The organism is Pseudomonas sp. DWP3-1-3b3 (assembly GCF_049896305.1).
Taxonomy (GTDB): domain Bacteria; phylum Pseudomonadota; class Gammaproteobacteria; order Pseudomonadales; family Pseudomonadaceae; genus Aquipseudomonas; species Aquipseudomonas azotoformans_A.
This window is the reverse complement of record NZ_JAFCUA010000005.1, coordinates 455,070-511,510: the sequence shown is the minus strand read 5'-3', so window position 1 is coordinate 511,510 and position 56,441 is coordinate 455,070. Positions and strand designations below refer to the sequence as shown.

At 60.4% G+C, this 56,441-nt stretch carries 53 protein-coding genes and 1 tRNA gene (2 of these 54 cut by a window edge); 19 read left to right on the top strand and 35 right to left on the bottom strand.

Annotated elements, in window-relative coordinates:
• Positions 1 to 611: the start of an MFS transporter gene (locus ACP7BX_RS18610; RefSeq protein WP_426128635.1), read on the bottom strand. The gene continues 727 nt to the left of window position 1, outside the view; 611 of the gene's 1,338 nt are visible here — the first part of the coding sequence; its start codon is at positions 609 to 611; the stop codon falls past the left edge of the window.
• Positions 612 to 857: 246 nt separating this feature from the next.
• On the opposite strand from ACP7BX_RS18610, the gene ACP7BX_RS18605 reads away from it, so the two are divergent.
• A complete protein-coding gene (locus ACP7BX_RS18605; RefSeq protein WP_426128637.1) occupies positions 858 to 1,523 on the top strand; it encodes a TIGR02466 family protein in 666 nt (221 codons plus the stop codon).
• On the opposite strand, the gene ACP7BX_RS18600 is transcribed toward ACP7BX_RS18605, so the two are convergent.
• Positions 1,507 to 2,982 carry a PLP-dependent aminotransferase family protein gene (locus ACP7BX_RS18600; RefSeq protein WP_426128639.1) on the bottom strand — a complete coding sequence of 492 codons (1,476 nt, stop codon included), beginning with the start codon at positions 2,980 to 2,982 and terminating at the stop codon, positions 1,507 to 1,509. The genes ACP7BX_RS18605 and ACP7BX_RS18600 overlap by 17 nt on opposite strands.
• Before the next feature lie 85 nt (positions 2,983 to 3,067).
• Here ACP7BX_RS18600 and ACP7BX_RS18595 point away from each other — a divergent pair, with 85 nt between their 5' ends.
• A complete protein-coding gene (locus ACP7BX_RS18595; protein WP_426128641.1) occupies positions 3,068 to 3,832 on the top strand; it encodes a sulfite exporter TauE/SafE family protein in 765 nt (254 codons plus the stop codon).
• Here the strand turns inward: ACP7BX_RS18595 and ACP7BX_RS18590 are convergent.
• The 4 genes from ACP7BX_RS18590 to ACP7BX_RS18575 all read right to left on the bottom strand — a co-directional run bounded on the left by ACP7BX_RS18590 (position 3,829) and on the right by ACP7BX_RS18575 (position 9,176).
• Positions 3,829 to 5,322 carry a methyl-accepting chemotaxis protein gene (locus ACP7BX_RS18590; RefSeq protein WP_426128643.1) on the bottom strand — a complete coding sequence of 498 codons (1,494 nt, stop codon included), beginning with the start codon at positions 5,320 to 5,322 and terminating at the stop codon, positions 3,829 to 3,831. The two genes, ACP7BX_RS18595 and ACP7BX_RS18590, sit on opposite strands and share 4 nt — an antisense overlap.
• Before the next feature lie 167 nt (positions 5,323 to 5,489).
• On the bottom strand, positions 5,490 to 7,658 hold the full coding sequence (locus tag ACP7BX_RS18585) for a TonB-dependent siderophore receptor (protein WP_426128645.1): 2,169 nt from the start codon (positions 7,656 to 7,658) through the stop codon (positions 5,490 to 5,492).
• A 210-nt stretch (positions 7,659 to 7,868) separates the two neighbouring features.
• Complete coding sequence (locus ACP7BX_RS18580) at positions 7,869 to 8,597, bottom strand: CPBP family intramembrane glutamic endopeptidase (protein WP_426128647.1); 729 nt, start codon at positions 8,595 to 8,597, stop codon at positions 7,869 to 7,871.
• 81 nt (positions 8,598 to 8,678) lie between these two features.
• A complete protein-coding gene (locus ACP7BX_RS18575) occupies positions 8,679 to 9,176 on the bottom strand; it encodes an Lrp/AsnC family transcriptional regulator (RefSeq protein WP_033896536.1) in 498 nt (165 codons plus the stop codon).
• A 121-nt stretch (positions 9,177 to 9,297) separates the two neighbouring features.
• On the opposite strand from ACP7BX_RS18575, the gene ACP7BX_RS18570 reads away from it, so the two are divergent.
• Together ACP7BX_RS18570 and ACP7BX_RS18565 are read left to right on the top strand one after the other, a co-directional pair.
• Complete coding sequence (locus tag ACP7BX_RS18570; protein WP_426128649.1) at positions 9,298 to 10,332, top strand: histone deacetylase family protein; 1,035 nt, start codon at positions 9,298 to 9,300, stop codon at positions 10,330 to 10,332.
• A 58-nt stretch (positions 10,333 to 10,390) separates the two neighbouring features.
• A complete protein-coding gene (locus ACP7BX_RS18565; RefSeq protein ID WP_426128651.1) occupies positions 10,391 to 11,818 on the top strand; it encodes an amino acid permease in 1,428 nt (475 codons plus the stop codon).
• Here the strand turns inward: ACP7BX_RS18565 and ACP7BX_RS18560 are convergent.
• From ACP7BX_RS18560 to ACP7BX_RS18465, 20 genes are all read right to left on the bottom strand, one after another.
• Entirely contained in the window at positions 11,796 to 12,830 is a 1,035-nt protein-coding gene (locus tag ACP7BX_RS18560) for an alpha/beta fold hydrolase (RefSeq protein ID WP_426128653.1), read from the bottom strand. The two genes, ACP7BX_RS18565 and ACP7BX_RS18560, sit on opposite strands and share 23 nt — an antisense overlap.
• Positions 12,831 to 12,968: 138 nt before the next feature.
• A complete protein-coding gene (locus tag ACP7BX_RS18555; RefSeq protein WP_426128655.1) occupies positions 12,969 to 15,488 on the bottom strand; it encodes an autotransporter domain-containing protein in 2,520 nt (839 codons plus the stop codon).
• Between the two features lie 248 nt (positions 15,489 to 15,736).
• Complete coding sequence (locus ACP7BX_RS18550; protein ID WP_269130738.1) at positions 15,737 to 16,498, bottom strand: PIG-L deacetylase family protein; 762 nt, start codon at positions 16,496 to 16,498, stop codon at positions 15,737 to 15,739.
• A 179-nt stretch (positions 16,499 to 16,677) separates the two neighbouring features.
• Complete coding sequence (locus ACP7BX_RS18545) at positions 16,678 to 17,337, bottom strand: glycosyltransferase (protein WP_314526285.1); 660 nt, start codon at positions 17,335 to 17,337, stop codon at positions 16,678 to 16,680.
• Positions 17,334 to 17,933, bottom strand: coding sequence for an SAM-dependent methyltransferase (locus tag ACP7BX_RS18540; RefSeq protein ID WP_426128657.1), 600 nt, complete (start codon positions 17,931 to 17,933; stop codon positions 17,334 to 17,336). Before ACP7BX_RS18540 ends, ACP7BX_RS18545 begins: the two co-directional genes overlap by 4 nt.
• The gene (locus ACP7BX_RS18535) at positions 17,930 to 18,688 is read right to left on the bottom strand and encodes a PIG-L deacetylase family protein (protein WP_426128659.1); all 759 of its coding nucleotides are present in this window, start codon (positions 18,686 to 18,688) and stop codon (positions 17,930 to 17,932) included. Before ACP7BX_RS18535 ends, ACP7BX_RS18540 begins: the two co-directional genes overlap by 4 nt.
• Entirely contained in the window at positions 18,685 to 19,683 is a 999-nt protein-coding gene (locus tag ACP7BX_RS18530; protein ID WP_426128661.1) for an acyl-CoA dehydrogenase, read from the bottom strand. Before ACP7BX_RS18530 ends, ACP7BX_RS18535 begins: the two co-directional genes overlap by 4 nt.
• Before the next feature lies 1 nt (position 19,684).
• Positions 19,685 to 21,844 carry a glycogen debranching protein GlgX gene (glgX, locus tag ACP7BX_RS18525; RefSeq protein ID WP_426128663.1) on the bottom strand — a complete coding sequence of 720 codons (2,160 nt, stop codon included), beginning with the start codon at positions 21,842 to 21,844 and terminating at the stop codon, positions 19,685 to 19,687.
• Positions 21,845 to 21,963: 119 nt separating this feature from the next.
• Entirely contained in the window at positions 21,964 to 22,236 is a 273-nt protein-coding gene (locus ACP7BX_RS18520) for a DUF2934 domain-containing protein (protein WP_426128665.1), read from the bottom strand.
• 24 nt (positions 22,237 to 22,260) lie between these two features.
• Entirely contained in the window at positions 22,261 to 24,996 is a 2,736-nt protein-coding gene (locus tag ACP7BX_RS18515; RefSeq protein ID WP_426128667.1) for a malto-oligosyltrehalose synthase, read from the bottom strand.
• Positions 24,993 to 27,077 (bottom strand): 4-alpha-glucanotransferase, encoded by a 2,085-nt coding sequence (gene malQ / locus ACP7BX_RS18510; RefSeq protein ID WP_426128669.1) that lies wholly within the window; start codon positions 27,075 to 27,077, stop codon positions 24,993 to 24,995. The genes ACP7BX_RS18515 and malQ overlap by 4 nt, the downstream gene beginning before the upstream one ends.
• On the bottom strand, positions 27,074 to 28,819 hold the full coding sequence (gene treZ, locus ACP7BX_RS18505; RefSeq protein ID WP_426128671.1) for a malto-oligosyltrehalose trehalohydrolase: 1,746 nt from the start codon (positions 28,817 to 28,819) through the stop codon (positions 27,074 to 27,076). The genes malQ and treZ overlap by 4 nt, the downstream gene beginning before the upstream one ends.
• A 20-nt stretch (positions 28,820 to 28,839) precedes the next feature.
• Positions 28,840 to 30,393 (bottom strand): glycogen synthase GlgA, encoded by a 1,554-nt coding sequence (gene glgA, locus ACP7BX_RS18500; protein ID WP_080642373.1) that lies wholly within the window; start codon positions 30,391 to 30,393, stop codon positions 28,840 to 28,842.
• A 522-nt stretch (positions 30,394 to 30,915) separates the two neighbouring features.
• A complete protein-coding gene (locus ACP7BX_RS18495) occupies positions 30,916 to 31,869 on the bottom strand; it encodes a D-2-hydroxyacid dehydrogenase family protein (protein ID WP_426128673.1) in 954 nt (317 codons plus the stop codon).
• Between the two features lie 26 nt (positions 31,870 to 31,895).
• Positions 31,896 to 32,897, bottom strand: a complete 1,002-nt coding sequence (locus ACP7BX_RS18490; protein ID WP_426128675.1) for an alpha/beta fold hydrolase — start codon at positions 32,895 to 32,897, stop codon at positions 31,896 to 31,898.
• Positions 32,898 to 32,941: 44 nt separating this feature from the next.
• A complete protein-coding gene (locus ACP7BX_RS18485) occupies positions 32,942 to 33,385 on the bottom strand; it encodes a YqaA family protein (protein ID WP_426128677.1) in 444 nt (147 codons plus the stop codon).
• Positions 33,382 to 33,828: a DUF411 domain-containing protein gene (locus ACP7BX_RS18480; protein ID WP_426128679.1), complete on the bottom strand. Its 447-nt coding sequence runs from the start codon at positions 33,826 to 33,828 to the stop codon at positions 33,382 to 33,384. The genes ACP7BX_RS18485 and ACP7BX_RS18480 overlap by 4 nt, the downstream gene beginning before the upstream one ends.
• A 97-nt stretch (positions 33,829 to 33,925) precedes the next feature.
• Positions 33,926 to 34,384 carry an SRPBCC family protein gene (locus tag ACP7BX_RS18475; RefSeq protein WP_033903032.1) on the bottom strand — a complete coding sequence of 153 codons (459 nt, stop codon included), beginning with the start codon at positions 34,382 to 34,384 and terminating at the stop codon, positions 33,926 to 33,928.
• Positions 34,385 to 34,465: 81 nt separating this feature from the next.
• Positions 34,466 to 36,460: a methyl-accepting chemotaxis protein gene (locus ACP7BX_RS18470; RefSeq protein WP_426128682.1), complete on the bottom strand. Its 1,995-nt coding sequence runs from the start codon at positions 36,458 to 36,460 to the stop codon at positions 34,466 to 34,468.
• Positions 36,461 to 36,591: 131 nt separating this feature from the next.
• Positions 36,592 to 37,587, bottom strand: coding sequence for an aldo/keto reductase (locus tag ACP7BX_RS18465; RefSeq protein WP_426128684.1), 996 nt, complete (start codon positions 37,585 to 37,587; stop codon positions 36,592 to 36,594).
• 118 nt (positions 37,588 to 37,705) lie between these two features.
• Between ACP7BX_RS18465 and ACP7BX_RS18460 the strand changes: the two genes are divergently transcribed.
• Positions 37,706 to 38,617, top strand: coding sequence for a LysR family transcriptional regulator (locus ACP7BX_RS18460; protein WP_426128686.1), 912 nt, complete (start codon positions 37,706 to 37,708; stop codon positions 38,615 to 38,617).
• Here the strand turns inward: ACP7BX_RS18460 and ACP7BX_RS18455 are convergent.
• Positions 38,614 to 39,519 carry an AraC family transcriptional regulator gene (locus ACP7BX_RS18455; RefSeq protein ID WP_426128688.1) on the bottom strand — a complete coding sequence of 302 codons (906 nt, stop codon included), beginning with the start codon at positions 39,517 to 39,519 and terminating at the stop codon, positions 38,614 to 38,616. The genes ACP7BX_RS18460 and ACP7BX_RS18455 overlap by 4 nt on opposite strands.
• Positions 39,520 to 39,621: 102 nt before the next feature.
• Here ACP7BX_RS18455 and ACP7BX_RS18450 point away from each other — a divergent pair, with 102 nt between their 5' ends.
• From ACP7BX_RS18450 to ACP7BX_RS18425, 6 genes are all read left to right on the top strand, one after another.
• The gene (locus ACP7BX_RS18450; RefSeq protein ID WP_033903025.1) at positions 39,622 to 40,182 is read left to right on the top strand and encodes a carboxymuconolactone decarboxylase family protein; all 561 of its coding nucleotides are present in this window, start codon (positions 39,622 to 39,624) and stop codon (positions 40,180 to 40,182) included.
• Positions 40,183 to 40,215: 33 nt separating this feature from the next.
• A complete protein-coding gene (locus ACP7BX_RS18445; protein ID WP_426128690.1) occupies positions 40,216 to 41,277 on the top strand; it encodes an acyl-CoA dehydrogenase family protein in 1,062 nt (353 codons plus the stop codon).
• Entirely contained in the window at positions 41,274 to 42,077 is an 804-nt protein-coding gene (locus tag ACP7BX_RS18440; RefSeq protein ID WP_426128692.1) for an ABC transporter ATP-binding protein, read from the top strand. The genes ACP7BX_RS18445 and ACP7BX_RS18440 overlap by 4 nt, the downstream gene beginning before the upstream one ends.
• A complete protein-coding gene (locus ACP7BX_RS18435; RefSeq protein WP_314526340.1) occupies positions 42,064 to 43,263 on the top strand; it encodes an ABC transporter substrate-binding protein in 1,200 nt (399 codons plus the stop codon). Before ACP7BX_RS18440 ends, ACP7BX_RS18435 begins: the two co-directional genes overlap by 14 nt.
• A complete protein-coding gene (locus ACP7BX_RS18430; RefSeq protein ID WP_426128694.1) occupies positions 43,260 to 44,021 on the top strand; it encodes an ABC transporter permease in 762 nt (253 codons plus the stop codon). Before ACP7BX_RS18435 ends, ACP7BX_RS18430 begins: the two co-directional genes overlap by 4 nt.
• 111 nt (positions 44,022 to 44,132) lie before the next feature.
• A complete protein-coding gene (locus ACP7BX_RS18425; RefSeq protein ID WP_010210250.1) occupies positions 44,133 to 44,321 on the top strand; it encodes a hypothetical protein in 189 nt (62 codons plus the stop codon).
• A gap of 6 nt (positions 44,322 to 44,327) precedes the next feature.
• Here ACP7BX_RS18425 and ACP7BX_RS18420 read toward each other — a convergent pair whose 3' ends face one another.
• Positions 44,328 to 44,708 carry a fe2+ zn2+ uptake regulation protein gene (locus tag ACP7BX_RS18420; protein WP_314526357.1) on the bottom strand — a complete coding sequence of 127 codons (381 nt, stop codon included), beginning with the start codon at positions 44,706 to 44,708 and terminating at the stop codon, positions 44,328 to 44,330.
• 237 nt (positions 44,709 to 44,945) lie between these two features.
• Here ACP7BX_RS18420 and ACP7BX_RS18415 point away from each other — a divergent pair, with 237 nt between their 5' ends.
• From ACP7BX_RS18415 to ACP7BX_RS18405, 3 genes are all read left to right on the top strand, one after another.
• Positions 44,946 to 47,231, top strand: a complete 2,286-nt coding sequence (locus ACP7BX_RS18415; RefSeq protein WP_426128697.1) for an acylase — start codon at positions 44,946 to 44,948, stop codon at positions 47,229 to 47,231.
• 212 nt (positions 47,232 to 47,443) lie between these two features.
• Positions 47,444 to 47,517 (top strand) — tRNA-Cys (locus ACP7BX_RS18410).
• Positions 47,518 to 47,761: 244 nt separating this feature from the next.
• Entirely contained in the window at positions 47,762 to 48,478 is a 717-nt protein-coding gene (locus ACP7BX_RS18405) for a hypothetical protein (RefSeq protein WP_426128699.1), read from the top strand.
• Between the two features lie 24 nt (positions 48,479 to 48,502).
• Here ACP7BX_RS18405 and ACP7BX_RS18400 read toward each other — a convergent pair whose 3' ends face one another.
• Positions 48,503 to 49,024: a tyrosine-type recombinase/integrase gene (locus ACP7BX_RS18400; protein ID WP_426160717.1), complete on the bottom strand. Its 522-nt coding sequence runs from the start codon at positions 49,022 to 49,024 to the stop codon at positions 48,503 to 48,505.
• 296 nt (positions 49,025 to 49,320) lie between these two features.
• Here ACP7BX_RS18400 and ACP7BX_RS18395 point away from each other — a divergent pair, with 296 nt between their 5' ends.
• Positions 49,321 to 50,184 (top strand): hypothetical protein, encoded by an 864-nt coding sequence (locus ACP7BX_RS18395; RefSeq protein ID WP_426160716.1) that lies wholly within the window; start codon positions 49,321 to 49,323, stop codon positions 50,182 to 50,184.
• A 28-nt stretch (positions 50,185 to 50,212) separates the two neighbouring features.
• A complete protein-coding gene (locus ACP7BX_RS18390; RefSeq protein WP_426128705.1) occupies positions 50,213 to 50,584 on the top strand; it encodes a hypothetical protein in 372 nt (123 codons plus the stop codon).
• Here the strand turns inward: ACP7BX_RS18390 and ACP7BX_RS18385 are convergent.
• The gene (locus ACP7BX_RS18385; RefSeq protein ID WP_426128707.1) at positions 50,569 to 51,636 is read right to left on the bottom strand and encodes an acyltransferase family protein; all 1,068 of its coding nucleotides are present in this window, start codon (positions 51,634 to 51,636) and stop codon (positions 50,569 to 50,571) included. The genes ACP7BX_RS18390 and ACP7BX_RS18385 overlap by 16 nt on opposite strands.
• Before the next feature lie 90 nt (positions 51,637 to 51,726).
• Here ACP7BX_RS18385 and ACP7BX_RS18380 point away from each other — a divergent pair, with 90 nt between their 5' ends.
• Both ACP7BX_RS18380 and ACP7BX_RS18375 read left to right on the top strand, forming a co-directional pair.
• A complete protein-coding gene (locus ACP7BX_RS18380; protein ID WP_426129118.1) occupies positions 51,727 to 52,260 on the top strand; it encodes a glycoside hydrolase family 19 protein in 534 nt (177 codons plus the stop codon).
• Positions 52,261 to 52,264: 4 nt separating this feature from the next.
• Positions 52,265 to 52,666 (top strand): DUF2514 family protein, encoded by a 402-nt coding sequence (locus ACP7BX_RS18375; RefSeq protein WP_426128709.1) that lies wholly within the window; start codon positions 52,265 to 52,267, stop codon positions 52,664 to 52,666.
• Here ACP7BX_RS18375 and ACP7BX_RS18370 read toward each other — a convergent pair.
• Entirely contained in the window at positions 52,647 to 53,006 is a 360-nt protein-coding gene (locus ACP7BX_RS18370) for a hypothetical protein (RefSeq protein ID WP_426128711.1), read from the bottom strand. The two genes, ACP7BX_RS18375 and ACP7BX_RS18370, sit on opposite strands and share 20 nt — an antisense overlap.
• 350 nt (positions 53,007 to 53,356) lie before the next feature.
• Between ACP7BX_RS18370 and ACP7BX_RS18365 the strand changes: the two genes are divergently transcribed.
• Positions 53,357 to 53,806: a hypothetical protein gene (locus ACP7BX_RS18365; protein WP_426128713.1), complete on the top strand. Its 450-nt coding sequence runs from the start codon at positions 53,357 to 53,359 to the stop codon at positions 53,804 to 53,806.
• A 101-nt stretch (positions 53,807 to 53,907) separates the two neighbouring features.
• On the opposite strand, the gene ACP7BX_RS18360 is transcribed toward ACP7BX_RS18365, so the two are convergent.
• The 4 genes in view from ACP7BX_RS18360 to ACP7BX_RS18345 are tightly spaced (at most 39 nt apart) and all read right to left on the bottom strand, a layout consistent with a single transcriptional unit that may run on beyond the window.
• The gene (locus ACP7BX_RS18360; RefSeq protein WP_426128715.1) at positions 53,908 to 54,153 is read right to left on the bottom strand and encodes a hypothetical protein; all 246 of its coding nucleotides are present in this window, start codon (positions 54,151 to 54,153) and stop codon (positions 53,908 to 53,910) included.
• Positions 54,154 to 54,684, bottom strand: a complete 531-nt coding sequence (locus ACP7BX_RS18355; protein WP_426128717.1) for a GNAT family N-acetyltransferase — start codon at positions 54,682 to 54,684, stop codon at positions 54,154 to 54,156.
• A 39-nt stretch (positions 54,685 to 54,723) separates the two neighbouring features.
• Positions 54,724 to 56,142 (bottom strand): efflux transporter outer membrane subunit, encoded by a 1,419-nt coding sequence (locus tag ACP7BX_RS18350; RefSeq protein WP_426128719.1) that lies wholly within the window; start codon positions 56,140 to 56,142, stop codon positions 54,724 to 54,726.
• Positions 56,139 to 56,441: the end of a DHA2 family efflux MFS transporter permease subunit gene (locus ACP7BX_RS18345; protein ID WP_082461983.1), read on the bottom strand. The gene runs 1,266 nt beyond the window's last position; 303 of the gene's 1,569 nt are visible here — the last part of the coding sequence; its start codon lies beyond the right edge, outside the window; the stop codon is at positions 56,139 to 56,141. The genes ACP7BX_RS18350 and ACP7BX_RS18345 overlap by 4 nt, the downstream gene beginning before the upstream one ends.

Sequence of the window (56,441 nt, the reverse complement as noted above, 5' to 3'; positions counted from 1 at the left end):
ACCAAACCCAGCGGCGCGGCGATCAGGAATGGCAGGCGCCAGCCCCAACTGCCCATGGCCTCGGCAGACAACGACGCTTCCAGCGCATACGCCACCACCGCGGCGGCGGCGAAGGCGGAGAACGTCGACACCGGCACGAAGCTGCCGTACCACGCGCGTTTGTCACTCGGTGCATGTTCCATCAGATAGGCACAGGCCCCGGCGTATTCGCCGCCGGCGGAGAAACCCTGGGCGCAGCGGATCAGCGACAACAAGATCGGCGCCGCTACGCCGATAGCTGCGTAGGTGGGAAGCAGGCCGATCAGGGTGGTGGCGCCGGCCATCAACAGGATCGTCATGGCCAGCGTACGTTTGCGGCCGATGCGGTCACCGAGCATGCCGAAGAAAATCCCGCCCAGGGGGCGGAAGGCAAACGCCACGGCAAACACGGCGAAGGTCTTGAGCAACGCCGCACTGGCGTCGCCGCTGGGGAAGAATTGCTGCGCGATGGTGGTGGCGAGGAAACCGTAGACGGCGAAGTCGAACCACTCGACAAAGTTACCGATGCCGGCGGCGATAATGACCTTTCGCAAAGTCTGGGGGCTGACCTGTTCGGTGGATGGGCTCGTCATGGGGGGAGGCCTCGGGATAGGTGCGGGGATGACTGATTATCGGGGCAGGCTGTTGGGCGGCGGGGCTCAAAAGAGTCGTCCGCGTAGTCAGCAGCGACTTGCTGGAGGTGGTGAACGCAGGATTTGGGCCAGGTGAGGCGGGGCGCTTGTGCGCAACTGTGGTTAAGACTTTAACAATGGTTTACATCGCCGAATCGATGATGCCGGTATGGTTTGTGGCTACTGGCAAAACATGATGAGTAACCCATGCAGTCGAGCGACAATCTGTTGAATCCGGAGCTGATACACATCCGGCGGCTGTTCACTACGCCTTTGGCCAGCATCCAATACCCCAATGCCGACACGCTCAACGCTGAGCTCAAAGCGCTGGTCACACAGCGCATGGCGCAGGATCAGTCTGGCGCCCAGCGCAGCAACGATGGCGGTTGGCAGTCCGCGAACGATTTTCAGGCATGGGGTGGGGATGCCTGCAGCGCGTTGGTGGCGTTCGCTACGCGGTTCGCCACTGAGCTGACCGCTGTTCATCACGAAGGCTTAGGACTCACCGAGCCCGGTTTCGAGTGGAAACTCAACGCGTGGGCCAATGTGAACCAGGCGGGCCACAGCAATGCGCTGCATGGGCACCCTGGCGCATTTTGGTCGGGCGTTTACTGGGTCGATGCGGGGGGGCGTGAAGAGGACGCCACCGTCGGCGGCGACCTGGAATTCGTCGATCCACGTGGCATGGTCGCCTCGACCTACAACCCCGCCTTGCGCATGCGGGTCGAGGATTGCCTGACTGCCGGTTTCAGCAGCACCTGTGTCGCCAGCAGCGGGACATTGATCATGTTTCCATCGTGGTTGATGCACTCGGTACGACGCTTTGAGGGCACGCGGCCACGGATCTCGATCGCGTTCAATTTTGGGGTGTGAGCGGCGCACGGGCTGCATCCATGACCTCCCGAATCACTGGCGCAAGTATCCGGATGCCTTCATCAATCTGCTGCACGGTAAGCCCGGCGTAGCCGAGTATCAGGCTTGCCAGTCGTTCACCCCGCTTAGTGAACAGGGGGGATAGCGGATAAACACCGATCCCGCGCTCAAGCGCCATCGCCTGCAATGCGTGTTCATCCCGAGCGTGCAGGTCGGGCAACAACAAGACGCCATGCAACCCGGCGGCCATGCCCTCCAGTTTTCCCAGACCCGGCAGGTGGCGGTCGACGGCGTCCAGCAGGGCCTTTCGACGGCCTTCGTTATCGCGGCGCAAGCGTCGTAGGTGGCGCTCGTAGGCGCCGCTGTCGATCAACGAGGCCAGCACGTTTTGCTCCCAACGGGGTTCGTTGCGATCGGTCAACCGCTTGGCCTCGCGAAACACGCCTACCAGTTCGCGCGGCAGCACCAGGTAACCGAGCCTCAACTGGGGTGAAAGTGCTTTGGAAAAGGTGCCGACATAGATCACGCGCGCCTCGGCATCCATCGATTGCAAGGCGTCGATGGGACGCTGGCCGTAACGGAACTCGCCACCGTAATCGTCCTCGATGATCCACGCGCGATGGCGGTTTGCCCAGTTGAGCAGTTCGACGCGTCGCGCGATGGACAGCACGGCGCCCATCGGGAATTGGTGCGACGGGGTGACGTAGGCCAACCGCGCGCGCGGGTTATCCGGCAACAGCTGTGCCTGCAAACCGGAGGCGTCCACAGGGATGGGCAATGCCGTTGCGCCGGTCGCCTCGAAGCAATAGCGGGCCATGCGGTAGCCGGGATCTTCGAAGATGAAGGCGTCGTCAGGGTTGAGCAGTAAGCGGGCACACAGGTCGAGCCCTTGCTGGGAGCCGTGCACCACCACTATCTGCTCGGCATCGCAGGTCAAGCCACGGGCGCGGCGCAGATAGCCTTGCAACGCCTGGCGCAAAGCGGCTTCGCCTTGGGGTTGGCCGTAAGACCGGGTGGGTTGGCGCTTGGTCAGTTCGGCACGATAGGCGCGGTTCCAGCCCAGTGACGGAAAGTCCCGCGATGCGACTGCTCCGTATCGAAAGTCGATGTGCGCAGAGGGCGAGGCCATGTGATAGGGCGTGAGGGCGGCAACCCGCTGCCCATAACGCGACAATGCCGGTGGCGGGCTGTCCGGGGACACCGGGGCAACGACAGGGCGCGCAACGGCAACGGCTGCAACCCTGGCGGCCTTGCCCACGGCGGTCACCACAAACCCTTCGGCAGCCAATTGCTCGTAGGCAGCGGTGATCGTGGTGCGCGAGACCCCAAGCGTCTGCGCCATGGCACGGGTGGAGGGCAGCTTGGCGTCGGGCTCCAGGGTGCCGTCCTCTATCTGCGCTCGCAGCTGGGTGTAGAGGCGGCGTTCCGCGCCACGCCTGGGGTTCGATAACTGGCCCATGGAAAAACCTCAAAACTGGTACTTTTTGCGGTGCCGGTGATGCGGGAGATTATGACGTCTCTTCGCTACGAAATGAATGCACACCATGGAACTTGAGCTGACAACCACGACGATCCTGGTGACCTTTGCCGGGGTCTTTTTGATCTGCTTTATGAAAGGCGCCTTCGGCGGCGGCTTTGCCATTGTCGGTATACCGCTACTGTCGCTGGTGATGGACCCGATCACTGCCGGCGGCTTGCTGGCGCCGTTGTTCATCGCCATGGACCTGTTCGGCCTGCGCTATTGGAAGCCGTCAACCTGGTCAAAGCCAGACCTCAAGGTATTGGTGCCTGGGTTGGTGGTCGGAATTGGCGTTGGCTACCTGCTTTTTCGCGTGCTGGATCACCGGGCGATAGCCATCGTGATGGCGGCGGTCACGTTGGTGTTTGTCGGCCTGTGGTTCAAGGCCGGGGGCAGCGTCAGTGTGAAGCCGCGTTCAACACCGAAGGCCTTGGCCGCCGGGGTCACCTCGGGAATCACCACCATGGTTGCGCATTCCGGTGGGCCACCGTTGGCGATGTATTTGCTGCCGCTTGGCCTGAGCAAACAGCTTTACGCCGGGACCACCAGCCTGTTTTTCACCGTGGGCAATGTGCTCAAGGCGATTCCCTGGTTGATCCTTGCCAGGCCGACCGGCAACGTGTTGGGCCTGGCACTTATCTGTCTGTTCGCCGTGCCCAGTGGTGTGTGGCTGGGCTGGCGGCTGCATGCGCGGTTGGATCAGCGCCAACTCTATCGCGCCTGCTATGGCCTGCTGATCCTCACCGCGCTGAAGCTGCTGTGGGATGGGATTGGCGGCTACTGGGCCTAGGGGTGGAACCTGCGTCCCAACGCATCCAACCGCACCGCAATCGGCGGCAACTGCTCACTGCTGCGCGCCAGGGTTTCCACATCGTTGGCGGTGCTTTGCGCAATGCTCTGCACCGACTGCAACCGCCCGACAATCTCCAGGTTCGCGGTGGTCTGCTCGCGGGTGGTGGTCACGATCCGGCCGTTCAGGTCGTCGATGTGCGCAATGTCGTTGCCCACGGCGCGCAGCATGTCGACGGCGACCTGACTGTCTTCCACGCAACGCTCCACGCCTTGGCGGCTGTCGTGCATGGCTTCAACGGCCTGGCGGCTGCCGTGTTGCAGGCCTTCGATGATGGTCTTGATTTCCTGGGTGGACACCGCCGTGCGCTGCGCCAGGCTGCGCACTTCGTCGGCGACAACGGCGAAGCCACGGCCTTGCTCGCCGGCGCGGGCGGCTTCGATGGCGGCGTTGAGGGCGAGCAGGTTGGTCTGGTTGGCGATGCTGTTGATCACTTCGAGCACGCTGCCGATCTGCTCGGCTTGCACGGCCAGGCCCTGCACGGTTTCGTGGGTGCCGTTGAGGCGGGAGGCCAACTGGGTGATTTCCTGCTGGGCACGGCTGACGCTTTCCTGGCCGCGCAGGATCTGTTGGCTGGCCTTGCCGGCGTGATCCACCGCTTGCTCGACATGCACGGCGATGTGGCCCATGGCGTCTTCCATGCGCTGCATCGAACCGGTCATCTGAGTGATCTCGGCCAATTGGTGTCGCGCGCCTTTTTCCAGGGTGCCGCTGGCACTGGCCAGTGCCTGGCCGAGTTGGCCGAGGCCGTGGGAGTCGCGGGCGACACCGTCGATCAGGTGCGTGATCTGTTGCAGGAAGTGGTCGAAACGCTTGGCCAGGGACACATGCACCTTGCCTTCACCTTGATTGGCTTGCGCGCTGAATTGGGAGGTCACGGAGAGCATCTTCTCCAGCATTTCCTGGCTCTCGACCGCTTCGGCCTGGCTGTGTACGGCGAGGTACAGCAGGGCGACGGTTTCCATCACCACGTAGAACGCGTGGACGAACACCATGGTCCAGCCGCCGTGATGTTCCATCACAAACACCGGGAAACCTTGGTGTTGCAGGGCATGGAACACCACGTGATGCACGGCGATGGTGGCGGCCGCGACCAGGATCGGCAGCCAGTCACGATAAAACGTCAGCACCGCCAACAGCGCGAAGATCCCGAAGTGCGATTCGATCACGCCCTGGGCCTGGTTGATGTGCAGCGCCGCCATCACCATGAGGCCTGCGCCGAGGGCGCAACGCATCACGCGGGTGCCGCCTATCGCTCGGTACAGCGCCGTGAGCACCACGCTGGTGCCGCCGCCGATTATGGCGGCTTGCATCAAGGTGTCGTGCCAGAAGGCCAAGCCCATGGAAAACAGAAACATCAGCCAGATCAACGCCAGCATGATGCGGTCGGCTTTGCGGTAGTGCTCGAAAAAACGCGCGCGGGTGGGCATTCACACTTACTCCATGTGGTCTGGCCGAATCAAAGTGAGGGGCAGGGTGGAGCGAATCAGGTGTTTTTGGTTTTTATTGGATTCAGTGATGCCAAACGGTTATCGGCTTGCGGGGGAGGGACTTGAGGAACGGCTACCCGGGCGGGTAGCCGTTGAGCGGATCGCGATCAGAAACTGTATTTGGCAGTCAGCATCATGTTGCGGGGTGTGCCGTAGGAATCACCGCCATAGCTCACGGAGTTGGAGATGGACTGGTAGTAGCGACGGTCAAAGATGTTGTTGGCGTTGAGTTGCAGGTCAAGGTGCTGGTTGACCTGGTAACCGGCCATCAGGTCGGTGACGGCGTAGGCGCCTTGCTTGAGGCGGTAGGTGCTGCCGTCCGCGACTTTGAAGTCGTTGTACATGCGGCTTTGCCAGGAGACGTTGCCGCCCACGCGGAGTTTTTCCAGGGCGCCCTGGAAGTGGTAGTTGGTGGTCAGTTTGAACAGGTGTTCCGGGGTGTCGGTGTCGAACTGCTGGTTGACGTTCTGCGGGTTGGCTTGATCCTTGATGGTGTGGGTACGCGCGTAGGTGTAGCCACCGCCGACCTGCCAGTTCTCGGTCAGGGCGCCTTGCAGTTCAAAGTCGATACCCTGGCTGCGGATTTCGCCTGAGGCTTCGGAGCAGCTGGCCTGCGGACAGTTAGGCACGACCACATCCACCGCGCGATTCTCCTGGTCGACGCGGAACAGCGCCACGCTCGCATTCAACGCACCGCCGAGGTATTCGCCCTTGATGCCCACTTCATAGTTCTTGCCGACAATCGGCTTGACGGGGTTGCCGGAGGTGTCCTTGGCGCTTTGCGGCGTAAAGATATCGCTGTAGCTGACATACACCGAGTGATGGTCGTCCAGGTCGTAGATCAGGCCGGCGTAGCGGGTGAGGTTGCGCGTGACCTTGTAGTCGCCGGAGTTGTCGGCACCGCCATGGGCATCGTAGTCATACCAGTCCAGGCGCCCGCCGAGGATGAGCTTCAACGGGTCGGCCAGGTTCAGGCGCGTGGTGACGTAAACCCCATCCTGGGTGGTGACATCACGGTCATTGGTGGTGTGGACGAAGTCCGGTTTGCCCGCCGTGAGCGGCCAGTTGAGGTTGTAGGGGCTGTAGTTGTGGGTGGTCATGTCGTAGATGCGTCGGCTGGCGCCCACGACCAGTTCATGGGTACGCCCGAACGCCTGGAAGGGGCCGCTGGCGAAGGCGTCGACGCCTGCCTGGTTTTCATCGTAGGCCGCCTGGTAGACGGTGCGCGCCAGCGTGTTATTGACCCAGCGTGACTGGTACGAGCCGGAGAACAATGCCTTCTGTTCGGCGTAGTTGGCGTTGACTTGCAGTTTCCAGTCGTTGGCCAGTTGCTGGCGCAGTTCAGCGAATACCGTGTTGACCTCCTGGTCTTTATTCTCCCAGTCGGTGCCTGGGTTGTAGGACCGTGGCAGGTTCAGGTGATGACCATCCTGGCCGACCATCGACGAACCCCAGAAATAGTTGGTCTTGTCTTTCTGGTTCGAGAAACCGAGCGTCAGGGTGGTGTCTTCGCTCAGGTCGGCTTCGGTGACGGCATAGAACAGGCCGTGATACTCCTCGGCATTGTCGATGAAACTGTTGGCATCGCGGTAGGACGTGACGACCCGGCCGCGCCAGGTGCCACTGTCGTTGAGGGGGCTGGAGGCGTCGAGTTCGCCACGGTAGTCGTCCCAGCTGCCGGCGGCGCCCGTGACGGTGACTTTTTGTTCGTCCAGTGGCCGCTTGCGTACCAGGTTGATGGCCGCCGAAGGGTTACCCGCGCCGGTTATCAGGCCAGTGGCGCCGCGCACGATCTCGACGCGATCAAACATCGCCAGGTTCGGCTGAGAGCCTACGGAGACGCCGTTATAGCCGGTGGGGATGCCGTCGTACATCAGGTTGTCGATGTCGAAACCGCGGGACGTGTAGGACTGTCGGCCAGGACCGCTGGAGAAGTTGAGGAACAGACCGGGTGTGGCTTTGACCACATCATTGATGCTGGTCATCGCCTGGTCATCCATGCGTTGGCGCGTAATGACGGTAACGGCCTGCGGGGTTTCACGCATGGTCAACGGCAGCTTGGTCGCGGTTTTCATCGCGCCGGTGGTGTAGGACTGCGTGCCTTCGGTGGTTTCACCCAGTTGCGCTTCGCCGGAGATTTGCGTGGCCCCTAGTTCAAGGGTAGCGGCGGGTGCCTGGGTCTCGGCGGCAAAGGCCGCAGGTGAGCTTGCAAGGCAGACGGCCAACGCCATCAGACTGGGTGAAAAACCTTTGCCGCCGTGTTGTTGCACAGACATGGAACTGACTCTCCCCGAATGCCGTCCCTGGCGAATAATAAAGGTGTTGATAATTATTCGCATCAGTGTGGCAGATTGAGCTTGTGGGAAAAAGCCTTAAAAGAGAATTGGTTAACAATTTTTTCACATCTAAAGGCGCGGCGTTTTGCCACTAACGCCGAGCATGGGCGCACACATTGTCAGTGCGCCCAAAGCATGTGTTGGGTTGACTCAACTGTAAAAACCAGCCCAAGCCCAGGTCCAATCCAGGCTTGCCGCAACTACTTCGGCCAGCATGTGCAGGAGGATGGGCACCAACAGTCCACCACTGGCAATTCGCACCCATGCAAACAGGCAGCCCACGACAAAGATCAGTGCCAGGGTGGTCCAACTGTCGTACTGGGTATGGATGATGGCGAACAACAGCGAAGTAGCGATCACCGCTATCCATTTCCAGATCACGCTGCGCTCGTAGGGAAACAGGCGCAGCAGGTAGTGACGAATCATCAACTCTTCGGCAATGGCCGGAAGGATCAGCAAAGAGGCCAATTTGAACAGAATCTGTCCCTGCGTCAGGCCACTCAGCAGGTCCGCCATAAACGCTTCTCGCGGCTGCCCCATCACAATGACGAGCAACCCGCTGAGCAAATAGGCGCCGACAAGGCCTATGGCGCCGAGACGTAATGTCTGACGGATGTGGTGACCGTAAAACGTTGCGGACAGGTTTTTTCGGTGTTGCACAACGAACAGGGCGGACAGCAATAACGCGATCGGGCCACTGGTGATGGCAAACATGAGGTAGCTCTGCATCGCTGGCGGCACCAGCAGGAATCCGGGTACCGGGGCCAGCACAAAGATCAGTGCCGCCAGTACGAACATCCCGAGGCGTTTAAAGAAGCGGAACTGCGCTGGGAGATCTGAGGGGAGGGTGGTGTCAGGGGTAGCAAGAACTAGCGTCACAATCGCTCCATGAGTGCGGGAAAAAGGGCATTTTGCCATCAACTTGACGAAAGGACGCACCTGTTATTTACCGGCACCTGCTTATGGGGTCTCGCCTTGTGGAATCGCCACCCGACTCGTCGCCTTGACTTCCCTGAGCGCCAGACTCGACTGAATCGACGCAATCCCCAACTGCCGTCGCAGCACGCTCTCGACAAACTCGCTGTAGCTGTCCAGGTCTTGCGCGAGGACCTGCAACAGGTAATCCGCATCCCCGGTGATCTTGTGGCAGGACAGCACCTGCGGCAGCTCCTTCACCACGGCTTCAAACGCATCCGGCGCGTGATCGGTGTGGATCGCGAAACGCACATGGACGAACGCCATGATGTCCAGTCCGAGCATCTTGCGGTCGAGGTTGGCCTGGTAATCCTTGATCACGCCTTCTTCCTCCAGGCGTTTGCGCCGACGCCAGCAGGGGGTGAGACTCAGTGACAGGCGTTCGCTCAACTGCGCGTTGGAAATACTGGCGTCTTCCTGCAACAAAGCGAGGATGGCGAGATCGGTGTCATCAAGAGCGACCTGTCTGGTTTTATTTTTCATAAATGTGCGCCGCAGAGGTAAAAAATCCCGATAAAGCTAATCATGCCGTAAATAAAAGCAAAGAAAGCCCAAGACTGCCAGAACAAAATAGACCCTGTCTTTTACTGGCGGATGCCCACCCATGTTGACTGTTTTTAGCGAAGCCCACCGTTTGCACCACGGCACTGAACTGAAGGACGGCGTGCTCAAACCTTCATTCGAACAACCGAGCCGCGCCGACACGGTGCGTGACCGCGTCAGGCAGGTGGGCCTGGGCGATATCGTCACACCGCGCCGCTTCGATCGGGCCTGTTACGTCAATGCCCACAGCGAGCGCTACGTAGCGTTCCTCGAAACCGCCTGGGCCGAATGGACCGCCATTGGCCGCAGCCATGACGCGTTGCCCCTGGTGTGGCCGGTGCGAGACTTGGCGAACCATCAAGTCCCGGAGTTCATCGACGGCAAGCTCGGTTTCTTTGCTATGGACGCCGGCTCGCCGATTACCCGCACCACCTGGGAGGCGGTCAAAACCAGCGCGGACATCGCCTTGACCGGCCTGGCGCTGATCGACGAGGGCCATCACAGCGCCTTCGCCCTGTGCCGCCCGCCGGGCCATCACGCAGCCCGCGAATACATGGGCGGTTATTGCTACCTCAACAACGCCGCGATTGCCGCCGAGCAAGCCATTACCCAAGGCGCCAAGCGCGTGGCGGTACTGGATGTGGATTTCCACCATGGCAACGGCACGCAGAACATTTTCTACGACCGCCCAGACGTGCTGTTCATCTCCCTGCATGGCGATCCGGCAGTCTCTTACCCGTACTTTTCCGGTGCGGCCAGTGAACGCGGTGCGGGCGCAGGGGAGGGCTTCAACCTGAATTATCCGTTGCCGAAAAACACCACCTGGGCGCACTACCAAATTGCCTTGATCAATGCGTGCCAGCAACTGCGCGACTTCGCGCCCGAGGTGCTGGTGATCTCCCTCGGCGTCGACACCTTCAAGGACGACCCCATCAGCCATTTCCTCCTCGACAGCCAGGACTTCCTCGGCATGGGCGAAATCATCGCCAGCGTCGGCGTGCCCACTCTGTTCGTGATGGAAGGCGGCTACATGGTCGATGAAATCGGCATCAACGCCGTCAACGTGCTGCACGGTTTCGAAAGCAACAGCCAATAACAACAACCCGTCGACTTTTCTTCTGCCAAAACTCAAAAACATAACAAGAGGTTTTGTGATGAAAACAACCACGTCCGGGCTTTCTGAAAAGCCTGCGTTGCAACGTACCCTGAGCAACCGCCATATCCAATTGATGGCCATGGGCGGTGCAATCGGCACCGGCCTGTTCATGGGCTCCGGCAAGATCATTGCGCTGTCCGGCACTTCAATCATCCTGATCTACATGATCATCGGGCTGTTCGTGTATTTCGTGATGCGCGCCATGGGCGAACTGCTGCTGTCCAACCTGAACTTCAAAAGCTTCGCCGACTTTGCCGGCGCCTATCTGGGGCCGCGTGCGGCGTTCTTTCTCGGCTGGTCATATTGGTTGAGCTGGAGCGTGGCGGTGGTGGGGGATGCGGTGGTGGTCGGCGGCTTCTTCCAGTACTGGTTTCCCCATGTGCCAGCCTGGATGCCGGCAGTGGGCATGCTGCTCACGCTGTTCGCGTTGAATGTGCTGACGGTCAAGTTGTTTGGCGAAGTGGAATTCTGGTTCGCGATCATCAAGCTCATTGCCGTGCTGACCTTGATCGGTGTGAGTGTGGTGCTGATTGCCAGCTCGTTTGTCTCGCCCACCGGGGTCACTGCGTCGCTGACCCATTTATTGGACAAACAGGCCGCGTTCCCCAATGGTTTGTTCGGTTTCTTCGCCGGGTTCCAGATGGCGATTTTTTCTTTTGCCGGTACCGAGTTGATCGGCACCGCTGCCGCCGAAACCCGCGCGCCGGAGAAGACGCTGCCCAAGGCGATCAATTCGATTCCGCTGCGTATCATCCTGTTCTACGTGCTGGCCCTGGCGTGCATCATCGCGGTGACGTCATGGCAGCAAGTCTCGCCGAGCAAAAGCCCGTTCGTTGAGTTGTTCCTGGTCGCAGGTTTTCCTGCAGCGGCGGGTATCGTCAATTTCGTGGTGCTGACCTCGGCGGCTTCCTCGGCCAACAGCGGTGTGTTTTCCGCCAGCCGTATGTTGTTCGGCCTGGCTGACCTGGGGGATGCACCGGGAATTTTTCGGCGCTTGTCGAAGAGCAGCGTGCCGTTTATCAGTCTGGCGTTTACGACGCTGCTGATGCTGCTGGGGCTGGTGTTGCTGTTTGTGGTGCCGGAGGTGATGACCGCCTTCACCATCGTGTCGACGGTGTCGGCGATCCTGGTAATTTTCACCTGGTCGACAATCCTGGCGTCCTACATCGCCTACCGCAAGAAACGTCCGGACCTGCACGCCAAGTCCACCTACAAAATGCCCGGTGGCGTGCCGATGGCCTGGTTTTCCCTGGGTTTCCTCGCGTTTGTGCTGGGTCTGCTGGCGTTGCGGCCGGATACACGCTTGGCGCTGTGCGTGATGCCGGCCTGGTTTATCTGGCTGGGGATTGCCTACCCATTTTCACGCTTCAAGGGCGGCCATTGGATGAGGGCGCTGCCCTCGGTCACAAGTGATCCGCATCAATGACCGCCTTGGCAAACGCCTCGGGCGCTTCCTGTGGCAGGTTGTGGCCCACGCCGCCATTGATCAGGCGGAACTCATATTTGCCGGTAAAACGTTTGGCGTAATCCTCCGGCTGTGGGTGCGGCGCGCCGTTGGCGTCGCCTTCGAGGGTGATGGTCGGCACGCCAATTGACGGTGCCTGGGCGAGTTTCTGCTCCAGTGGGTCGTACTTCGTTTCACCCTGGACCAGGCCCAGGCGCCAGCGGTAATTGAACACGGTGATTGCGACGTGGTCCGGGTTCTCCAGGCCCTTGGCGCTGCGGTCAAAGGTGGCATCGTCGAACTTCCATTGCGGCGACGCCAGCTGCCAGATCAGCTTGGCGAAGTCATGGGTGTTTTTCTGGTAACCGGCGGCGCCGCGCTCGGTGGCGAAGTAGAACTGATACCACCATTGCAGTTCGGCTTTAGGTGGCAAAGGGTTCTTGCCCGCCGCCTGGTTGCCGATCAGGTAACCGCTGACCGACACCAGCGCCTTGACCCGCTCTGGCCACAACGCCGAAACGATGTCCGCCGAACGTGCGCCCCAGTCGTAGCCGCCCAGTACGGCTTGCTTGATCTTCAGCGCGTCCATGAAGTCGATCACGTCACTGGCCAGTGCCGCCGGTTGGCCGTTGCGCAGGGTTTTATCCGAAAGGAAATGGGTGTCGCCATAACCCCGGGCGTAGGGGATCAGCACGCGATAACCCTTGGCTGCCAGCAGTGGGGCGACCTGGGCGTAGCTGTCGATGTCATAGGGCCATCCGTGCAGCAGGATCACCGCCGGTCCCGTGGCCGGGCCGACTTCAGCGTAGGCCACGTCCAGCAGACCGGCCTTGACGTGCTTGAGTGCGCCGAAGGCAGTTTGGCTGCTGGCGACGGCCCGAGTGGGCGCTTCGGGCATTTCAGCGTGGGCCACGCTTATTGCGCCCAGCGGCAACAAGGCAAAGACCAGGGAAAGGGCGTGGCGTTTGAAGCGGCGATTCAACTGAGTGTGCATGGCGAGCCTCCTGTGGCTGGATGTGTGCCTGGAGCCCAGTTGAACGCTGCGCTGTATCTGGCCTGTTTCAGGAAGTGCGTTGAGTTAAAGACGATGTATCGCAACGGGCCCTGTACACACTGCGATACAAACCCCGGCCTAGAAATCCACCCTCAACCCGAGCGTGCCCCGTGTGCCGCTAAGGTCAAGGCTATCGAGGTTCTGGCTGTGGCTCACTTCTGCGTAGAGGTCAATGCCGTGTGCAATCGCGGCGGTTGCGCCAAGGCTGAGGTCCAACGTGGTGGATTTTTGTTCGGTAGCAAAATCCACGGTGTTGAAGGTCACTGTGCTTTTACCTTGCGGGGTATGCCAGACGTTTGCCCGAACGTAGGGGCTGACGGGCAGGTTGTGCACGAGGTAGTTGCCACTGGCGCGCACGCCCACACGGGCGGTGAGCTGTGAATCCGCGTCATAGGACACCTTGGAGAACAGGTCCCTCTGACTATCGAACCGGGTGCGGTTCCAGATCATTTGCAGTTGAGGTTCGATGTTCCAGGTTGGGGTGATCGCAAACGGTTGACCGACCTCTACCGACAGCGCCAGATCGTGGCCCTGGGTCTTCATCTTTATGCCTCGGTCCGACTGGTTGTTGCCACTGAACCGGGTGCCCATCAACACCACGTCCGCATACGCATTGTTCTGCCAGATGTGGGTCGCGGACAGCCCCAGGCTGGCGCCGCGTAAAGTGGTGTCGCCGGCTTCTCGGTCAGGCTGGCCATCGATGAGCCCTTTGACCTTGCCCCTGAGTCGGCTCTGCCCTGCCAAAATGCCCAGATGCTGGGTAGCTCCGGCCTCGGTGGTCCTCGATAAAAGGGACGTGCCAACTTGATAGCCATTGATCGAGCTATCCAGCGATGTGCTTAAATCCCCGGCAAACGCCTGACGGCTACTGCCGCCGTAGACCCGTGCCCAACCCGTCGGGAACGCCCCCGTTACTCGCTGCCGGCCTTGTTCACCCACGCGCTCGTGAAACGTCCCGAGTGCATTGCGCACCAGGTGCTGGGCAGCCGGGTAGACCGTTGCAGCGAGTGAGACTTCCTGGCGAATGAAGGGGACTGGCCGGATCGTTGCGGTTGGCAACGGCGGACTGCCCGGCGCGGGCAGCGGGGTAACCGGCGCTTCCACGGGGGCTTCCGAGCGCAGGAACCAACTGTCCTGGGTGCCTGCACTGACCCCGCCGTGATACAGGTAATAGTTGTAAGGGCCGGCGGCCGCTGTCCCGTTCAATGAAAACGCAGTGCTGGCGCTGGTGGCCCCATTTTGTGCGTCGACCACCCTGATACCGTCCGCAGTCGTGGCGGCGCCGATGCCTCCCAGGTTAGTGATTTGGATGGCTGTCGTGCCGCTGATCACGCCCTGGTTGACGATCAGTCTGTCGCTGGCAGAACTGTCATTGCCTAGTGCTGTTTGCAGTGCGAGCACACCTGCGTTACCGGTGTAGTTGCCATTGATGGTCAGGGTGTCGTTGGCGCTTGAACTGCCTGTCGTCATGTTGATGACACCGCTGTTGTTGACGTCGACCCGTTGTCCGGCGGTGAATGGGGTGATCAGCCCCGTGCCCACTAGCAGCTCACTGGCGCCATCCACATTCAGCACGCCCGTGCCTGTACCGCTGTCACCCAGGGTCAAGGTGCCGACCAATGTCAGCTGTGAGCCGTTGTCGAGCTGCAGGGTTTCCCAATTTGTGAACAGGCCCGGATTACCCGCCTGGGTGTTGTCCAGGGTCAGCGTGTCGTTACCCAGGCCGCCATCGATCAGTTGTGCTGCCGCCACTTGCGAATTGACCAGGTTTTTCAGCAATGCCGTATCGTCGCCCGCGCCCATCAGCACGGACGAACGCAAGTTGCCGCCTGTCCAGGTAAAGCTGTCATTGCCGAAGCTGAGCAGTATCTGCCCGCGGACCTCACCACCGGTAATGATCACTTCATCATCGCCGCCGCTGACACTGATATTGCCGCCCACCACCGCATCGCCCGAGATCTCGACGAAGTCGTTACCGAAGCCCGCCACCAGGTTGTTGCGGATGAGACCTCCCAACATAATGAAGATGTTGTTATCGAGTTTCATATCGACGCGGCCGATGATGCCGCCCGTCATCCTGGCTCTGTCACCGTCCTCAAACGCATTGGTGATCTCGCCGCCGCTCATAAAGAAATCGTCCAACCCATCGCCTTGTTCCAGCAGATCGATGATGCCGCCGCTCATGGCAAAATTGTCGATGCCCGCGCCTTGGCGCACCGCACCGGCCTGCCCCCCCGATATCTGCACAACGTCCGTGCCCGCGCCTTGTGTCACCGAGCCGGTAATACTTCCGAGGTTGAGCCTGAAGATATTGGCGCCGTCGCCTTGGTCGAGATTGCCATCGATCCCCGCGCTCGGCCCGTTCACGTCCACAAGATCATTGCCGGCACCAAAGGTCACGTTGCCCGAAATCCGCCCCGTCGCGGTGATATCGAGCGTGTTACTGCCGCCCGTGTCGATGAAACCCGGCGCCGTTGCGCTGTTGCAGGAAGAGGTGTCGTTGCCGCCAGTGATGTTGATCGTGCAGGCGCCGTATGAAGCCAACGGCCATGACGCCATGGAGATCAGGAAGAACCAGGAAAGTGTCTGTGCGCGCATGATCCGTCCTCATTCGAGGGGAGCGTTGCCCCGGCACCTGCAAAAGCCGGTGCGGGCCAGACCATGACAACGTGACGCGCGATACGGATCAGGGACAGCGGGTTACCTGTTTCTGAAAACACCGGCCAATGCAAAAGGTTGGCATGGCTTTCTCGACTGCACCTGAACCGGTGCAGCGCTTTTTCACCTTAGCCACACATTCTCCGGGCCGCAACTGTGAGAACTAACAGGTAGGGACGAGTTGGGTGCTACGACAGCACGATCTCATAGGGTTCGCGCATTCTCTCCAGCAGCACCTGGGCCAGCATGGGCGCCAGACCGATGGCCGGGTCGCCGGCCAATTGGCTAGCATAGGCATGGGCGGCGTGAAGCTTGCGCGCCACGGTCCAGGTGTCCAGCCGCACCTTGCGTGCCCGTTGCCAGGGGATGATCGCGCCTTCGCGGGCAGGCCAGTGCCAGGCCCAGATCGGCAGCTCATACAGTTGCGCGCCCACCAGGCAGCAGGCATTGGCGCTGGCACGGCCAACAGTGTCGTGATCGTCATTGCCGTCGTTACGCCACGTGCTGAACACCACATCGCCCGGTTGCAAATAGCGTGCAATGAATTGGCTCAGTTGCGGCTCGCGGCTGGCGAGGGCGTCGTCACAGAAGCCACCGCGGATCCACTTCAAACTGTGCAGGGGCATGCCCAGGCGGCGCATGGCCTCGACGCTTTCCTGGGGCCGCACCACGCTCAGGCGGCTGGCCGGCCAGACGTTGGACCCTGGGTGACTGGCGCTGCCATCCGTGATGGAGATGAGTTGCAGGGGATGCTCCAAGGTACTGAGCAGTTGCAGCAGGCCACCGCAGGCCAGCACTTCGTCGCCGGGGTGGGGCGCGATGATGACCACGCGTGCGCCAGGCGGCACCAATGAGGACGGGGTGATCGGGGGGATTTGCGCCAGCTGCGGGGCGCTGTTCCAGATTTGCGCAGGGCCACTACGGCCGTCGCTTAAGGAAGCAAGCTTCATGGGGTGTCACATCCTTGTCGATTGATGCTGGGTCGTGGCCCGTTGACGGGACGACACTCTTTTATCCACCACAGGCTCCGCCGCAGTGGCTGCATGACGCCCCAACCCTGGAACGCCAGCAAGGCGTCATCAGCATAGACAAGGATTGGTCGGTTTTACATTCGGCAACGTCGTTTTTTTCAAGTGGCGTGCATCAAGCTCTTCAAGTAATCGCCGAAACCGCCCTGTGCGCGAGCATCCAGGCGCGCACTGGTGATCACTTGCGGGCTGTGGCTCCAGGCGATGGAGGCGCCGCACAGCTCCAGGTTACGCACCAGTTGCACATCCTCGTGGCACGCCAGCGGCTCGAAACCACCCGCGCGCACATAAGCGCCTGCGCTCACGCCCAAGTTGGCACCATGGATGTGTCGATGGCCGTCTCGCGCTTCGTAACCCTGGTTGTAGCGAATCTGCGCAGCCGGGTCGAAGCCTTCGCTCCAGGCGTCCACGGTGACGGTGCCGCATACCGCGTCGGCCCCCAGTGCCAACTGGGCCACCAGCCAATCAGGCGCCACGCGGCTGTCGGCATCGGTGCATGAAATCCAGCGTGCGCCCTGGTTGAGCAGATGCCGCGCACCCACGCCTCGAACATGCCCGACATTGCGTGCCTGGGCTTCAAGCCATTGCACGGGATAGGCCTGGGCAATGGCGGCACTTGCATCGCTGCAACTGTCGAGTACCACCAAGACAGTCACGGCTTCACCGAGTAAATCCGGATGACTGGCCGCGATCAGTGCCGCTTTCAGGCAGTCGCCCAGCAGGGCCTCTTCGTTGTGTACCGGGATCAGAATGCCGATCATCGCAGGCCCTCAAGGGTGGCGACCGAAGTGCCGTCGCGGCTCCACAGGTCGAGCAGGAAGTCGTGTTCGTGGTGGCTGGTCACGCGAGGCATATTCAGCCGTTCCTGAAGCAGGGCATGCACCTGCTCGGCCGTTTGCGGGCAACCTTCGATAGGCGGGCGCCAATGGCAGGCCAGCACCTGGCCGTCGTCGGTCAACGAGGTGCGCACGCGTTCGATCAACCGGCACAAGTCGTCGGCGTCGAGGTAGTAACACAACTCGCTGAGCACGATCAGCTCGAACTGGCCTGTGGGCCACTGTTCAGGCAAACGGCTTTGCTGCACCTGGGCATGGGAAAAGCACAGCAAGCGACTGCGCGCCAGCGCCACGGCGGCCGAAGCCGTGTCGCAGCACAGCAGGCGGTCACAGCGGGGCGCCAGTTCGAAGCTCAGCTCGCCGTTGGCGCATCCGGGTTCGAACGCCGAGGCATAACGTGGCCGTGTGAGTATGGCCAGGGTCAACGCGCGTTTACGGCGTTCGTACCAGCGTTGGCGAAATGCCCAGGGGTCATCATTTTCGGCGAACAATTGGTCGAAATAAGGTGTGGCCACGCTCATACGAATACCACTTCAAAAGGCTGGAGCAGACGTTCCACTACATAGGGTGCAAGCACGGGCGCAAGGCCGATCTGTGGGTCGCCCTCCAACTGGCTGGCGAAGGCGTGGATGGCGTGGCGTTTGCGGGCGACCGCTTCACAGGTCAATGGGATCTTGCGGGCGCGATGCCAGGGCACTTGGTTGTCTTCGGGCGTTGCCCAGTGCCAGGTCCATACCGGCAGTTCGTACAGGGTTGCGCCTACAGCCGAGGCTGCCTTGGCGCTGGCACGACCGACGGCTTCGTGGTCGCAATGCCCATCTTCGCGCCAAGTGGTAAACACCACGTCGGTGGATTTGAGATAACGCTGGATAAACGCCGCGAGTTCATCTTCCCGCGCCGCCACCTGACTGTCGGTAAACCCGGCCCGCAGCCATTTCAGGCTGTGCAGCGGCAAGCCAAGACGATGCAGGGCCTGGGCCGACTCCTGCGGGCGCACCACACTCAAACGCTCAACCGGCCAACGCCGCGAACCCGGATGACTGGCGCTGCCATCGGTGACCGAAATCAGCTGGATGGCCCGGCCCAGTGCCGCGAGCCCCTGCATCAAACCACCACACCCCAGCACTTCATCATCCGGGTGCGGGGCGACGATCACCGCCCGATAACCTTCTGGCACCAACTGCTCAACGCTGATCGGCGGCAGCCCGGCCATCTTCGGCGACGCCTGCCAGCGATGCAGCGGCGTGCCTTGGCCAACGATTGGATTGGGTTTCATAACTGCCACCTCCCTGTGGGTTCGCCGGCGACCAACTCGCCAAGGCTGGCCAAGTCGCGTTCGGCGTGACTCTGGCGCATATACACCGGCAAGTCCGCCATCAACTGGGCGAAATGCGGATCCTTGCAATAGGGCCCCGCACCGACGGCCCGACCCACGTGGCGCATCACCTGTTCGACGGTGTCTTCGATGCACGCCCGAGTCTGTTGCGCCAACTCCCTGGCATTGGCCTTGGGTTCTCGATCGACCTGTTCCGCGCTGGCGCGCAGTACACAGGCGGCGCTGTTGAGTGCGCTGTCGACCGCGCCGAGGTGGGCGAGGGCGTGGGGTTCGGGGCGTTTGCTGCACTGCTCACGCAAGACTTCCGCCAGGCGTTGCGCCGCGCCGTACCAGCAGGCAGCAATGCCAATGCCGCCTTGCCAGAATCCGGGGCGAGCCAGGTAATCACCTGGTCCGCCCACGGCTAGCCCCCAGGCCTGGTCAAACACGATTTCCACACTGCCCGTGGCGGCCATGCCCACGGCGTTCCAGCCTTCGTCCGTGACGACGACGCCGGGTTGATCCATGGGCACTGCCACCAGTTGCTGGCGGTCCTCTTCGTTCCAGGCCGTCAGCAAGCCATGGCTGACCACTGCCGCGCCGGAACACCAGGCTTTGCGACCTTGCACTTTCAGGCGCTGGCCCTCTTTGAAGACGCGTACCTTGGCGGTGGGTGGCTCGGCCGCCCACATGCCCCAAATGCTGCCCAAGGGCGGCAACGGACTGTTGAGTTCGGCGATGATCGCCAAGGCGTCGGTGTGGCCTTCGAACAACTTGCACAGGCGCAGGTCATGGCCTGCCACCTGTGCCAAGCGCCTGAACCGCGCCAATGTCTGACCGCTGCCCGGCAAGGGCAGTTGGTCCAGGCCTTCCTCCTGAAGCGCCTTCAGGGCCGCGCCCAGGGCTTGCGTGTCCGCATAGCCCCGGTAGCCTTGAAGGAATCCATGCAGTGCCATTTCACACCTCGTCTTCACGCTGCAATTCGAACAGCAGCAGCGAGCGGCCCGTCACCGCGTACTCATGATCGAAATCAAAGCGCTCCTGGCCACGGACTGCCGGGGAGTTGGTGTCGAGCATGCACGTCCAGAATTCGCCCTCAGGCACCGCCGGCAAACGGAAGTTGACCATGTCGTGGTGGGCGTTGACCACCAGCAACAAGGTGGCATCCGCGCCGGGCCGGCGAATTCCCGTCTCCTGCGCGCGGCCATCCATCAGCATGCCCAGGCAGCGGCCATGGCTGTCCTGCCATTGCTCAGTAGTCATTTCATTGCCATCCGGCGCCAACCAGGTAACGTCCTTCACACCGATGTCTTCGTTGTAGTCGCCTACCAGGAAGCGCCCACGACGCAGGATCGGGTAGGCCAGGCGCAGCTTGATCAAGCGCTTGACGAACTTGAGCAGCGCCTTCCCATCTTCGTCCAGGTCCCAGTTGATCCAACCGATCTCGCTGTCCTGACAGTAGGCGTTGTTGTTGCCGTGCTGGGTGCGGGCGAATTCATCCCCGGCCACGATCATCGGCGTGCCTTGAGACAGCAACAGCGTGGCAAAAAAGTTACGCATCTGGCGCAGGCGCAGCGCGTTGATTTCCGGGTCGTCGGTGGGGCCTTCGACGCCGTGGTTCCAGGACAGGTTGTTGTTGCTGCCGTCCTGGTTGTTTTCGTCGTTGGCCTCGTTGTGCTTGTCGTTGTACGACACCAGATCGTGCAGGGTGAACCCGTCGTGAGCGGTGATGAAGTTCACCGAGCTGTAAGGGCGGCGTCCACGATGGTTGAACATTTCGCCGGAGGCCGTCATGCGGGCGGCGAAGTCGGCCAACTGGCTGTCGTCGCCTTTCCAGAACGCCCGAACGGTGTCGCGGAAACGGTCGTTCCATTCCACCCAGCCCGGCGGGAAATTACCCACTTGATAGCCGCCGGGGCCGCAGTCCCAGGGTTCGGCGATCAGTTTGAGCTGGCGCAACACCGGGTCCTGGCGGCACGCCACGAGAAAGCTGTGGCGTTCGTCGAAACCATCGCGGTAGCGGCCAAGAATGGTTGCCAGGTCGAAGCGGAAACCGTCCACGTGCATCTCGGTTGCCCAGTAACGCAGGGAGTCGGTGACCATCTGCAGTACGCACGGATGGCTCAAGTCCAGGGTGTTACCGGTCCCGGAATCGTTGATGTAGAAGCGCTTGTCATCCGGCATCAGCCGATAGTACGAAGCGTTGTCGATACCGCGCATCGACAGGGTCGGGCCGCGCTCGTTACCTTCAGCGGTGTGGTTGTAGACCACGTCCAGGATCACCTCGAGCTTCTGCTCATGCAGGTGCGCGACCATCTCCTTGAACTCGGCGATCTTGCCGCTGGCCAGGTAGCGCGGGTCTGGTGCGAAAAACGCGATGCTGTTGTAGCCCCAGTAGTTGGTCATGCCTTTTTCCAGCAAGTGCTGGTCATTGACAAAGGCATGCACTGGTAGCAATTCGACGGATGAAATGCCTAACTGGCGAATGTGCTTGAGCACGTCGTCTTCCATCAGCCCGGCGCAGGTGCCGCGCACGGATTCAGCGACGGATGGATGGCGCATGCTGATGCCGCGCAGATGGGTCTCGTAGATGATGGTGCGATCCCAAGGCACGCGCACCGGCTGGTCGTTGCCCCAGGTGTGTGCCGGGTCAATGACTTTGCATTTGGGCACGAAGGGTGCGCTGTCGCGTTCATCGAAACTGAGGTCGTCGTCCGGGTGGCCGATGGTGTAGCCGAACAACGCCTCGGACCATTTCAGCTCGCCCACCAATTGCTTGGCGTAGGGGTCGATCAGCAATTTGTTGTGGTTGAAACGGTGGCCGTTGGCCGGATCATATGCGCCGTACACGCGGTAGCCGTAAATCAGCCCTGGGTGGGCGTCGGGCAGGTAGCCGTGGAAGGTTTCGTCGGTGTATTCCGGCAGTTCGATGCGTTCCAGCTCGACTTCGCCGGAATCATCGAACAGGCACAGTTCGACCTTGGTCGCGTTGGCCGAGAACAAGGCAAAGTTGACACCCAGGCCGTCCCAGGTGGCGCCAAGGGGGAAGGGCAAACCTTCACGAATCCGCGACGGCTCGCTGCCCGGCGTCGAAGGGGTTTTATCGGGTTTGCTCATTACGTTGCTCCTGCAAGGGTCTTTTTTCGGGCCGAACGCGGCCGTGCTGACGAAAATTCAGCTGAGAGTCTGGAGGGTAAATTCACCTCTTGCCGACAGCGCCGACAAGAGGCGAGGGGTCAAGGCTTGGGCTTTTTGGGCGCCGGTGGTTTTTTAGCGGCCGGTGGCGTCGGCTTGCTGGCCGCAGGTGCCGCCGGTTTGGCTTTCGCCGGCGGCTTGGGGGGGCTGGTCTTGGGCTTGGCGGCTGCCTTGGGCTTGCTCGGCGTCAGCGCTTCGGCTTCCGCCAGTTTGCGCGCCATCTCCCAGTGGCGTGCATCTTCACCATGGGGTTTGCCCTCGGACTCCCAGATCTGATGCGCCAGTTCGCGTATGCGTTTGTCTTCAGTACTCATCACAATGCTCCTCACAGAAAATTTTCAGCTTTCTTGATCATCAGGATTGATAAAGACATTGACCGGGAAATCCCCCAGGGCAGCGCTAACCAACAGCTCCTTGTCTGGTGTGACTGCGCCTGTATGAAAAAGTCCCTTCCAGTTTTGCGTTGTCGCGGCGAACGGTAATTTCACCCGTGTATCGCCCCAAACCTGCGCGTTGATCTGGGGATGCACACCGTTTTCAAGCAGGTGATGGGGCCAGCGTGGCACCACCACCAGCAAGTGTTTGCCCTGATGTTCGCGGCTGAATGCGACCACCCGTTCGGCGTGTTTGCCGACCACTTCCAGCGGCGTATAGGTGCCGCTGCGGAACAGGTCAGGCTGGGCCTTGCGCAAGGCCAGCACCTGGGCAATCAACGCCTGTTTGATACGCCCGTCGCGCCAGTTGAACAACAGTTCGCCGATGTCCGGTGGGGTCGCCAGCGCCTGCTGCCGTGCGCTGAAATCCACCGGGCGCCGGTTGTCCGGGTCGACCAGGCTGAAGTCCCAGAACTCATCGCCCTGGTACAAGTCCGGTACACCCGGTACGGTCATGCGAAGCAAGGATTGCGCCAGGCCATTCAGCGCGCCGGCCGGGGCAATCGCCTGAGCGGCATTGCCAATGGCGGTGCGTAGTGCGTGGCCTTCTTCACTGAGCAACAGCCGTGAAAGGAATGCTTCGACACCTTGTTCATAGGCTTCGTTTGGTGCGCTCCAGCTGCTCTGCAACTTGGCTTCGCGCAGGGCCTTTTGTTGCCACTGCCACAGACGCTGCTGGTAGCCGTCAAACTCAGTGCCCTGGTCCAGCGGCCAACTGCCGAGCAAGACTTGATAGAGGATCAACTCATCGCCGGCCGAGGGCGCGGTGTCAGTCCGCAACGGGGCGGCCAGGGCGCGCCAGTGTTCCACCTGTTCAACAAACCACGGCGCGCATTCACTCAGCACCGCCAGGCGCGCGCGGGTATCTTCGCCGCGCTTGTGGTCATGGGTGGCGGTGGCCAGCAGGTTGTCCGGGAAGGTCTGCAAGCGCTGCTGGTTGACGGCATGGAAGTCGGCCAGTGGCGCGCTGAACTGTTCGGTGCTGAAGCCCACGTCATTGCGCGACAACAATACCGCCGAGCGATAGAACGCGGTGTCTTCCACGGCCTTGGCGGCGGCGGGGGAGGTCAATTGCTGGAAACGCACGCAGGCATGCTTGAGGATCTTGCGTTCACGGCCCACCGGGCGGTTGCGCCAGGGTTGGCCGCCCAGCGATTTTTCCAAGTGATCGAGTACGGGCCAGTCGCCTTCGCCCAAGGTGGTGCGCGCGCCGTCCATGGCGTGTTGGAACACCTGGTCGTCGGCGTCGTTGCGCCCACGTGCGCTGATGTAGGTGCGGTACACCGGGAAATGCACGATCAGTTCCTGCAAGGCGCGGCGGATGGCGCCTAGGGTCAGGTCGCGGGTCATCACATCGTCGCGGGCCACTTGCAGCAGGGCCTGGGCCACGCTTTCAAAGTCGCCGCCGAGGGAACCGTTGAGGATTTGCTGGCGGGCCAGCCGCGCTTCCTCGATGAACGCAGAGGGCCGTTCGCTGTGACGGGTCCACAGTTCGGCCAATGGCGCAAAGCCGTCCGGGTGATGTTGCAGCAGCGACAGCTGGTTCATGAATTCGTAGCCGGTGGTGCCGTCCACTTGCCAGTCTTCGCGCAGGGTTTCGCCTTCGCCGAGGATTTTTTCCACGAAGATCGGCAGATGCCGCTGCGGTGACAACGAATCCACCCGGCGCCGCAGCTTGCGGCAATACCCGCGCGGGTCGGCCAGCCCATCGATATGGTCGATACGCAGGCCATCCACCAAGCCTTCGCTGATCAGTTCGAAAATCTTGGCGTGGGTGGCCTCGAACACGGCGCTGCGTTCAACACGCAGACCGCCCAGTTCATTGACATCGAAGAAGCGCCGCCAGTTGATGTCGTCCGCTGCGGTGCGCCAGCTGGCGAGGCGGTAAGCCTGCTGCTCGAGCAATTGATGCAGCCGGTCGAAGTCAAAGGTCGCCAGTTGTGCGTCGATGGCCTGGCGCACGTCGTCTTCAGTGGCCCGTTCGGCCAGGGCTTGTTTGAGCCAGGCGGCTTCATGGTAAGCGTCGTCCTGATAGGCCAGGGCGCTGAAGCGGTCGGACAATGGCTTGAGCAACTCATCGCTGCCCAGGATCGTCGCGTAGTCCCGTGGACAGATCGGAAAGCGATGCTCGTAATGCTCGACATAGAACGCGCCATGGGTGGCATCGAACTTCAGGCTCACGCTGCCGCTCTGCAAGGCTTCGCCGTAGTCGCTGCCGAGGAACGGCATCAGCAACTGGCCCTTGAGCAGCGGGTCGGGCGAATGCCACTGGATATCGAAGAACTCGCTGTAGGGGCTCATGCGCCCCCATTCCAACAGGTCCAGCCACCAGGGGTTATCGGCACCGCCGACGGCCATATGGTTGGAGACGATGTCGAGGATCAGGCCCATGCCGTGTTCACGCAACGCGGCAACCAGGCGGCGCAAGGCAGCTTTGCCCCCCAGTTCCGGATTGACGCGGGTGGGGTCGACCACGTCGTAGCCGTGCATGGACCCGGCGCGGGCGCTGAGCAGCGGCGAAGCGTAGAGGTGGCTGATGCCGAGGCGTGCAAAGTAGGGCACCAGGGGCACCGCGTCATCCAGGGTAAAACCTTTGTGGAATTGCAGGCGCTGGGTCGCGCGCAGGGGCAGTGCGTTCATCGGTCACGCTCATAGGCTTGGTTGCGCGCGACGGCCAACAGTTCGAGGCGGCGGGCGGCACCGGCATTGTCGAGCAGGCTGGAGGCCTCCCCCACAAAGCGGCGGCGCCAATTGGGGTGGGTGTCGGTGGTGCCGGGCAGGTTGGCCTGCTCCTCGACGCCGAGCGCATCCTCCAACGGCAACAGCACCAACGGCGCACGGGTATGGCCGAGGTAGCGCACGCTGGCGTCGATCATGTGGTCGGTTTCATTACGGATTTCTTCAACGAAGTTCTGCGGGTCCTGGCTCAAGGCCTGGCGCAGTGCCTGGCGTTCGCGCAGGCGGTGTTCGCTCCATTGCTCCACGGTGGGCGCGTCGATCAGGCCGAGCTGGATGTTCCAGTCGATATCGCGGCTGTGCCACCAGCCGTTGAGCGTCGGCAAATCGTGGGTACTGGTGGTGGCCAGAGCGTTGTCCGGCCAGTCGAGGATCGGCTTGAACTGGCCGTCGTGATTTTGCTCGAACAGCAACACGCGCATGCCCAGGATCGAGCGCGCGATGAGTTTTTCGCGCAGGCCGTCCGGCACGGTGCCCAAGTCTTCACCCAGCACGATGGCTTGATGGCGATGGGATTCCAACGCCAGCAGGCGCAACAGATCGTCCACCGGGTAATACAGGTAGGCGCCTTCTCGCGGCGAGGCGTCCATGGGGATCACCCAGAGGCGTTGCAGGCCCATCACATGGTCGATACGCAGACCACCGGCATGGGCGAAGTTGGCGCGCAGCATTTCGATAAAGGCGCGGAAGCCGTTGCGCTTGAGGCCTTCAGGCGAGAACGCGGAGATGCCCCAGCCCTGACCTGCGCGATTGAGAATGTCGGGTGGCGCGCCCACGGTCAGGTCCGCGAGCAGCTCGTCCTGACGGCTCCACGCCTGGCTGCCACCGCCGTCGGCGCCCACGGCCAGGTCGGCAATCAAGCCGACGCCCATGCCGCTGCCACGGGCCGCTTGTTGCGCGCGTTCCAGGCAACGGGCGATCAGCCATTGGCTGAAGGCGAAGTAGCCGATCTCATCCGGGTTTTCTACGGCAAAGGCTGCGAGTGCCGGACTCTGCGGGTTGCGCCAGTCTTCGGGCCAGTGGCGCCAGTCGAGGTCTTCCCCCTTGGCGGCGCGCACGGCCTGCACAGCTTCGAAGCGGCAGTGATTTTCCAGCGCTTCACCACCGGCTTGGCGGAAACTCAGGAAGTCGGCGTGTTGTGGATGCTGGCCGTGGCGGAAGTCTTCGTACAACGCTCGCAACAGTTGCTGCTTGGCCTTGGCGGCGGTGGGCCAGTCGATCAGGCTGTGTTGTTCCAGATCGTGCAGCTCGTCTGTCAGGCCGAGGGCTTCGATGGCGTTGCGCACCTCGCGCTCCCCTAGAATGCAACCGGGCGAGGCGTACAAGCTGTTGAGGAACAAACGACTCGACGGCGAATACGGGCTGTAGCGCTCGGTGTCGGCGCTGAACATCGCGTGCATCGGGCTGATGGCCAGGGCGTCGGCACCGCGTTCCGCGGCCGAACGGGCCAGGTGTTCCAGGGCCAGGGTGTCGCCAAAGCCGCCATCGCCCAGGCGGTGCAGGCTATACAGTTGCGCGCTGAGGCCCCAGGCTCGGGCAGGGCGGCTGTCGACGGCCTCGGCCACGCTGTAGCAGTGGGTGGGGGCGACGGCCAGGGTAAAGGTCTGCTCAGCGATATGTATCTGGTGGTAACCCAGGGCAATAACGCCTGGCAGCACCGCGTCGCCATCAAGGCGCAGCTCCAGGGTTTCACCGTCTTCGAGGCTGACCCGGCACAGGGTGTCCGGTTCGAAGTAACGAGCCAGGTCCAGGCCTTCGCCGCTGTCGATGGTCATCAAGGGTGGCAGGTGTTTGTCTTGTTGCGCCTGTTCCAGTTCGAGCAGGCTGGCGTCGATCTCGGCATCGCTGTCGGCCGGGTGGCCCAGGCCTTTGAGAACTGCACGCAGGGCGTCGGGTTTCACGCGTTGCGGGCGGCCGTTTGCGTCGATCCAATCGACGGCCAGGCCCGCTCGGCTGGCGAGGATTTCCAGGTTCGCTTCGCTCAAGGGTGCTCTCCAACAGGGGATAGGGTAACGCGTGCGCTGTACGCCGGCAGCTGGGCGCCGAGGTTGGCAGGCGTTTCGAAAAGGACAGTTCCCGTCGCCGGGTGATCCAGCGGCGTGGCACTCAGGTTGAGGTCGATCTGCAACAGGCTGCCGTTACCCAGGCGCCAGCGGGCGCTGACGGCCCCTTCGGCCAACACCTGCGCGCCCAGCGCGAGGCTGCCGGGCAAGTGCGGCACGATGTGGTAGTGGCGAAGGTTCAGCAGTTGGCAGTAGAGCTGGGCGTGCGGATCGTCTGCGAACGCAGGGAACGACTGCTCAAAGGTCGCCAGGGCGTTGGGGTCAGGGATGCGTTCACGTCGCTCAGGGTCGTGGAACGCCGCAAAGTCGGCGAACTCGTTACGCCGACCTTCGCGCACGGCTTCAGCCAATTCGCCATGATGATCAGTGAAAAACAGAAAGGGTTCGGCTGCATTGACTTCGTCACCCATGAACATCAGCGGGATCATTGGTGAGAGCAGCAGCAGGGCAGTCGCGGCCTCCAGTGCCTGTGGCGGGCAAAGTTGATGCAGGCGCTCACCCAGAGCGCGGTTGCCGATCTGGTCATGGTTCTGCAAAAACGCCACAAACGCGCTCGGCGGCAGGTGCCCGCTGGGTTCGCCGCGTTCATGGCCATGCCGGGTGGTGTGCCCCTGGTAGACAAAGCCTTCACCCAGGCAACGCGCCAGTTTGGCGGTAGGCTCCTCGGCAAAATCACTGTAATAGGCGTCGGTTTCGCCGGTCAGCAATACGTGCAGGACGTTATGAAAGTCATCATTCCATTGCGCGTCGAAATCGTGCTGCAGGAGGCTGGCCTGGTTGCGCTCGTTTTCCAGCATCAGCCAGACGTGTCGACCGGTGTCGACTTGCTCGCGAACGCGGTGCGCCAGTTGTTTCAGAAAGTCCGGATTGTCGATGGCGTGTACCGCATCCAGGCGCAGGCCGTCAAAACGGTATTCGAGCAGCCACATCAAGGCGTTATCGAGGAAGAAATCCCGCACTTCACGCCGGTCAAAGTCGATACCGGCGCCCCATGGGGTGTGCACGTCTTCCTGGAAGAAGCCTTTGGCGTATTGGCCGAGGTAGTTGCCGTCGGGGCCGAAGTGGTTGTAGACCACGTCGAGGATCACCGCCAGGCCATGCTCGTGGGCGCTGTCGATCAGGTGCTTGAGTTGATCGGGCGTGCCGTAGGAGGCTTGGGGCGCGTAGGGCAGGACACCGTCATAGCCCCAATTGCGTTCGCCGGGGAACTGCGCGAGCGGCATCAATTCAATCGCGGTCACGCCCAATTCGGCCAGGCGCGGCAGGTGCTTCTCGACGCCGGCATAGCCACCCATCGCGCCGACGTGCAGTTCATAGATGACAGCTTCGTGCCAGGGACGGCCTTGCCATTGGCTGTGACGCCATTGATAAACCAGGGGATCGACCACCAGGCTCCAACCATGCACATCCGAGGCCTGGGCCCTGGAGGCAGGGTCGGGTACATCCATTTCCCCATCGATATTGAAGCGGTAGCGCGTGCCCGCCGGGCACGCTATTTCGGTTTCAAACCAGCCTTCTGCCTGGGGCAGCATGGCGACGGACTTGCCGTTTTCCAATTCAACGCTGACATAAAACGCGTCTGGCGCCCACAAGGCAAAACGCGTGTGTTGCGCGTCCAGCATGATTGCGCCGTGGGGCCAGGTTTCCAGAGTCCGTAACGGCATCTATAGAGACCTCCCGTTGGTTATTTAGCGGATTTCCCCAAGGCCTTGGCCACAAGCTGCTCGTACAGTTCGGCGTAGGGTTCGACCGCCTGGCTCCAATTGAACGGTTGTGTCATCGCCCGGCAACGCATGGCATTGAGCAGGCCAGGGTAGGCAAATACCTTGAACGCGCGGCTCAAGGCTTCTTTGTAGCTGTCGACCGTGGATTCATTGAACAGAAAACCGGTCACGCCATTTTCGATGGTGTCCGCCAGGCCGCCGGTATTGCGTGCGACGGGCAGCGAGCCGAAGCGCTGGGCGTACATCTGGCTCAGGCCGCACGGCTCGTAGCGCGATGGCATCAGCAGGAAGTCACTGCCGGCGAACATGCGCCGGGCATCGGTCTCGTTGAAGCCGATACGCACACCGATCTGCCCAGGGAAGCGCAGCGCCAGTTCACGCATGGCGTTTTCTTCTTCCGGCTCGCCGCGACCAATAATGGCGATCTGCCCACCTTGCTCGACAATAAAACTGGCGACGGCTTCGGTCAGGTCCAGGCCTTTCTGGAACACCAGGCGTGAGACCACCGCGAACAGCGGGCCGGTGGATTCACTCAGGCCGAACAGCTCGCGCACTTGGCTGGCGTTGACCGCTTTGCCTTCCCAGTCGCCGATGTTGAAGTTGTGGGTCAGGTGCGGGTCGGTGGAGGTTTCCCAGCTGTCTTCAATGCCGTTGGGAATGCCGCTGAGCAAGCCTTGCTGGGTCTTGCTGGCAAGAAAGCCATCCAGGCCGCAGCCGAATTCCGGGGTGGTAATTTCCCGGGCGTAGGTGGCGCTCACCGTGGTGATGTGGCTGGAATACGCCATGCCGGCCTTGAGGTACGACATCTTGCCGTAGAACTCCATGCCTTCCTGCTGCAGGGCGTGGGGTGGAATGCCCAGTTCCGGCGTGGAAGCCAAACTGATCACGCCCTGATAGGCCAGGTTATGAATGGTGAACAGCGTCGGTGTGCGTGACCCACGCCAGTGCATATACGCCGGCGCCAGGCCAGCGGGCCAGTCGTGGGCGTGCACCAGGTCTGGGCACCAGTGGATCTGCGCGAGGTTGGCGGCCATGTCGGCGGCAGCCAGGCCCAGGCGGGCGAAACGGATATGGTTGTCCGGCCAGTCGCGACCGTTATTGGCGCCGTAGGGCGTGCCCTCGCGCTCGTACAGTTCGGGGCAGATCAACACATAGATGACCAGGCCGTCCTTGAGGTCCATGCGCCCGATCTTGCACGGCGGCAGCGCGGCGTGGCCACCCAGCTCACCGATGATATGGATCGGGTTATCGCTTTCCATCACCTGCGGGTAACCGGGAATCAGCACCCGCACGTCGTGCAGGTGGGCCATGGCGCGGGGCAGGGCCGCGGACACATCGCCCAGGCCGCCGGTTTTTACCAGGTCGGCAAATTCGGAGGTCACGAACAGGACTTTCTTGCGATTAGGATTCTGACTCACGATCGGCCGCACAGTGGTGGGCAGGTCGACCAACGAAGGTCCCCCTACCGGCTGACTGACACGCTCTCCCTGAATATCTACAGCGGCACTGATCATAGTTCTCTCCCACATGTTGGTCGGCTAATGGCCCGCTGCCATTAGCTCCGATGGCCACATCCTGCGGCCAGGCGCACAAGCACTCTACAAACTGGCAAGGCGTATGCCAGTTGCACGGTTAGCCAAAAAAGATTGGATGGACGGGCATTTCGCGTGAACCGCGGGTGCTCGCCTTACCTTAAAACTGGACCTACGGCAGAGTTGGAAAGTTTCGATTTTTTGCGGGGTTTTTGTTTTCGAACGGACCCATCGGTCATGAGTCTAGGACAGATCCTAGAGCTTGTAGGCTTTCTGCGGAAATTTTGTAGGACAAAAAACTTGTAACCTTATGTCAGGTTGACGCGGGCTCTGCGGCGAGCAAGCTTCCTGTGGCGAGCGGGCTTGCCCCGCGTTGGGCTGCGTAGCGGCCCCGCTTATTCGCGATTGGTTATTAGGGAGCGCTTCGCGCCCCAACGCGGGGCAGGCCCGCTCGCCACAACAAGCCCGCTCGCCAAAAAAGTGCGAATGCTCTGAAAGAGTGCGTCAGCCCAGCACGCGAATGGGCGCTCCTTTAGCCCACGCTTGAATGTCTTCGATCATCTGGCCGTAGAACTGTTGGTAATTCTGTTCGCTCACATACCCCACGTGCGGCGTCGCCAGGACGTTCGGCAGGCGGCGGAACGGGTGATCCGCCGGGAGCGGCTCCTCGGCGTACACATCCAGCGCCGCCCCCGCCAGGCCACCGCTTTCCAATGCCTGCACCAGCGCCGATTCATCCACAATCGGGCCACGGGCCGTGTTGACCAAGTGCGCGCTGGGTTTCATCCACCCCAGTGCCTCGGCGTCCACCAGCCCACGGCTGCGGTCGCTGAGCACTAGATGAACGGTTAGAATATCCGCCTGTTCAAACAGCGCCTGCTTGCTGACCCAGGTCACGCCCGATTCCGCCGCGCGTTCCGGCGTGAGGTTTTCACTCCAGGCAATCACCCGCATGCCGAACACCTGGGCAAACTGCGCAACTTTCTGGCCAATGCTGCCCAGGCCGAGAATGCCCAGGGTCTTGCCATGCAGATCGCCGCCCAGGCCAACCTGCCAATGGCCAGCGCGCAAGGAATTGGCCTCGGCCAGCAGATTGCGGGTGGAGGCCATGATCAGCGCCCAGGTCAATTCCGGTGCGGCGTGTTTATAGCTGTCAGTGCCGCAGACCGTGATGCCCAGTGCCTTCGCCGCAGGAATGTCGATGGCCGCGTTGCGCATGCCGCCCGTCACCAGCAGCTTGAGCTTGGGCAAACCTTGCAGCAGGGCCTTGTCGAAGGTAGAGCGCTCGCGCATCACGCAAATCACCTCGAAGCTCTGCAGACGCTCGATCATGGTGGCGGTGTCCGCTGGGTAATCGTGCAGGAAATGCACCTGGCCCACGGCCTCTAGCACTGACCAATCCACCACGCCACTGGCCACATTCTGCCAATCATCAATGACTGCGATCTGTACCGACATTCACGAGTGCCTCGAAAAAGGTTGAATTAAAGGGCGTTTAAACCCTGCAATAGCGCTTTATGAAACTGGGCCGGTTCCTCCATCTGCGGTGCATGCCCCAGGCCCGGGAACTCCACCAGGGTGGCATGGGGAATCAGCTTGGCCACTTGCTTGCCCAGCACGGCGTAGTCGCCGAGCTTGGCCTTGACTGCCGGCGGAGCAATGTCCTTGCCGATGGCGGTGTTATCGGACGTGCCGATCAGCAGCAGTGTGGGCATTTGCAGGTTCTTGAACTCGTAGTACACCGGCTGGGTGAAGATCATGTCGTAAATCAACGCCGAGTTCCATGCGACCAGGGCATGCCCTGGACCGTTGCTCAGGCCGGCGTACATGTCTACCCAACGCTCGTACTCGGGCTTCCAGCGTCCGACGTAGTAGGTGTTGAGTTGATAGTTTCGAATCCCGTCGGCGCTGACCTTCAGCTCACGTGCGTACCATTGGTCGACGGTCAGCGAGGGCACGCCCAGTGCCTTCCAGTCTTCCAGGCCAATCGGGTTGACCATTGCCAGCTGTTCGGTCTGCTCGGGGTACATCAGCGCGTAACGCGTGGCGAGCATGCCGCCGGTTGAGTGGCCGATAACCGTGGCCTTTTGAATGCCGAGTTTTTCCAGCAGTTGATGGGTGTTGGTCGCCAACTGCTGGAAACTGTATTGATAATGGTCGGGCTTGCTGGAACTGCAAAAGCCGATCTGGTCCGGCGCGATCACCCGGTATCCGGCATCGCTCAACGCCTTGATCGAACCTTCCCAGGTGGCGCCGCAGAAGTTCTTGCCATGCATCAACACCACGCTGCGGCCGTTGGCCTGTCCTTTGGCGGGCACGTCCATATACCCCATCTGCAGGGACTTGCCCTGGGATTGGAATTCGAAATGCTTGAGTGGGTAGGGGTATTCAAAGCCTTGCAGCTCGGGACCGTAGTTGGCGGCAAAGGCGGGTGCGGTGCTGACGGCGAGCAGGCCGGTGATGCAAAAAGCGCGGATCAGGGGCATTGGCAAGGCTCCGAGAAGGGTGCTCGGATGCTGTTGCGGGACGATTAACTGGGGATTAACACCCAGTGCAAGGTCACGGCAGCGAGTACCCCATAACGGACGCTTTTGGCTAAAGTCACCAACAGCAGGAATCGCCACAACGGCTCACGCATCACCCCGGCGACCAAGGTCAGCGGGTCACCGATGATCGGCATCCAACTGAGCAACAACGTCCAATGGCCCCAGCGCTCGTAATGGTTACGAGCCTTGTCCAACTGCTTGTCACTGACAGGAAACCAGCGCCGCCCCTTGAAATGCTCGACCCAGCGCCCTAGCCACCAATTGACCACCGAGCCCAGCACATTGCCCAGCGTGGCAACGCCCAGCAGCAACCAGAGGCTGTAATGCCCGCTGAGCAGCAGGCCCACCAGCACGGCTTCCGATTGCAGTGGCAGCAGCGTTGCGGCGCCAAACGCCGCGAAAAATAGCCCCAGGTAGCCGGCGATCATTGCGCCGGGTATTCAGCCACCACCACATCTTTGCCTTCACGGGTCAGGCCGATGACTTGATAGGCCTCGCTGCGGCCTTCGACTTCCATGCCCGGTGAGCCCATGGGCATGCCCGGCGCGGCCAAGCCCAACAGGTCATCGCGTTTACGCAAGGCCAGCACTTGCTCGGCGGGCACGTGGCCTTCGACGAACTTGCCGTCGATCACGGCGGTGTGGCACGAACCCAGGCGCGGCGCCACGCCCAGGCGTTGTTTGACGGCGCTCATGTCGGCTTCGACGTGGTCATTGACCTTGAAACCATTGCTTTCCAGGTGGCTGATCCACTTTTTGCAGCAACCGCAGTTGGCGTCGCGGTGCACGTCGATGGGAATCAGGTCGGCAGCCTGGGCCAGGGTGGTGGTGAACAGGGCTGACAGCAGGGCCAGGCGCAATGTGGTTTTCATAGGAACTCGCGTGTAGGAGAGGGCCGTTGGGATGGCGGCGATCATGACGCCGTCATCGCAGGCAAGCCAGCTCCTACCGGTTGGGAATGTTTCCAAATTATACGAAGGGTGGGTTTTCCAGGCGATGCTTCAACTGGTCCAGGGCAATGGTCGACAACTCGATCATGCGCTCATGCAAAGTGGCCAGTTGCAGCTCGGTTTCGTAGGTCAACACCCGCTTGAACAGCGTGCCACCCTGATGGGGCAGCAGGAAGTAGTGAATGGAGCCATCCACGGCCAGGGAGGTAAACACCGTCTTGAATTCGCCGGGGCGCCGGGCGATCTGCACGCGGTAACTCATTGGGACACGCACCCCCAGCAGGTCGATGAACTCGGTAAACCGTGCGCCTGCGGGCAGTGAACCGGTGGTGCCGGTGTCGGCACTGAGGGACGTGGGATGCCATTCGTGCCAGCGATCCGGTTGGGTCACATAGTCGTAGACGGCTTCGATAGGCGCTCGGATAAAGCGTTCCTGACTGATCCGCTCCAAACGGACCGACTGCTCGGCAGCTCGCATGGCACACCTCCTGTGTTGCGACTAGGAGCTGTCAGAATAGTCCCACTCCCGCACATTGCACGGGAGTGTTTCAGCCGTTTATCACTGCACCTTGAATCGACCCATCAACGCGATCACCCGGCCATTCGCCTCCAGCAGGCTTTGGGTATTGGTTTCAGTGGCATGGCCGCTCTGCACCAGCTCTTCGACCATTTGTCGGATCTGCACCATGCTGCGGTTGATCTCCTCGGTCACCGCGCTCTGCTGCTCGGCCGCCGTGGCAATCTGGGTGCTGAGGTTGTTGATATGGCTGACTGAACCGGCCATTTCATCCAGGCCGGTGTTTACCCGTGCCGTGGCATCCGCCGCCGACTGGCAGCTGGCCTGGGTGTTTTCCATGGCGGCCACCGAGGAACTGACGCCAGCGGTCAAACGCGTGAGCATGTCGTTGATCTGCGAGGTGCTGGCCTGGGTGCGTGCCGCCAGCGCCCGCACTTCATCGGCCACCACCGCAAAGCCGCGGCCTTGCTCGCCGGCGCGTGCGGCTTCAATTGCCGCGTTGAGGGCGAGCAGGTTGGTCTGGCCGGCAATCGCACCGATTACGCCAAGGGTTTCGGTGATGCGTGCGGCGTCCTGGCGCATGTTTTCCACGCTGTGGGTGGCGCTGGACACTTCGCCGATCAAAGCGCTGACGCTGGTGGATGCCTCACCCACCACCACGCGGGAGCGGTCGGCATGCTCATTGGCGCGCTGGGTGAATGCGGCGGTTTCGGCGGCGTTTTGCGCCACGGTGTCGGCGGTGGAGCTCATTTCGGTAATGGCGGTGACCGTCTGATCGGTCTCCGAGGCATGCCGCACCAGGATCTGGTTGGTGTGCGCCGAGGTCCGCTGCAATTGGTCCAGGCTCGACGACATGGCGCCGGTGGCCTGAGTCACTTCACCGATCATGTTCTGCAGGTAGACGATAAAACGGTTCACCGAATGGCCAATCGCGCCAAGCTCATCTTCGGCGCGGATGGTGATGCTTCGCGTCAGGTCGGCATCGCCGGCAGACAGTGCGTCGATATTGGTTTTCAGCGACTTCATGCGCTGCACCAGTTGGCGGATCGCATACACCGCGAGCAGCACCAGCAGCAACACCATGGGGATTTGCAGCAGGGCCAGGGTGCCGAGTACGTCATCGCGTTGGGCGGTGATCAGCGAGGTGGGCAGGGCGGTGGCGAGGAACCACGGCGTGCCTGCGATCGGGCGCATATAAAAGGTGCTGGCCACGCCCTGGTTGTCGAATTCGCTGCGTTGCAGCGCTTGGTCTCGGTTGACCAGGGCCTTGCTGATTTGGGCAGCAAACGCCGAGGTACCGGTGAGCTCGCTGATGTTTTTCAACACCACCGGGCCGCTGATCCGCGAACTGTTGCTGATGATCTTGCCGTCGCCCTCGACGATCAGCATTTGCCCGCCGATGTCTTTTTCTTTGCTGGCCACCAGGTCATTGAAGAAGCCCAGGGTCACGTCGATGGTGGCGACGCCATAGGGCACGCCGTCGCGTTGGATCGCCATGGCGCAGTTGGTGCGCGGCTCCTGGCTGGCGTCGTCCTTGTAAGCGGCGGCCCAAGCGCATTGCCCACGTGGGGAGGCCAAGCCGCCCTTGTACCAGCTCTGGTCGTAATAATTGGGGGCGGGGTCACTGTTCCAGAAGGTGTTGACGGCCAGTTTGCCCGAGGCATCGCGGTGCCAGAACGTACTGTGCTTGTTGCGCCCCGGTGTGCGCTGGTTGGGCAGCGGCCAGATCCCGCCGCCGAAGACTTTCAGCTCGCCATACTGGTCGACCAGGCCAGGCAGGACCTTGTCGATGGCATCGCTGTCGAGCAACGGGACCGTCTGGGTGATGCTGCGTTGCTGGGACTGAACCTTGTTCAGCTCGCCCTGTATCTGTTCCGCCACCTCGGCGATGCGGTTGAGCACCACCTGTTCTTCGGTGTGACGCAGCGTGGGCGCGACCAACTGGCCGATACCCACTACGGTCAACACAAATAACACCAGGACGAACAGCACCAGAAACAGGGTATAGCGGGCTTGGATGGAGCGCAGTGGGGGCATGGGGTCGTCCTTACGAAGCGTTTATGACCGACGCGGCTTTGTTAGAGCTTCGTCGGGATATCGGCTTGGTGAGGCGGAGCTTTAGGTACGATCGTGCAAGAAAAAAGCGCCCGGTGAGGGCGCTCCTTCGCTTAGATATCCAGCATGGCCATCACTGCTTCCGGGTAACGCAGGCCGGCGGTTGCCTCGACGGGGAAGATCGCTTCCAGCGCCGCCAATTCGGCAGGGCTGAGGTGGATCGCGAGGGCGGCCACATTCTCTTCCAGATATTTGCGCTGCTTGGTGCCGGGAATCGGAATGATGAAGTCACCTTGCGCCAACACCCAGGCCAGTGCGAGTTGCCCGGCGCTCACGCCTTTGTCGGCGGCCAGTGCCTGCACCTGCTTCACCAGTTCCAGGTTTTTGCCGAAGTTCTCCCCCTGGAACCGCGGGCTGAAGCGGCGATAGTCATCTGCACTGAAGTCATCCGGGCTTTGCAGGGCGCCGGTCAGGAACCCTCGCCCCAGCGGGCTATAAGGCACAAAGGCAATGCCGAGGCGCTGGCAGGCGGCAAGGCAGCCGTTGTGTTCCTGATCACGGCTCCACAGCGAATATTCGCTTTGCAGGGCGCTGATCGGATGCACCTTGTGGGCACGCTCCAGGGTCGCGGCGGACGCTTCGCTCAGGCCCAGGTAACGCACCTTGCCCTGTTGCACCAACTCGGCCATGGCGCCGACGGTTTCTTCGATGGCAACCTGCGGGTCGATGCGGTGCTGGTAATACAGGTCCAGGGTGTCGACGCCAAGGCGTTGCAGCGTGCCGTCAATCGCCTTGCGGATGTACTCGGGGCGCCCGTTGACGCCACGCAGCGCCGGGTTGGCGGGGTCGCGCACGATGCCGAACTTGCTGGCCAGGAACACCTGATTGCGTTTGCCGGCAATGGCTTTGCCGATCAGTGCTTCATTGGTGTGCGGGCCGTAGATGTCGGCGGTATCCAGAAAGTTGATACCGAGTTCCAGCGCGCGGTGCAGGGTCGCGGTGGCTTCCCGGGTGTCGCTGCCGGGCGTGTAGAAATCGCTCATGCCCATGCAGCCGAGGCCGATGGCGGAGACGAGTGGGCCGTTGTTACCGAGTGGACGAGTGTGCATGGGGAGAGCTCCTGGTTGGGAAGGCCTGCATTGTTACGCTCGACAAAATCGGGATAAACCGGCTAAAAACACTAACACTATTCGGTATTTCTAAATAATCAGCTCAAGGAGCCGACGCTTGGACCGTTTCAACGCGATGCGCGTGTTCACCCGGATCGTTGAACTGCGGGGCTTTGCCAAGGCCGCCGACAGCCTGCAACTGCCCCGCGCCTCGGTGACCGTACTGATCAAGCAGTTGGAGGCGCACCTTGGCGTGCAACTGTTGCAACGCACCACGCGGCAGGTAAGCCCTACATTGGATGGCGCTGCGTATTACCAGCGCTGCGTGCAATTGCTGTCGGACCTTGAGGAAACTGAAGCGGTTTTTTCCGCCAGTCGGCAGAGTCCACGCGGCACGTTGAGCATTGATATGCCGTCGGGCATCGGCCGTTTTCTGGTGATACCCGCACTGCCCACGTTCACCGCACTGTATCCGCAGATTGAATTGGAAATCGGCTTGAATGACCGGCCGGTTGACCTGATCCGTGAAGGCGTCGATTGTGTGCTGCGCGGTGGCCTCGCGCTGGATGATTCGCTGGTGGCGCGGCCGCTGGCGATGATGGATCAAATCACCCTGGCCAGCCCCGCTTACCTTGAGCGTATGGGGGTGCCCGAAACGCTCGACGACTTGGCCCACCATCAGATGGTCGAATACGTCTCGGCCGCCAGCGGCAAGCGGTTTGGCTTGGAGTTTCTACTCGCCTCCCAATTGCGTACGCTCAACCTGCCAAAGGTGGTCGCGGTCAACAGCGCCGACGGCTACTTCTGTGCTTGCGAAGCGGGCTACGGGTTGATCCAGGCGCCGTACTATCACGCCAGGCAGCGACTGGCCCAAGGCACGCTGGTGGAAGTGCTGCCCCGGTTTGCCGTGCCGTCAATGGCCTTGACGGCGCTGTATCCTCCGCACCGCCAACTGTCCCAACGCGTACGCGTGTTTGTGGACTGGCTGGTCGAACTCTGCGCCGCTCCCGGCACCGGCTTGCGCCGCTAAGCCTGTGCCTTGCGATAGGCCCCAGGCTGTTGCCCCGTCACCTTGTGAAACGCCCGGGTAAACGCCGCCACCGACTGATAACCCACGGCCAGCGCGACATCCGCCACCGTCTGGTCCTGCTTGAACAACTGGCAGGCATGGCGTATGCGCATCATCAGCAGCACTTGCCCCGGTGACTGCCCGCATAGTTCATTGAAGCGCTTGAAAAACGCCGAGCGCGACAGCCCGGTGCAAGCGGCCATGCTTTCCAGGGTCCAGGCATCGGCCGGGTGCGCGATCAGCTGTTCCAGCAAACCGGCAAACGCCGGCTGCCGACCGAGTGCCGCCAGGCCGCCCAGTTCGCTGTTGTCCAGCACCTGTTGGCGCAGTACATACAGAAACAGCAGGTGGCAAAGCCGTTCAAGCAAGGCCGAAGAGGGCGCAGGCAAGCGTTGGCATTCTTGCAGGATCAGTTCGAACAGGTTGCGCGCGGCCGTCAGCGAGGGATCGCCCGCCCGCAGGATGATCCACGCGGGCAGGGTGTCGACGATCATCGCCGACAGACCGGACTGGAAGTGAAAGAACCCGCACACCAGGCCGACGCCATCGCTGGCGGCGCTGTCCAAGGGCACCATGGGCACGCGCGGGCATTCCTGTGCGCTTGCCGCCGTGGGCTCGCCGGAGAGGCGATATTCCAGGTCGCGCAGCAGGAACACCGCATCGCCGTTATCGAGGCGATGAGGCGTGGCGTCGCCGTCGATATGCAGCCAGCACTGGCCCTGCACAATCAGGTGGAAACTCGCGCTCGCCAGGCCATGGGTGCTCGCATGCCAGTCGCCGCAATAACGACCCACATGGAACAGGCTGGTGTCGAGTTCAAGGCTGTCTAATAACCAATCGACAAGTGCACTGGACGAATTCATCTAATGGAAAGACTCAAGAGCAAGTAATCGCTACTTTAGACTATTGAGGCGATTTTTTATAACCAACAGACTGGATACACGAACTCATCAGGAGACGCCTCCATGTCCCGTGTACCCTTGCTCACCCCTGAAACCGCGCCGGAAGCGGCCAAGCCTTTGCTGGAAAACGCACTGAAGGGCTCGGGTTTCATTCCCAATCTACTCGCAGTGCTGGCCAATGCGCCCGCTGCGTTGGAAACCTACATCACCGTCTCCGCTTTGAACGCCAAATCTGAACTGGGCCTGGCCGACCGCGAAGTGGTGCAACTGATTGCTGCCACCACTCACGGTTGCGATTTCTGCGTGGCCGGCCACACCGCCGTCGCGCGTAACAAAGCCAAGTTGCCGGAAAGCGTCATCGAAGCCCTGCGTCAGCGTGGCGAGCTGCCCGATGCCCGTTATGAAACCCTGGCGGCCTTCACCCGCGAAGTGATCGCCACCCGGGGTGATGTGAGCGATGCGGGCTATGACGCATTCCGCGCCGCCGGTTACACCGAAGGCCAGGCGCTGGAAGTGATTCTGGGCGTCAGCCTGGCAACCTTGTGCAACTTCGCTAACGTGTTTGCTCGTACTCCACTGAACCCGGAGCTGGCGCAATACCGTTGGGAAAAGCCCGCAAGTTGAAGTTGGCCCACCTGCTGTAAAGGAGAAACAGGAATGCTTGACCCCATCTTGAGCCGTTGGCTCGACATCCAGGCGCAAGCTTTGGACGTGGGCAGTTGCGATCCACAGGAAGTGCTGCCACGGCTGGCAGAGGCCAACGTATTACGCATCGGCGTGCCGACTCACCTGGGCGGCCTGGGTGGTGATGTGGCTGGCGCCGTGGAGGCCATCGCCAACGTTGCCAGCCATTCCCTGGCGGCGGCATTCGTGTGCTGGGGCCAGCGCTCGTTTATCGAGTATCTGCTGCAGAGTCCCAATGCGCGGCTGCGTGAACAGTTGCTGCCCGATTTGCTCAGCGGCAAGCTGGCGGGGGCCACGGGGCTGTCCAACGCGATGAAGTTCTTGTCGGGCATCGAGACCCTGCAGATCAGCGCCGAACCGTCCAACGATGGCTGGACCCTCAACGGCCGCCTGCACTGGGTGACCAACCTGCGCAAGAACGGTTTTGTCGCGGCGGCGGCCATTGAGCACGCGGGCGGTGGTGCGCCGTTTATCCTGGCGATACCGGACTCGGTGGCAGGTTTGCAGCGTTCTCGCGACCTGGAATTGCTCGGCTTGCAGTCAAGCAACACGGCGGCCCTGGATCTGGAACGCGTGGAGCTGAGTCGCGACTGGCTGCTGCACGAAGACGCGCGCAAATTCCTGCCGGCGGTGCGCCCGGCGTTCCTGGGCCTGCAGTGCGGGATGTCCATCGGGTTGGCGCGTCGTTCCCTGGCGGAAGTCGCCAACCACCTGGGCGCGACCCGCACGGTGCTGCGCGAAGAGTTGGAAACCCTGCGCGTGACCCTGGACCATTTGGTCAACGACTTGAAAGGTGGCCTGTTGGCAGGGCGTTTCGCCGCCGAACCGGTGCCGTTGTTCAAGCTGCGCATCGCCCTGGCGGAGACCGCCGCCAGCGCCGTGCAGCTGGAGTTGCAGGCCAGCGGCGGCAAGGCTTATCTCACCGCCCACGGCAGTGGTTTCGCGCGACGTTGGCGTGAATCGGCGTTTGTGCCGATCGTGACGCCAAGCCTGGTGCAATTGCGCACTGAACTGCAGCGTCAGGCCAACCTATGACAGCGGCCGTATTGAGTGCCCAGGGGATTTGCCTGGGCTATGCCAGCGGGCCGGTGTTGCAGCACTTCGACCTGCACTTGCAACCCGGTGAAGTGGTGTCGATCCTCGGTCCCAGCGGGGTGGGCAAGTCCAGCCTGTTGCGCGTCCTCGCCGGTTTGCAGGCACCGCAGGGCGGCAGTGTGCGCGTGCTGGGCGAGCCGTTGAACGGTCCTCATCCACGCGTGGCGGTAGCCTTCCAGGACCCGAGCCTGCTGCCCTGGCTGAACCTGGAAAAGAACGTTGCCTTCGGCCTGGATTTCGCCCGGCAACCCCATCTGAGCGCTGACGAGCGCCGCCAGCGCGTCGACCATGCCATCGCCGCCGTAGGCCTGGAGCATGCGCGGCAGCACTTCCCGGCGCAGTTGTCCGGCGGCATGGCCCAGCGCACGGCGTTGGCCCGCTGCCTGGCACGCCAGCCCCAGGTGCTGTTGCTGGATGAACCCTTCGGCGCCCTGGACGAAGTGACCCGCGCCGATATGCAGCACCTGTTGCTCAAGGTCAACCGCGAGCAAGGCTCGGCGGCAGTGCTGATCACCCATGACATTGACGAAGCGCTGCTGCTGTCCGATCGCATCCTGCTACTGGGTAACCGCCCGGCGCGGACGTTGGGCGAATGGCTGATCGACCTGCCGCAACCCCGCGAAGAACAGGTGGAAGCCATCGGCGCGCTGCGTATCGACATCCTTAAAACCCTACGGCAGGCGAGCCGCCCTCAATCCAACCCCCTTGATTTGCTGGAGCCTGCCCATGTGCCTGGATGACCTGTCCCATTCGCGCCGCGACTTTCTCAAACTTTCCGCCGTGCTCAGCGCCGCCGGTGCCTTGCCGCTGCTCAGCAGTTTGCAAGCCCGCGCCGCCAGCGAGCCGGATGCACCGGTACGCATCGGCTACCTGCCGATCACCGACGCCACGCCGCTGCTGGTGGCGCACAACAACGGCCTGTTCGAAGCCGAAGGCATCAAGGCCGAACGCCCGGTGTTGCTGCGCAGTTGGGCGCAGGTGATCGAAGCGTTTATCTCAGGGCAGGTCAATGTGATTCACCTGCTGTCACCGATGACCGTGTGGGCACGTTATGGCAGCAAGGTGCCGGCCAAGGTGGTGGCGTGGAACCATGTGGGCGGCTCCGGCCTGACCGTGGCGCCGGGCATCACCGATGTGAAGCAACTGGGCGGCAAATCGGTAGCGATTCCGTTCTGGTACTCGATCCATAACGTGGTGGTGCAGCAACTGTTCCGTGACAACGGCCTCACGCCGGTGGCGCGGGCGGCGGGCAGTGCGATTGCGGCCAATGAGGTCAACCTGATCGTGTTGCCCCCTTCGGACATGCCACCGGCCCTGGCCAGCCAGCGCATCGACGGTTATATCGTCGCTGAGCCGTTCAACGCCCTGGCGGAAAACCTCAAGGTTGGTCGCGTGCAGCGCTTTACCGGCGACGTGTGGCGCAACCACGCGTGCTGCGTGGTGTTCATGCACGAACACGACCTGGCCAACCGTCCGGAGTGGTCGCAGAAGGTGGTGAACGCCATCGTCAAGGCGCAGGTCTGGACCCGCGACAACCGCGCAGAAGCGGTGAAGCTGCTGTCCAAGGACGGCCCGAACCGCTACACCCCGCATGCCGAGCCGGTATTGAGCAAGGTGTTGGCGCCGGCTGCCGCCGACCGTGCCGCCTACCTGGCAGACGGTGCGATCCAGCACGGAAATTGGGATGAACACCGCATCGACTTCCAGCCGTATCCATTCCCCAGCTACACCGAGGAGCTGGTGCGGCGCCTGAAAGACACCTTGATCGAGGGCGACAAGAAATTCCTCGCTGACCTCGACCCGGCGTTCGTCGCCAAGGACCTGGTGGACGACCGCTTCGTGCGCAACGCCATCGAGGCCGTGGGCGGCATGAAGACCTTTGGCTTGCCGGACGGCTATGAGCGGCAAGAGGAGATCGGCGTTTGAACAACCGTGAAATCCCGGGCTGGTTGCTCGGGTTGAGTGGCTTGGCGGGGTTGCTGTTGCTCTGGTGGCTGGGGGTGAAGGTGTTCGGCACGACGGATGGGTTGTCCGCGCGTTTTTCCCTGGCCGCCACCTTCAGTAGCCTGTGGGAATTGCTGGGACGCGGTGAGCTATATCTGCATATTGCGGTGAGCCTGAAGCGCATTTTTGTCGGGTTGTTCCTGGCGTTGTTGGTCGGCGTACCGTTGGGGTTGCTGGTGGGCCGTTCACGCACACTGGAAGCGGCGACCACGCCGGCCTTTCAGTTCCTGCGCATGATCTCGCCGCTGTCGTGGATGCCCATTGTGGTGATGCTGATGGGGGTAGGCGACCAGCCGATTTATTTCCTGCTGGCGTTTGCCGCTGTGTGGCCGATCATGCTCAACACCGCTGCCGGCGTGCGCCAGTTGGACCCGCGCTGGCTGCAGCTGAGCAGCAGCCTGAGTGCGACGCGCTGGGAGACCTTGCGCCGGGTGATCGTTCCCGGTGTGGTCGGGCATGTGCTGACCGGCGTGCGTTTGGCCATCGGCATTTTGTGGATCGTGCTGGTGCCGTGCGAAATGCTCGGGGTCAGTGCCGGGCTGGGCTATTACATTCTCGACACCCGTGATCGGCTGGCCTACTCGGAGTTGATGGCGATGGTGTTGTTGATCGGGTTGCTGGGCTTTGCGCTGGATGTCTTGGCGCGCTGGCTGCACCAGCGTTGGGTGCACGCCGGCTGATTGGTCGAGCCAAAGTTTTTCATCGCCTGTAACATGAGCGCCTGTCGGACCTGTTCGCCCTTGCGCGCAGGGCAGGTTCGACGCTTTATTTTTCAGGTTCAGGAACCCGTCATGACACAAAAGCAGCGTTTGAAATATTCGATTCTGATTGCCCTGGCCGTACTGGCAACGATGTTTGGCCTGTCCTACTTGCAGAACACCGGGGTTATCAGTGAGAAGACGTTCCAGACCATCGCCATTGCCGTCGCAGTGGTCGTGGTGGTGATCAACGGCATCATGCGCCGCAAGGTCAAGCTCTAAGGGCGATCAGGCACGACCTTCGAGCACCTTGGCAGCCTCTTCATGGAGGCTGTAGCTTTTATCCGCATTGAGGGTGATCACGCCCTCGCTGCACAGGCGCTTGAGCACCTCGCGCACGCTGAGAAACGACAACGGAATGCCCAGCTCCAGCAGATGGCTGTGCACGCCGCGTACCCCGAGGGTGCGCTGGTTGTCGGCGGCAGTGAGCAGGGCGTCGATGACCTTCAGCCGGATCAGGCTGGTGCGCAAGCCAAAACACTTGAGCAGGTGGCGGATACGCTGGTTGCCTTGCTGTTCGGGCGCTTTGCCGAACGCTTGTGCGCCGTTGCCGAAACTGGCCTCGGCAGCCGGTGAATGTCCATCCGTGGGCACTTGCGGGTTGTACATGCAAAAACTCCTTATCAGAGCCTGATCAGGAAAAAATGAGCGCTCTTAGTTAATAAGACGAACGAGCGAGCAAAATCATGAAGTGCCGGATGTAGAAATTTTGTCGGTATCGGTTTTGTCACATCCGCACTGCCTTAAATAAACGTGCCGTCGCGCTAAATTATTCCTGGTGGTTTGCGTTCTTACGGTGGGGTTATTACCCCTTGTGAGGCGGTTAAATCTGACGGTGGAGTTTGCGTGATTATTTCCAATGGGTTGTCCAGGGTAGGTGTGGCGGGCGTGTTGCTGGGGTTGAGCCTGGCCGCCTCGGCGCGGGAACCGGTGACGCAAGCGTCGGCGGATATCCGGCGCACCAGTTACGGCGTACCGCACATCCGCGCCAACGATGAGCGTGGCCTGGGTTTCGGCATCGGCTACGCCTACGCCCAGGACAACCTGTGCCTGCTGGCCAATGAAGTGGTCACCGTGAATGGCGAGCGCGCCAAGTTCTTCGGCCCCGAGCAGGCGACCCTGGAAGAGCGCAACAACCTGGCCAGTGACGTGTTTTTCACGTGGCTGAACACGCCGGAATCGGTCGCCGCGTTCTGGAAGGCGCAAAGCCCGCAGATCCAGCAACGTATCCAAGGTTATGTGGCCGGCTACAACCGTTACCTGAAAGAGCAGGGCGCTCCGGCGCAGTGCCAGGCGGCGTGGGTGCGGCCATTGGTGGCTGAAGACTTGGTCAAGCTAACCCGTAGGTTGTTGGTCGAAGGCGGTGTCGGCCAATTCGCTGAGGCCTTGGTGGGTGCGACGCCGCCCCAAGCCACAGCCAGTGTACCGACCGACTCGAAAGCCTTTGAACTGGCCGCCGCCAAGCAGCAGCGCTTCGCCTTCGATCGTGGCAGTAACGCCGTAGCGGTGGGCCGCGATCGTTCGTTCAACGGGCGCGGCATGCTGCTGGCCAACCCGCACTTCCCGTGGGTGGGTGGCATGCGTTTTTATGAGATGCACCTGACCATCCCCGGCCAGTTGGATGTCATGGGCGCGGCGTTGCCGGGCCTGCCTGTAATCAACATTGGCTTCAATCAGCATGTGGCGTGGACCCACACCGTGGACACGTCCAAACACTTCACCCTGTACCGCCTGACCCTGGACCCGAAGGATTCCACGCGCTACCTGCTTGATGGCAAATCCGTCGCCCTGGATAAAACCACGGTGACGGTGCAGGTCAAACAAGCCGATGGCAGCCTCAAGGGTCAGTCGCACACCGTCTATAGCTCGCAATTCGGCCCGGTGGTGCAATGGCCGGGCAAGCTTGACTGGGACAACCGCTACGCCTTCAGCCTGCGTGACGCCAACCTGGGCAACGACCGTGTGCTGCAACAGTGGTACGCGATGAACCGCGCGGGCAGCCTCGATCAACTGAAAACCTCGGTGCACACTCTGCAAGGTATCCCGTGGGTCAACACCCTGGCCGCCGATGACCAAGGCCAGAGCCTGTATATGAACCAGTCGGTGGTGCCCAACGTCAGCGCGGCCAAACTCGCGCAATGCAGCGACCCCCGTGCAGGTCTGCAGATGATCATGCTCGACGGCGCCCACAGCGCCTGCGCCTGGGACATTGACCCGCGCGCCGCCCAGGCTGGCATTTTCCCGGCCGATCAATTGCCGCAACTGCAACGCACCGACTACGTGCAGCACTCCAACGACTCGGCCTGGCTGGCCAACCCCAAGGCGCCGCTCACCGGCTTCTCCCCAGTGATCAGCCAGGATCACATCGGCCTCGGCCCGCGCGCGCGTTTCGCCTTGCAACGCCTGCAATCCCTGGATAAACCGATCGGTGTCACCGACCTGCAAAACATGGTGATGGACAACGAGGTGTACCTGGCGGGCCAAGTCATGCCCGACCTGCTCGCATTCTGCGCCAAACACCTCGGCGCCGACGCCACTGCGCTGCAGCCCCTGTGCACCGACTTGAAAAACTGGGACCAGCGCGCCAACCTCGACAGCGGCATCGGCCTGCTGCACTTCATCAACCTGGTGCAACACCTGCAGCAAATTCCCGATGCCTGGCGCGTCGCCTTCGACCCGGCCCAACCCCTCACCACGCCACGCGGCCTGGCCATCGAACGCGCGGACGTCGCCAAAGCCCTGCGCGACGCCATGCTGGCGTCCACCGCCGACGTCGCCAAACTCGGCCTCACCGCCAACAGCACCTGGGGCGACGTCCAAGTCTCCGGCCAAACCCCGATCCACGGCGGCCCGCAAGAGCTGGGAATCTACAACGCCATGCAAACCGTGCCCCGCGCCGACGGCAAGCGTGAAGTGGTCAGCGGCACCAGCTACCTGCAAATCGTCACTTTCGACGACCAGGGGCCCCATGCCCAAGGCGTACTCGCGTTCTCCGAGTCCAGCAACCCAGCGTCCAAACACGCCAAGGACCAGACCCAAGCCTTCTCCCAGAAAAAGCTCAGCCCATTGCCCTTCACCGAAGCGCAAATCAAGGCCGACCCGCAGTACCAACAACTCCACATCAAGGAGTAGGGCAGCCCCGCAACCCCTTGATGCCAATACGAAATATTTTTGAAATCAAGGGGTTGCACGCTTTGGCAAATACGTACATAATGGCGCCCATCGAACGCAACGAAGCATTAAAAACTTCAATGTATTCAATGAGTTAGAGTAGAGGCAGGGTTTCATAGCCCACTCAAGTTTTTATGCGGTGAGTGTCAGCAGTCAGGACATTGATCGTTTGAGGCCGAGTAGCAAAATGGTTATGCAGCGGATTGCAAATCCGCCTACGCCGGTTCGATTCCGACCTCGGCCTCCACTCTTAAAGCCCCGTAGATCAATGGTCTACGGGGTTTTTTAATGCCCGAAATTTATGATCCCTTCCGCAACTTTTGGGACCCCTTCCGCAACCCCCGGATATTTTAGCCAGAATCTCGCACGGATTCTGCGAGTCAGCTACGTCCTTGTGTGACCTGTGGTTGAGATTGCCATTCTCGTTTCATAGACTTGATGCTACGTTAGAGTGATATTTGATAAATCACCAAATCTCGCTAGGGAAGCTTATGAAAAGGTACGAGGACATACAGGCTGTTCTTGAAGACTGTGCTTCAAGCATTTCAAGAATTAAAGAAAGGTACGAAGCTGCGAGATCGGACGAGGGTCAATTAGAAATTCTAAAACCGGTTGTAAAGTCTGCTTTAGAACAGTGCCGGAGCGTACTGGAATATTCTGCTCAGGATATCTGGGAAAGTTATACAAAGAAAAAGAACTCTCCTCATTTTCCATATGGAAAGGATGAAGAGAGCTTCTCAAAAAGTTTGAGAAAAAACTTGCCAGGCTTAGATACACAAAGACCAGACCTGCTTCAGGTAGTATGCAGTATTCAGCCGCATATTTGCGGCAGCCTATGGCTATATGATTTTTGCGTCCTCACCAATTTTAACAAGCATGACAGACTAAAACCTCAGATCAGGAAAGACTCGCCTTCCAATACCATAAGCATTGGGGATGGCGGCATGGTCATGCGGGATAGTGGCAATATCCGAATAAATCAATGGTGGGTGGATGGCGTCCTGATAAATCCACAGCCACTAGTACTGTCTAATTCAATGACCCAGCAGCAGCTTAGAGGGATGATAATTGATAGTGTTAAGGTAAGAAAAGAGCATGATTGGGTAGAATTTCATTTTGAGGGTTCTATGAATGATGTTCTCAAGTTACTGGACTCGTCCCATGCTGAGATTGGTCGATTTGTCGGAGAGCTAAATAAACGCATTTAGTGAGTGTAGTATCAAGTCTAGTGATCACTTAGTGGGTTTTACGATCTCGCCAACGCGCCCATAGACCTTCTTGGTCATCTCCTCGGTGGAGTGGCCTAACAGCCGGCTTGCGTGCGTCAGTTCGATTTCACTGGCTGCTTTAGGACGGATGTCCTTGAATTGGAACTGGCGAATGAGCACGGCCAGAGCGGAGTCTCCGTCGGCCCCGGCTTTGATCGCAGCTTTATCACGTGCTTCGTCCCAACGGTTGCGCAGCATCTGCTGGCTCATTCGAAGGCCGGATGTGTTGGTGATTAGCCTCGATGTCTTTATGCCGTTAAGCGCTCGGCGCTCCTGCAGGTCATTGATAAAGGCACTCAGCCCCGACTCCACGCCATCTTCTTCCAGTCGCAGGCGTAGCTTCTTCGCGCTCTTTCCCTGTTTGATCATCAGGAACCCTGCGTTCAAATCCGTGGTTGCCACCTTCAGCGCGTCTGCAGGGCGCTGGCCGGTTAAGTAGGCCAGGTCCATAGCATCCTTGAGTTCCTGAACGGCCGCTTCGTACACTGCATTCCACACGATATCGCCTGCGTAATAATCGCGAGGGGTCTCTTTGTTATGCCGTACACCGATGATCAGAAGATCTCCGACTCTTCGGTCGCGTTTGCGAGTCAGCCCGAAGCCGAGGCCGGGATGTCAGCCACCAAGGCGATGAGCCCGCTTCGGGTATTTCAGGCGATCGCCAAGGTGGTCACCCGGGCTACTGAACCGCGTTTGGATGGCTTAAGATTGCTACCCAGACGCAGGTCATTATTGGGATAAATGACTCTGCGGCCGTAACACCTAAAAAGCTTGCAGTTCGATTGAACGACAAAGCTGATTTAGAAACCCCCATATTTACTGGTCAGCCGGCCACGAATTCGACCCCTCGACTTCATGATAATAGCGCTAGATTGGCTAACACCAACTTCGTGTATCGGGAGCTTCTCTCGCTTTCTAACGGCGTGGTCGGGAGTGCTAGAAATCTCAAGATGGCTGTCGTTGCTGCAGGTTATATTGCGACTCTGACGGCAGATGAAATAATCGTTGCCGTTGCCCTTGGTGGTGCTCAGGCTAAGCTTTACTCGTTTAGCAATACTATCAATCTTTCAATTAATGGTGCCGGAGGGATGGATACAGACACCACTCCGGCAAATGGTTGTGTAGCGATATACGCGATATTAAACCCAACAATGGGCACGACCGCACTGCTCGCAAGAAACGCAACATCGGCAGTTGCGCCATCCGTTTATGGCGGTGCCAACATGCCAGCTGGCTACACTCATTCGGCTCTTGTCAGCGTGTGGAGGACGAATGCTAGCAGCCAGCTTAAGATTGGATATCAGGCCGATAGAACGATAAATGCAATCGCGGTTAGCGTGCTTGATACAATGGTGGCCACCCCTACATTAACAAGTGTAAACATATCGTCAGCGGTGCCGTTGAATGCAGTTTATGTAACTGGCACGGTTGGGATGAATTCGAACTCCGGCGCTTTAAATTCAACTATTGCCTCAGACGCTACGGTGGGCGGAGTAGGGCTCCAGCAGGTGACTTCATCAGCAGTTACGAATCTGTCTGCGAATTACATTCTTATTTTAGCTACGGCACAAAGAATTTATTACATGTTCACTGCTACTGGCACCAGCGCGAGCATCAATATTTTCATATCGGGGTACGCTATATGATTTATGTACAAGTCGTTGGGGGGGTAAGGTGGTAGCTGTATTTTCTAGCGCTCAAGACAGTGAAAATTGGCCGGGAGTTGTGAAGGTCAGCGAAGATAGTGTGCTGTATCTTGATTTTATTGCCGTATTAAAGTTGAACGAGTCGCTCTCTGCTTTAAGCACTGCTACACAGCAAGCCAATCTCCAGGTAAGCGCTTTGACTGGTCGGGTTGACACGCTGGATTTTGCAGTTTCTGAAGGTGATGCTTCGCAAGCGGAGGTTAAAGAGCTTCCTGTACGGAAAAATCAACTTAAACAGTGGCGCCGCTACAATCGCGATTTGGGGCGAGTTCCGGGACAGCCAGGATGGCCTGATAGCCATTCTTGGCCGACGCAGCCTGAATCTTATCTAGGTGTTTGAACGGCGCCAGATATTCTATCTGTGGCGATCCTGCCAATTTGTATGCTTGGATTTTCAATAATGCGGTTAGCAATGTAGCAAACCAACATCAAGATAGGTAGCGCGGCGAGCGCGTTCGCTGGCAGAGCAGGATTTACATATGAGATCAGTGCAACGATATATTCAGTGAGCCAGTTGTGAAATAGGTATATCGAGAATGTCAGGCTTGATAACAGCTTTATAGGCTTGGCATCTGGCAAAAAACTTTCTAAATAAATAGCCGCTAAGAAGATCGACAGACCGTAATAGATGAAATGCATGTTGCTCCACCGAGGCTGATAAATGTCTATCATTGTCAATGAAGCGAGAATCATTAGCGCAGACGCAACGACTGCCGACAGTATTGGAGATTTTCTATATTTAATTAGATATAGGCACGATCCAACAAGTAAAATCCCGAAATATATACTGGTGTAGCCGAACGCCAATGGTCCAACTGTCGGGAAAGCTGGAGTTATAAAAATTGCTGCAACCGTTGCCGTATAAACCCATGGCAGTATTTTTGTGTTTTCTAGTGCGCCAGATCTTTTTAATACGGCCATGTATATGTAGAATAAAATCTCAACCCGCAGAGTCCATTCGACACCACTAAGAGAATAAGGCGTGTTAAAAAAATCACCAATCAGAAGTAATCGTGGAATCATTACCTCGACACTTGGGAGCGCTATGTTTCTCAGGTGATTGTCCAAAATGGCCTGAAAGACTACTGCTGCAATATAAAGTGGATAAATTCGAAATATACGCTTAATGATGAATTCAAGGGGGCGTTCATTATTTAGGACGTGAGTGATTACGTAACCGGACACTAGGAAAAAAACGATAACTCCGACGACGCCGCCGTAAAACAAAGGCATGCATAGCTCTAAAGCTAATCTAGCAAGCTCATTGTTGTTTTGGTCGGATATAAACCTCTCCATGGCCGGGTAAAACTTATGGCCGATCAGTACGCTTGTGAATGCAAAGATGCGCATGTAGTCCAGAAAAACTATGCGTCGTCGGTTATCTGAAGTCATCCGGGGGCTCTTTCCTTGGGGGCGATGGATTCTACCTTGCATGTCGGTATCAGTCTCGACATGTTTCTTTATTCTCGATGAGGTTCGATGATGCCTATCACTGAGCACCAGTTGCTGCAGATCCTCCCGAACGCCGGCCGCAATGCCGGCGTTTTTGTTCCTGTACTGAATGCCGCCATGGGCAAGTATGGGATCGTAACCAGGTTGAGCATCGCTGCATTCATCGCCCAGGTCGGACATGAGTCTGGGCAGTTGCGCTATGTGCGCGAGATCTGGGGGTCGACCGCGCAGCAGGTCGGGTATGAAGGTCGTGCCGATCTTGGCAACACGGTCAAGGGTGACGGCTCGAAGTACCGGGGGCGTGGGCTGGTCCAGATCACCGGACGGGCGAACTATGCAGATTGTGGTGAAGCCTTGACCCTCAACCTGATCGACAAGCCAGAGCTGCTTGAGTTGCCGCGGCACGCCGCGATGTCGGCGGCCTGGTTCTGGTCTACGAAAGGCCTGAACACGCTGGCAGATCAGGAGGATTTCACGAAGATCACGCGGCGTATTAACGGTGGACTCAACGGCCTGGAAGATCGCCTGCAATTGTGGGAGCGAGCGAAGAAGGTGTTGGCGTGACGCCTTGGCCGGTCTGGTGATGGGTGAGGCCCAGGCGCTGGCTATAACCGAGGCTGGCAATGTGGCCCGGAAAGAAGAACAGCGCCGTCAGGCTCAAGTGAATAACGAAGCAAGCGATGCGCGAGAACAGAACAAAGCCGCAATGGTGGATGCTGGTGTCGCTGGTGCTTCTGGTGACCGGCTGCACGCAGACGCCAATAAGCTCGCCGCCACAGCCTGCGGCAATCCCGGAGCTGCCGAGCGAGGCACATCAGCCAACCGCGCCGCAATGGTGCTCTCCGACCTGCTCCAGCGGGCTGACAAAACAGCGGGAGAGTTGGCGGTTGCTTATGATCGCGCCCGAATAGCTGGCCTGGCGTGCGAGCGGAGCTATCAGGCTTTGAGTGCTAAGCCTGTGGCCCCCTGAGTACTTTAATCTCCAGCAGCAACCGCTGGTTCTCCGTGAACAGGTGGTCCCGCTGCTGGGTAATCAGGTCGATGGGTCGAAAGCTCAAATTCTCAGATGCGTCGTTGCTCTTGGCTGGCGAAAGCTCAAGGGCTTCCCTTAGCGCAGCCTCTGCTGAAGCCTTGCCCGTGGAAAGTAGGTCATTCATCTGGACCAGGCCGGCCACATTGGCCCGCGCTTTTCGCAGCATCGCCGCGGTCCGGATGAGCTCGTCCTCTAGTAGGGCGCACTGGTGCTGGAACATTTCCAGGGACGTAGGGCAGCCGAGCCAATGGGATGTGTCGTCGTCGATGTCTTTCATGGGTGTTTACTCGGCACTGTATATGTGAACAGTAATCGAGGTTTGCATATCGCGCGAGCTCAGCCGACGAAGCCTCTTAGAAACCCCGTAGATTAACGTCTACGGGGTTTTTTATTGCCTGCACATTTTGCGCCTTAAAGTTGCGTACTCATCGCTAAATCATCTAGCAGACTGTGAAACTTGACAGTATCTGACGGGAAAGTAGTCGTTCACTGTTCCTCTGGTTTGTGCCGAGCTTGTCTTGGCATAGGCATTAACAGGCATGCGCAAGGAACAGCGAGTCAGTGTTCTGGGTGAGGTGTTCTTTGCGTGTGTTGTCGAAGCACCCACTTTTCTGAAAGGATTTCAACATGTCGAACGGATTGCAATCACCAGAAGGAACAGCGAAACCTGAAGCACGGCCACAAGCCGGTGAAAACGCCAATGACGCGGCAGTGCCGCCCTCTCAGTTGGCACGCCTGAAAGACTTTTCGACCGTACCCAACACGTATTTGCAAATGGTCGATGGTTATGTAAAAACCACCGAGGACATTACAAAAGCGTCGTTGTATCTGGTAGTGAACTATGGCGAGGGCAATTGGTATATCGTCACCGTGGACACCGCCGAATACCTCTCCTATACGAGCCAGAGTTATCTCTATGCGTATGGCAGCTGGTCGAATGCAGCGTATCTCACTGTAAAGCCACTGAGCTTTATCAAGTACCCTGGGTTGTATCTGTATAACGGGTACGTTTGTTGTAATGGTGTTAAGAAGTCGCCTGGAAAACTGATGAACGTACACCCGGATTGGATCAACTAAGCGGTATGCGCGAATAAGCAGCACTTACTGGCGATCGCTGAATGTGCTGCTTTATCCGGGTTGATCGATAGAATTCCGCGATTACCACCGGTGCAACTCGCTTATGATCGTGTGATGCGCTGGTCCTTTACCTCTGCGGCATACACGCCAATCCTTTCCTGCTGAGCCATTAGTAAGGCACATATGTTCATCAGTGCCACCGCCTCATCCGGCGTCCTGCCGCTGGCTGCCATAGCCGTTAGCTCCACCACCGACCACCCAATCACCGCCGCCGCATCTTCCAGGTCGTAGAACAATTCCTGCTGCGCCGTCCTGGGCCCGTCGAGGCCTTTTATCAACTCATCCATTCAGGCTCCTCGCCGCTTGAGTTCAAGCCCCATCACGTCCATTCCAGTTTCCGCCAGGTCCGTCTTGAACGGGATTTCTCCGATCCACTTGAACCCAAACGCCTCATAAAACCGTCGTGCATCGGGATTGGACTTGAGCACTGTCAGCCACAGCGAGCGCTCACCACGCTCTACAGCCTGGTCGCAAATGAACTGCATAAATCGCTTGCCATACCCGCGCCCGGCGGCGGATTTGAGAAAGTAGATCTTGCGCAGTTCTGCGCCAACTTCACCTGTTATGGGCGCCGGTGCCGACCAGTTGACCTTTGCCAGGCCGACGACTTGCGCGTTGTCATCCGACGCGAGCAGCCATAGAGGGCTGTCGGATGTTTCGAGTGATTGGCGCAGCGCTTCGTGGGAAAAGTCCCGATCCAGGAACGCCTGCAAGCCAGCAGGCGACCAGATCTGCGCAAAGTGTTCTCGATAGGTGGTACAGCCGACTTCGCGCAGGGCTTCAAGGTCGGCTGGGGTCGCTTGATGAATACGGAGCATGGTTCCCTCGTGTCTGGCGGGGCTGTGCAAAGAAGTGTGTCACAACGTCCAGCCCAGCCCCAATGCCTTGTGCAACGAAGCAAAATCCTTGAGTAGTTCCGCGTCCCCTGAGATCCGACTTTCCTGGGCCTGGTAGCGCGTGCGCTCTGCATCCAGCCAATCCAGGGTGCTGGCTGTGCCCGCTCGATAACGCTGGCGGGTCAGGTCTGCCGCACGCACGGCCGAGGCTTCCACACTGCGCAGCAGCACCACGTTCTGGCGCTGGTGACCGTATCGAGCCAGGGCGACATCGGCATCACGCAGTGCACTCAACACCACACTTTTGTACTGCGCGAGCGCTTCGTCGTGACCGGCTTCGGCGCCTTTGACGCTGGCGGAAACGCGACCGAAATCCAGGGCGTTCCAGGTCAGGCGCGGCAGGATCAACCAACTGCCGTTGGCCTTGCGGGCGAGGTGGCCGGGGTCGCTGGCGGAGAATGACAGGTCACCCATCAGGCTGAGCTTGGGAAACCAGTCGGCGGTTTTTTCGCCAATCTGGGCGTTGCTGGAGGCCAGTTTGCGTTCGGCCACGCGGATGTCGGGACGGGCCTTGAGGAGGGCGGCGGGGTCTGCCACGGGCACCGCGCTGGGAATGGCGGGCAGGGCCTGGGCGGTGGCGAGGCGGCCGTCCAGTTCGCCGGGTTCCAGGCCGCATAGCAAGCCGAGCTGATCCAGGGATTCAACGATGGCAGCTTGCAACGGCAGGCGTTGGGCCTGGGTGTTTTCTGCCTGGGTGAGGACTTGTTCGAGTTGCAGTTGGGAAGCTACGCCGCGACTGCGACGCTGCTGGGTCAGGTCGAGGGCCTGGTTTTCGATGTCGACGCTGGCTTCAACCAACGCTAATCGTGCTTGCTGGTCGCGAAGATCGGTGTAGGCCTGGACCACTTCGGCCGCCAGTTGCACCTGGGCGTCGGCCAGTTGAGCTTGGGCCGCGTCGGCTTCCGCCTGCGCCGCTTCGACTGCGCGGCGCGTACCGCCGAACAAGTCGGCTTCCCAGCTTGCATCGAAGCCAGCGAGGTAAAGCGTCAGCGGGCCGCCGCCGCCGCCACCGCCGCCGAGTGCAGAGGTGTTGGGCGAGCGCAGTTTCAACATCGCCGCGTCGCCGGTGACCTTGGGCAGGGCGTCGGCGCGGGCACCGCTGAGGCTGGCGCGGGATTGCTTCAAGCGCGCCTGGGCGGTGGCGATGTCGGGGCTGTTCTTCAGCGCCATGTCGACCAGTTCATTGAGCTGCGTGTCATCCAGCGTTCGCCACCACTGCGCTACCGCCGGCGCGTTGGGCGCTTGGCGGTCGGCGTGGGGCAGGCGCCCGGCGGCGAGGGTTTTCGGCGCCGCATCCGGCGCGCCTGGGTAATCCGGTCCCACAGTGCAGGCGGACAGCAGACCAACGGTCAGGAGCAGGGGAAGGGAGCGAGCAATCATGGCTGTACCGTGCGCTTTTTGAGGATGAAGATCAGGGGCAGGCACGCCAGCATGGCAAGCCCCAGTACGTAGAAGGCGTCGTTGTAGGCCATGACCGAGGCTTGTCGTGCGATGTCGTTGGCCAACTGGGCCATCGCTTGCAACGGGGCGCTGGAGGCATCGCCGGTTTGCGCCAGGTAGCTGGCGGTGTTGCTGGCCATATGGTCCTGGGCGAGTTGGCTGTTGGCCAGGATGCCTTCACGCAGCCTGTCGTCATGGAAGTGGCTGCGCCGGTCCATCAAAACGCCGAGCAACGCCAG

Bases quoted from the DNA above. Each gene is read 5' to 3' on its own strand.
- ACP7BX_RS18550 (WP_269130738.1), bottom strand. From the start codon at position 16,498: ATGAAGCTTGCTTCCTTAAGCGACGGCCGTAGTGGCCCTGCGCAAATC.
- ACP7BX_RS18545 (WP_314526285.1), bottom strand. From the start codon at position 17,337: ATGATCGGCATTCTGATCCCGGTACACAACGAAGAGGCCCTGCTGGGC.
- ACP7BX_RS18560 (WP_426128653.1), bottom strand. From the start codon at position 12,830: ATGCACACTCAGTTGAATCGCCGCTTCAAACGCCACGCCCTTTCCCTG.
- ACP7BX_RS18575 (WP_033896536.1), bottom strand. From the start codon at position 9,176: ATGAAAAATAAAACCAGACAGGTCGCTCTTGATGACACCGATCTCGCC.
- ACP7BX_RS18585 (WP_426128645.1), bottom strand. From the start codon at position 7,658: ATGTCTGTGCAACAACACGGCGGCAAAGGTTTTTCACCCAGTCTGATG.
- ACP7BX_RS18495 (WP_426128673.1), bottom strand. From the start codon at position 31,869: ATGTCGGTACAGATCGCAGTCATTGATGATTGGCAGAATGTGGCCAGT.
- ACP7BX_RS18385 (WP_426128707.1), bottom strand. From the start codon at position 51,636: ATGACTTCAGATAACCGACGACGCATAGTTTTTCTGGACTACATGCGC.
- ACP7BX_RS18480 (WP_426128679.1), bottom strand. From the start codon at position 33,828: ATGAAAACCACATTGCGCCTGGCCCTGCTGTCAGCCCTGTTCACCACC.
- ACP7BX_RS18520 (WP_426128665.1), bottom strand. From the start codon at position 22,236: ATGAGTACTGAAGACAAACGCATACGCGAACTGGCGCATCAGATCTGG.
- treZ (WP_426128671.1), bottom strand. From the start codon at position 28,819: ATGCCGTTACGGACTCTGGAAACCTGGCCCCACGGCGCAATCATGCTG.
- ACP7BX_RS18420 (WP_314526357.1), bottom strand. From the start codon at position 44,708: ATGTACAACCCGCAAGTGCCCACGGATGGACATTCACCGGCTGCCGAG.
- ACP7BX_RS18555 (WP_426128655.1), bottom strand. From the start codon at position 15,488: ATGCGCGCACAGACACTTTCCTGGTTCTTCCTGATCTCCATGGCGTCA.
- ACP7BX_RS18370 (WP_426128711.1), bottom strand. From the start codon at position 53,006: ATGAAAGACATCGACGACGACACATCCCATTGGCTCGGCTGCCCTACG.
- ACP7BX_RS18565 (WP_426128651.1), top strand. From the start codon at position 10,391: ATGAAAACAACCACGTCCGGGCTTTCTGAAAAGCCTGCGTTGCAACGT.
- ACP7BX_RS18435 (WP_314526340.1), top strand. From the start codon at position 42,064: ATGTGCCTGGATGACCTGTCCCATTCGCGCCGCGACTTTCTCAAACTT.
- ACP7BX_RS18490 (WP_426128675.1), bottom strand. From the start codon at position 32,897: ATGCCCCTGATCCGCGCTTTTTGCATCACCGGCCTGCTCGCCGTCAGC.
- ACP7BX_RS18475 (WP_033903032.1), bottom strand. From the start codon at position 34,384: ATGCGAGCTGCCGAGCAGTCGGTCCGTTTGGAGCGGATCAGTCAGGAA.
- ACP7BX_RS18365 (WP_426128713.1), top strand. From the start codon at position 53,357: ATGTCGAACGGATTGCAATCACCAGAAGGAACAGCGAAACCTGAAGCA.
- ACP7BX_RS18455 (WP_426128688.1), bottom strand. From the start codon at position 39,519: ATGAATTCGTCCAGTGCACTTGTCGATTGGTTATTAGACAGCCTTGAA.
- ACP7BX_RS18425 (WP_010210250.1), top strand. From the start codon at position 44,133: ATGACACAAAAGCAGCGTTTGAAATATTCGATTCTGATTGCCCTGGCC.
- ACP7BX_RS18470 (WP_426128682.1), bottom strand. From the start codon at position 36,460: ATGCCCCCACTGCGCTCCATCCAAGCCCGCTATACCCTGTTTCTGGTG.
- ACP7BX_RS18540 (WP_426128657.1), bottom strand. From the start codon at position 17,933: ATGAGCGTGGCCACACCTTATTTCGACCAATTGTTCGCCGAAAATGAT.
- ACP7BX_RS18515 (WP_426128667.1), bottom strand. From the start codon at position 24,996: ATGAACGCACTGCCCCTGCGCGCGACCCAGCGCCTGCAATTCCACAAA.
- ACP7BX_RS18440 (WP_426128692.1), top strand. From the start codon at position 41,274: ATGACAGCGGCCGTATTGAGTGCCCAGGGGATTTGCCTGGGCTATGCC.
- ACP7BX_RS18355 (WP_426128717.1), bottom strand. From the start codon at position 54,684: ATGCTCCGTATTCATCAAGCGACCCCAGCCGACCTTGAAGCCCTGCGC.
- ACP7BX_RS18445 (WP_426128690.1), top strand. From the start codon at position 40,216: ATGCTTGACCCCATCTTGAGCCGTTGGCTCGACATCCAGGCGCAAGCT.
- ACP7BX_RS18605 (WP_426128637.1), top strand. From the start codon at position 858: ATGCAGTCGAGCGACAATCTGTTGAATCCGGAGCTGATACACATCCGG.
- ACP7BX_RS18590 (WP_426128643.1), bottom strand. From the start codon at position 5,322: ATGCCCACCCGCGCGCGTTTTTTCGAGCACTACCGCAAAGCCGACCGC.
- ACP7BX_RS18530 (WP_426128661.1), bottom strand. From the start codon at position 19,683: ATGGCACTGCATGGATTCCTTCAAGGCTACCGGGGCTATGCGGACACG.
- ACP7BX_RS18450 (WP_033903025.1), top strand. From the start codon at position 39,622: ATGTCCCGTGTACCCTTGCTCACCCCTGAAACCGCGCCGGAAGCGGCC.
- ACP7BX_RS18485 (WP_426128677.1), bottom strand. From the start codon at position 33,385: ATGATCGCCGGCTACCTGGGGCTATTTTTCGCGGCGTTTGGCGCCGCA.
- ACP7BX_RS18405 (WP_426128699.1), top strand. From the start codon at position 47,762: ATGAAAAGGTACGAGGACATACAGGCTGTTCTTGAAGACTGTGCTTCA.
- ACP7BX_RS18595 (WP_426128641.1), top strand. From the start codon at position 3,068: ATGGAACTTGAGCTGACAACCACGACGATCCTGGTGACCTTTGCCGGG.
- ACP7BX_RS18600 (WP_426128639.1), bottom strand. From the start codon at position 2,982: ATGGGCCAGTTATCGAACCCCAGGCGTGGCGCGGAACGCCGCCTCTAC.
- ACP7BX_RS18535 (WP_426128659.1), bottom strand. From the start codon at position 18,688: ATGAAACCCAATCCAATCGTTGGCCAAGGCACGCCGCTGCATCGCTGG.
- glgA (WP_080642373.1), bottom strand. From the start codon at position 30,393: ATGATCAGTGCCGCTGTAGATATTCAGGGAGAGCGTGTCAGTCAGCCG.
- ACP7BX_RS18350 (WP_426128719.1), bottom strand. From the start codon at position 56,142: ATGATTGCTCGCTCCCTTCCCCTGCTCCTGACCGTTGGTCTGCTGTCC.
- ACP7BX_RS18360 (WP_426128715.1), bottom strand. From the start codon at position 54,153: ATGGATGAGTTGATAAAAGGCCTCGACGGGCCCAGGACGGCGCAGCAG.
- ACP7BX_RS18570 (WP_426128649.1), top strand. From the start codon at position 9,298: ATGTTGACTGTTTTTAGCGAAGCCCACCGTTTGCACCACGGCACTGAA.
- glgX (WP_426128663.1), bottom strand. From the start codon at position 21,844: ATGAGCAAACCCGATAAAACCCCTTCGACGCCGGGCAGCGAGCCGTCG.
- ACP7BX_RS18465 (WP_426128684.1), bottom strand. From the start codon at position 37,587: ATGCACACTCGTCCACTCGGTAACAACGGCCCACTCGTCTCCGCCATC.
- ACP7BX_RS18380 (WP_426129118.1), top strand. From the start codon at position 51,727: ATGCCTATCACTGAGCACCAGTTGCTGCAGATCCTCCCGAACGCCGGC.